The 57,671-nt window shown below is 58.7% G+C and carries 38 protein-coding genes, 1 tRNA gene and 1 other RNA gene; 23 read left to right on the top strand and 17 right to left on the bottom strand.

The genetic code is table 11. The features are described from left to right. Positions 1 to 113 precede the first annotated feature (113 nt). Positions 114 to 434 carry a 2Fe-2S iron-sulfur cluster-binding protein gene (locus O3648_RS04215; protein WP_005507166.1) on the top strand — a complete coding sequence of 107 codons (321 nt, stop codon included), beginning with the start codon at positions 114 to 116 and terminating at the stop codon, positions 432 to 434. Between the two features lie 2 nt (positions 435 to 436). Then, positions 437 to 1,372 (top strand): DUF4232 domain-containing protein, encoded by a 936-nt coding sequence (locus tag O3648_RS04210; RefSeq protein ID WP_279755173.1) that lies wholly within the window; start codon positions 437 to 439, stop codon positions 1,370 to 1,372. 143 nt (positions 1,373 to 1,515) lie between these two features. On the opposite strand, the gene O3648_RS04205 is transcribed toward O3648_RS04210, so the two are convergent. Further along, the gene (locus O3648_RS04205) at positions 1,516 to 2,103 is read right to left on the bottom strand and encodes a malonic semialdehyde reductase (protein WP_279742200.1); all 588 of its coding nucleotides are present in this window, start codon (positions 2,101 to 2,103) and stop codon (positions 1,516 to 1,518) included. Between the two features lie 148 nt (positions 2,104 to 2,251). On the opposite strand from O3648_RS04205, the gene O3648_RS04200 reads away from it, so the two are divergent. Continuing rightward, positions 2,252 to 7,840 (top strand): DEAD/DEAH box helicase, encoded by a 5,589-nt coding sequence (locus O3648_RS04200; protein ID WP_371568650.1) that lies wholly within the window; start codon positions 2,252 to 2,254, stop codon positions 7,838 to 7,840. A 273-nt stretch (positions 7,841 to 8,113) separates the two neighbouring features. Here the strand turns inward: O3648_RS04200 and O3648_RS04195 are convergent, their stop codons facing one another. Continuing rightward, the gene (locus O3648_RS04195; protein WP_279742202.1) at positions 8,114 to 8,698 is read right to left on the bottom strand and encodes a TetR/AcrR family transcriptional regulator; all 585 of its coding nucleotides are present in this window, start codon (positions 8,696 to 8,698) and stop codon (positions 8,114 to 8,116) included. 571 nt (positions 8,699 to 9,269) lie between these two features. Here O3648_RS04195 and O3648_RS04190 point away from each other — a divergent pair. The 5 genes from O3648_RS04190 (at position 9,270) to O3648_RS04170 (ending at position 14,857) form a co-directional block, all read left to right on the top strand. Next, entirely contained in the window at positions 9,270 to 10,421 is a 1,152-nt protein-coding gene (locus tag O3648_RS04190; RefSeq protein ID WP_371568646.1) for a pseudouridine synthase, read from the top strand. A 164-nt stretch (positions 10,422 to 10,585) separates the two neighbouring features. After that, the gene (locus O3648_RS04185) at positions 10,586 to 11,848 is read left to right on the top strand and encodes a glycoside hydrolase family 76 protein (protein ID WP_371568644.1); all 1,263 of its coding nucleotides are present in this window, start codon (positions 10,586 to 10,588) and stop codon (positions 11,846 to 11,848) included. A gap of 103 nt (positions 11,849 to 11,951) precedes the next feature. Next, a complete protein-coding gene (locus O3648_RS04180) occupies positions 11,952 to 12,890 on the top strand; it encodes a Dyp-type peroxidase (RefSeq protein WP_279791324.1) in 939 nt (312 codons plus the stop codon). A gap of 114 nt (positions 12,891 to 13,004) precedes the next feature. Further along, on the top strand, positions 13,005 to 14,315 hold the full coding sequence (gene tgt, locus O3648_RS04175; RefSeq protein WP_371568641.1) for a tRNA guanosine(34) transglycosylase Tgt: 1,311 nt from the start codon (positions 13,005 to 13,007) through the stop codon (positions 14,313 to 14,315). A gap of 32 nt (positions 14,316 to 14,347) precedes the next feature. Beyond that, entirely contained in the window at positions 14,348 to 14,857 is a 510-nt protein-coding gene (locus O3648_RS04170; RefSeq protein WP_279742207.1) for an SRPBCC domain-containing protein, read from the top strand. A gap of 138 nt (positions 14,858 to 14,995) precedes the next feature. Here O3648_RS04170 and O3648_RS04165 read toward each other — a convergent pair whose 3' ends face one another. The 6 genes from O3648_RS04165 to O3648_RS04140 all read right to left on the bottom strand — a co-directional run bounded on the left by O3648_RS04165 (position 14,996) and on the right by O3648_RS04140 (position 21,277). Next, a complete protein-coding gene (locus O3648_RS04165) occupies positions 14,996 to 15,694 on the bottom strand; it encodes a hypothetical protein (protein WP_371568639.1) in 699 nt (232 codons plus the stop codon). Positions 15,695 to 15,871: 177 nt separating this feature from the next. Continuing rightward, positions 15,872 to 16,135 (bottom strand): hypothetical protein, encoded by a 264-nt coding sequence (locus tag O3648_RS04160; RefSeq protein WP_371568637.1) that lies wholly within the window; start codon positions 16,133 to 16,135, stop codon positions 15,872 to 15,874. A 234-nt stretch (positions 16,136 to 16,369) separates the two neighbouring features. Further along, on the bottom strand, positions 16,370 to 16,894 hold the full coding sequence (locus O3648_RS04155; protein ID WP_371568635.1) for an acyl-CoA thioesterase: 525 nt from the start codon (positions 16,892 to 16,894) through the stop codon (positions 16,370 to 16,372). Between the two features lie 346 nt (positions 16,895 to 17,240). Continuing rightward, complete coding sequence (locus O3648_RS04150) at positions 17,241 to 18,746, bottom strand: amino acid permease (protein WP_371568633.1); 1,506 nt, start codon at positions 18,744 to 18,746, stop codon at positions 17,241 to 17,243. A 240-nt stretch (positions 18,747 to 18,986) separates the two neighbouring features. Beyond that, on the bottom strand, positions 18,987 to 20,441 hold the full coding sequence (locus O3648_RS04145; RefSeq protein ID WP_279742211.1) for an amino acid permease: 1,455 nt from the start codon (positions 20,439 to 20,441) through the stop codon (positions 18,987 to 18,989). Between the two features lie 107 nt (positions 20,442 to 20,548). After that, entirely contained in the window at positions 20,549 to 21,277 is a 729-nt protein-coding gene (locus tag O3648_RS04140; protein ID WP_279755161.1) for a queuosine precursor transporter, read from the bottom strand. A 568-nt stretch (positions 21,278 to 21,845) separates the two neighbouring features. Here O3648_RS04140 and O3648_RS04135 point away from each other — a divergent pair. Beyond that, positions 21,846 to 22,541, top strand: coding sequence for a TetR/AcrR family transcriptional regulator (locus O3648_RS04135; RefSeq protein WP_371568629.1), 696 nt, complete (start codon positions 21,846 to 21,848; stop codon positions 22,539 to 22,541). A 91-nt stretch (positions 22,542 to 22,632) separates the two neighbouring features. Here the strand turns inward: O3648_RS04135 and O3648_RS04130 are convergent, their stop codons facing one another. The 3 genes from O3648_RS04130 to ffs all read right to left on the bottom strand — a co-directional run bounded on the left by O3648_RS04130 (position 22,633) and on the right by ffs (position 23,604). Next, positions 22,633 to 22,956, bottom strand: a complete 324-nt coding sequence (locus O3648_RS04130) for a type II toxin-antitoxin system VapB family antitoxin (RefSeq protein ID WP_279789757.1) — start codon at positions 22,954 to 22,956, stop codon at positions 22,633 to 22,635. A gap of 119 nt (positions 22,957 to 23,075) precedes the next feature. Beyond that, a tRNA-Ser gene (locus O3648_RS04125) sits at positions 23,076 to 23,164 on the bottom strand. 343 nt (positions 23,165 to 23,507) lie between these two features. Further along, an RNA gene (ffs, locus tag O3648_RS04120) (signal recognition particle sRNA small type) lies at positions 23,508 to 23,604 on the bottom strand. A 198-nt stretch (positions 23,605 to 23,802) separates the two neighbouring features. Between ffs and O3648_RS04115 the strand changes: the two genes are divergently transcribed. The 7 genes from O3648_RS04115 (at position 23,803) to purL (ending at position 34,074) form a co-directional block, all read left to right on the top strand. Next, on the top strand, positions 23,803 to 26,619 hold the full coding sequence (locus tag O3648_RS04115; protein WP_371568626.1) for a DNA polymerase III subunit gamma and tau: 2,817 nt from the start codon (positions 23,803 to 23,805) through the stop codon (positions 26,617 to 26,619). Positions 26,620 to 26,789: 170 nt separating this feature from the next. Then, entirely contained in the window at positions 26,790 to 27,929 is a 1,140-nt protein-coding gene (gene recR / locus O3648_RS04110; protein WP_371568624.1) for a recombination mediator RecR, read from the top strand. Between the two features lie 186 nt (positions 27,930 to 28,115). Continuing rightward, a complete protein-coding gene (locus O3648_RS04105; protein WP_371568622.1) occupies positions 28,116 to 29,411 on the top strand; it encodes an aspartate kinase in 1,296 nt (431 codons plus the stop codon). 97 nt (positions 29,412 to 29,508) lie between these two features. Further along, complete coding sequence (locus tag O3648_RS04100; RefSeq protein ID WP_371568620.1) at positions 29,509 to 30,459, top strand: 3-methyladenine DNA glycosylase; 951 nt, start codon at positions 29,509 to 29,511, stop codon at positions 30,457 to 30,459. Positions 30,460 to 30,660: 201 nt separating this feature from the next. Continuing rightward, the gene (gene purS / locus O3648_RS04095) at positions 30,661 to 30,912 is read left to right on the top strand and encodes a phosphoribosylformylglycinamidine synthase subunit PurS (RefSeq protein ID WP_005507194.1); all 252 of its coding nucleotides are present in this window, start codon (positions 30,661 to 30,663) and stop codon (positions 30,910 to 30,912) included. 5 nt (positions 30,913 to 30,917) lie between these two features. Beyond that, positions 30,918 to 31,730 carry a phosphoribosylformylglycinamidine synthase subunit PurQ gene (purQ, locus tag O3648_RS04090; RefSeq protein WP_279741396.1) on the top strand — a complete coding sequence of 271 codons (813 nt, stop codon included), beginning with the start codon at positions 30,918 to 30,920 and terminating at the stop codon, positions 31,728 to 31,730. Positions 31,731 to 31,755: 25 nt separating this feature from the next. Further along, positions 31,756 to 34,074: a phosphoribosylformylglycinamidine synthase subunit PurL gene (gene purL / locus O3648_RS04085; protein WP_279755017.1), complete on the top strand. Its 2,319-nt coding sequence runs from the start codon at positions 31,756 to 31,758 to the stop codon at positions 34,072 to 34,074. Positions 34,075 to 34,182: 108 nt separating this feature from the next. On the opposite strand, the gene O3648_RS04080 is transcribed toward purL, so the two are convergent. Continuing rightward, positions 34,183 to 34,845: a heme oxygenase (biliverdin-producing) gene (locus tag O3648_RS04080; protein WP_371568616.1), complete on the bottom strand. Its 663-nt coding sequence runs from the start codon at positions 34,843 to 34,845 to the stop codon at positions 34,183 to 34,185. A gap of 235 nt (positions 34,846 to 35,080) precedes the next feature. Here O3648_RS04080 and O3648_RS04075 point away from each other — a divergent pair, with 235 nt between their 5' ends. The 7 genes from O3648_RS04075 (at position 35,081) to O3648_RS04045 (ending at position 47,281) form a co-directional block, all read left to right on the top strand. Beyond that, a complete protein-coding gene (locus tag O3648_RS04075; protein WP_371568615.1) occupies positions 35,081 to 37,444 on the top strand; it encodes an HtaA domain-containing protein in 2,364 nt (787 codons plus the stop codon). Between the two features lie 182 nt (positions 37,445 to 37,626). After that, positions 37,627 to 38,790, top strand: a complete 1,164-nt coding sequence (locus O3648_RS04070; RefSeq protein ID WP_371568612.1) for a hemin ABC transporter substrate-binding protein — start codon at positions 37,627 to 37,629, stop codon at positions 38,788 to 38,790. After that, on the top strand, positions 38,790 to 39,869 hold the full coding sequence (locus O3648_RS04065) for a FecCD family ABC transporter permease (protein WP_371568610.1): 1,080 nt from the start codon (positions 38,790 to 38,792) through the stop codon (positions 39,867 to 39,869). The genes O3648_RS04070 and O3648_RS04065 overlap by 1 nt, the downstream gene beginning before the upstream one ends. Next, entirely contained in the window at positions 39,866 to 40,636 is a 771-nt protein-coding gene (locus O3648_RS04060) for a heme ABC transporter ATP-binding protein (RefSeq protein ID WP_371568607.1), read from the top strand. Before O3648_RS04065 ends, O3648_RS04060 begins: the two co-directional genes overlap by 4 nt. A 243-nt stretch (positions 40,637 to 40,879) precedes the next feature. Next, on the top strand, positions 40,880 to 43,438 hold the full coding sequence (locus O3648_RS04055) for an HAD-IC family P-type ATPase (RefSeq protein ID WP_371568604.1): 2,559 nt from the start codon (positions 40,880 to 40,882) through the stop codon (positions 43,436 to 43,438). 528 nt (positions 43,439 to 43,966) lie between these two features. Further along, on the top strand, positions 43,967 to 46,039 hold the full coding sequence (locus O3648_RS04050; protein ID WP_371568603.1) for a glucose PTS transporter subunit IIA: 2,073 nt from the start codon (positions 43,967 to 43,969) through the stop codon (positions 46,037 to 46,039). A gap of 213 nt (positions 46,040 to 46,252) precedes the next feature. Then, entirely contained in the window at positions 46,253 to 47,281 is a 1,029-nt protein-coding gene (locus tag O3648_RS04045) for a dihydrodipicolinate synthase (RefSeq protein ID WP_314066256.1), read from the top strand. 182 nt (positions 47,282 to 47,463) lie between these two features. Here the strand turns inward: O3648_RS04045 and O3648_RS04040 are convergent, their stop codons facing one another. The 5 genes from O3648_RS04040 to O3648_RS04020 all read right to left on the bottom strand — a co-directional run bounded on the left by O3648_RS04040 (position 47,464) and on the right by O3648_RS04020 (position 57,450). Beyond that, positions 47,464 to 49,167 (bottom strand): ABC transporter family substrate-binding protein, encoded by a 1,704-nt coding sequence (locus O3648_RS04040; RefSeq protein ID WP_279755010.1) that lies wholly within the window; start codon positions 49,165 to 49,167, stop codon positions 47,464 to 47,466. A 255-nt stretch (positions 49,168 to 49,422) separates the two neighbouring features. Next, positions 49,423 to 51,123, bottom strand: coding sequence for an ABC transporter family substrate-binding protein (locus O3648_RS04035; RefSeq protein WP_279741434.1), 1,701 nt, complete (start codon positions 51,121 to 51,123; stop codon positions 49,423 to 49,425). A gap of 331 nt (positions 51,124 to 51,454) precedes the next feature. Beyond that, positions 51,455 to 53,164, bottom strand: a complete 1,710-nt coding sequence (locus O3648_RS04030) for an ABC transporter family substrate-binding protein (protein ID WP_279741436.1) — start codon at positions 53,162 to 53,164, stop codon at positions 51,455 to 51,457. Between the two features lie 444 nt (positions 53,165 to 53,608). Beyond that, complete coding sequence (locus tag O3648_RS04025) at positions 53,609 to 55,309, bottom strand: ABC transporter family substrate-binding protein (protein ID WP_371568600.1); 1,701 nt, start codon at positions 55,307 to 55,309, stop codon at positions 53,609 to 53,611. A gap of 410 nt (positions 55,310 to 55,719) precedes the next feature. Then, positions 55,720 to 57,450 (bottom strand): ABC transporter family substrate-binding protein, encoded by a 1,731-nt coding sequence (locus O3648_RS04020; RefSeq protein ID WP_371568597.1) that lies wholly within the window; start codon positions 57,448 to 57,450, stop codon positions 55,720 to 55,722. Positions 57,451 to 57,671 lie beyond the last annotated feature (221 nt).

Here is a 57,671-nt window from a genome sequence, read left to right as displayed (position 1 = left end):
CTGCGTTCCCGTGATATGCGTGACGGTAGGGTTGGGGATACACCACAAAGTACGGTGAATAACAGTCCCTACCTCTACAATAGAAACGCATCACTACAGAAGAAGGAGAACGCATGGGCGTAACGATTAAGGTCACTGACGAAGCAGGCGTAAACTACGATATTCAGTGGGAAGACCACCACACCCTCCTGGAAGCCCTCCAGGCTAACGGCGTACCGGTCCTCGCAACCTGCGGTGGTAACGCATCCTGCGCTACCTGCCACGGCTTCATCGACCCCGAGCACTTCGAAGCTTCCGGTGAACGCACCGAAGCTGAGCAGGATCTGCTCGACATGGTCGATGATGTTGCAAACGAGTACTCTCGCCTGTGCTGCCAGGTCGAGTATGCCCCCGGTATGGACGGAGCAGAAATCCAAATGCAGGCGGCGATGTAACTATGTTCAAATCGGCTCAGGTGCTCGCATCAACCACCTTCCTCTGCTGCGCGCTCGCGCTCAGTGGATGCGGCGCGTCCCAGGCCGGTCAGGAAGCTGAAGGCACCTCAGCAAATCCGAGCGCATCAGCTTCGGTCAAGCCCGGCACGATTCGAGTAGCCTCTGACGGGGCTACCGCTTCGGTGACACCGGGCTCCATTACCGTGGTGAATTCCCCCGAGGCGGAGAACCACGAATCTTCCTCTGAACACTCCGAGTCTTCTTCCCACACCGAGACTCACAAGTCTGAGCAGAACTCTGACTCTCATTCTTCTGAGTCCTCCCGCGAGGGTTCCGATCAGAATAAGTCAGACAACTCTGCAGATTCTCAGAAGAGCTCAAACTCGTCTTCACAGTCGGGTTCCAACTCTTCAGGTAGTTCCTCGAACTCCTCGGGTTCTTCGAGCTCGTCGAATTCTTCCAATTCCTCGCGCTCCTCGAAGAAATCCTCTAGCTCCTCCAGCAATACTGTTGCTGAGGGCCCGACCCAGTGCGATCTGGATGATTTGAACATTTCAGTATTCATTGGAAATGGCTCTCCCGGCGCCCGAAACTATACCCTGTACTTCCAGAACTCTTCGGATTCTTCCTGCACCCTGCGCGGCTACCCGCGTGTGGTACATGCGGGTCCTTCAGGCACCTGGATTGGTCGTGAGGCATCCACCTCCGACGAGTATATGAACCCTGCAGGCGTAACCCTCAACCCCGGCGATAGCACCACCGCGGTACTGCGTTCGGTGTACCCGGCACGCTTCGGTGATGATTGCGGTAGCCGCCCGGTTCAGGGTTTTCTGGTGGGTCTTCCCTCGGGTTCCGGTGGCGTGATTGTTCCGCTGGATACTACCGCTTGTTCCTCATCTGTTCCGCAGCTGTCGGTGGGTCAGTTTGGTGCCCGCTAACGCGCCCGTTGCAGGTGTGAATACTCTGGCACCTCTTGTGGACCTATAGTTCAAGGGCGGTTCCCCATGATGGGAGAACCGCCCTTGAACTATCTATAAGTCTAAATCTAGGGTTTAGCTTTAGCTATACCGTAGGCGCTCGCTTAGAGAGAGCGAGTAACCTCATCGTAGCTGAAGCGTGCACCGCGCGGGTATGCGGGACCCTCACCGTGACCGAGGTTGACGATCAGGAACGGGATCTCGGCATTGTCCGCGAAGAATTCTTTCCTGATGCCGACGAAGTCTGCGCCGGTCATGGGGCCAGCATCCAGACCGAGGGCACGGATTGCGGTGATGAAGTAGCCTGCCTGCAGGTGAGCGCTCAGCTCAGCGGCGGGGGTGGCAAGCTCCTCAGTGGTGTAGTAGCTCTTGATGAAGCCGGCAGCATTGGGGTTGAAGGTGTCAGCGTGCTCTACCCAGTTTGCGTCTGCGGAGAGAATCGCAGTCACCGGTGCCGCCTGAGTCTTTGCCTTATTGCCGTCTGCCAGGTGTGCGACGAGGCGCTCGCGTGCCTCGGAGCTCTTGACCCAGGTGATGCGCAGGGGCTGGTTGTTGAAGGCGGTGGGGCCGTAGAAGGTCAGTTCCTGGATGCGGCGCAGCTGCTCGTCGGTGACGGGCTCCTCGGTGAAGGAGGAGGCGGTGCGCGGCTCGTGGAAGAGGTTGATGAGCTGTTCTTCGTTCAGGCGGGTCATGGTGAGGCTCCTTTTGGTTGTTCCCTCGGTCGATTACTTTACGAGTAAAATATTACATGCTCTGTAGAAACCCTGTCAAGCACATCTTCCTCCCCCAGCCCCCAACAATTCAAGAGGCGCACACCATAAACCCCGCCATAATAGATACATGACTGACGCACTCTCCCATTTCTCCGCCCCCGTACGCGACTGGTTCCGCGCCACCTTCAACGCACCCACCGCTGCCCAAGAATGCGCCTGGGAGAGCATCCGCAACGGCAACAACACCCTCATTATTGCCCCCACCGGCTCCGGCAAAACCCTCGCTGCCTTCCTCTGGGCACTCGACGCCCTGCACCGCGAACACGAAGCCGGAACCACAGGCAGCACGCGCATCCTCTACATCTCGCCCCTCAAAGCACTCGGCGCCGATGTTGAACGCAATCTGCGCGCACCGCTGACCGGAATCACACGCCTGAGCGGAAACAACACAGACGAACCGAACATCAGCGTGGGCGTGCGCAGCGGCGACACCCCCGCACGCGAACGCCGCCAGCTCATCAGCAACCCGCCCGATATTCTCATCACCACCCCCGAATCCCTCTACCTCATGCTCACCAGCGCCGCCCGCAACACCCTCGCGGGCGTGACCACCGTGATCGTGGATGAGATTCACAACCTCGCCGCCACCAAACGCGGCGCACACCTGGCGGTCTCCCTCGAACGCCTCGACGCGCTCCTCGAAAAGCCCGCACAGCGCATTGGACTCTCCGCAACCATCGAAAACCCGGAGACAGTCGCCCGGTTCCTCGGCGGCATTCAGCCGGTGACCATCATGAGCCACCCGGGCACCAAAGAATGGGATCTGCGCCTGAGCGTGCCCGTACCCAATATGGCGGCGCTCGGAGGCGCCAACGACTACGGGCAAGGGCTCTACGCATCCTCGGAGGTAACGGGCGGCGGGGGCTCAGAATCTACCGGCTCACCGCGGGGCACAGCACACCCTACCTCTAGCGCAGCAAATACCCCGGCGAGCGTGCCCTACACCCTGGAAGATGCCATTGGCCTATTCCCCGGACAGGAAACCGGTCAAGAAACCGGACAGGCAAACCCGGCGAGAAAGGGCGATAACGCCGCGCCCGAAAATACGCTCACCGTTTCGGAAGAGGTATTGCGAGAAGGGGCGCTGCACGAAAAGGCGTTGCGAGACACAGCCAATAGCGAGCGCCCCGAGACCTCTATCTGGCCGCGTGTGCAGGAGCGCATCGTCGACCATATTGAGAACAACCGTTCTACGATTGTTTTCGTTAACTCGCGCGGACTAGCGGAAAAGCTCACCGCGGCACTCAACGATATTCACCTGCGCCGCGTCCTCGCAAAGCAGGGAATCGACCCCGAAGACTACACGGCAGGCATCTGCGACATCACCGAGGTACCACCGCTCGCCCGCGCACACCACGGCTCCGTATCCAAGGAACAACGCACCCTCATCGAGGAGGCACTCAAGGGCGGAACCCTGCGCTGCGTCGTCGCTACCAGCTCCCTGGAGCTGGGTATCGACATGGGCCACGTGGACCTCGTAATCCAGGTGGCCGCACCTCCCTCAGTCGCCTCCGCACTGCAGCGCGTGGGCCGCGCCGGACACCGCGTGGGGGAAATTTCGCGCGGATTCTTCTACCCCAAGCACCGCGGCGACCTGCTCGGTGCAACCGTCACACTCACCGGAATGCGTAGCGGAACCCTCGAACCGCTCACCATCCCCACCAACCCCCTGGACGTACTCGCACAGCAGACCGTCGCCGCCTGCGCGTTGGGACCCATTAGCGTGGACTCCTGGTACGAGGCGCTACGCCGCAGCGCACCCTACGCCGAACTGCCGCGCGCTCTCTTCGACTCCGTGCTCGAAATGCTCGCCGGACGCTACCCCTCCGACGAGTTCGCCGAACTGCGCCCACGCATCATCTGGGACCGCACCCCCACCGAGGAGGCGCCCTCCGGCAGTATTGAGGGCCGCCCGGGCGCACAGCGCCTCGCAGTCACCAGCGGCGGCACAATTCCCGACCGCGGGCTCTTCCCCGTCTACCTGGTCAGCGGCGATGAAGAGCACGGCCCGAAGCGTGTGGGTGAGCTCGACGAGGAAATGGTGTACGAATCCCGCGCCGGCGAGGTTATTACTCTCGGCGCGAGCAGTTGGCGTATTGAAGAAATTACGCACGATGCGGTGCGGGTCTCCCCCGCGCCCGGTCAGCCCGCGCGCCTACCCTTCTGGCACGGCGACCGCATGGGCCGCCCCTACGCCCTGGGCGTGCAGACGGGTGCATTCACGCGCGCGCTCTCCAGCCTGGACGCCATCGATAGCGCCGCCGCCCGCCAGCAGCTCGAACAGCTCGGACTGGACACCTGGGCGGTTGATAACCTGCTCACCTACCTGCGTGAGCAACGCGAATCCACCGGGGCGGTCCCTTCCGACACCCGCATGATCGTGGAACGGCACCGCGACGAACTGGGCGATTGGCGCGTGATCCTACACTCACCGCTCGGCTACGGGGTGCACGCGCCCTGGGCTCTAGCGGTACGCGCCCGTATTGAGGAGCGGTACGGGGTGGATGCCTCCGTCATGGCGAGCGATGACGGCTTGATTCTGCGCCTGCCCGCCATGGAGGATGTGCCACCCAGCGCTGACCTGTTCCTTTTCGACCCGGATGAGCTGGAGGCAATCGTCACTGAAAGCGTGGGCGATTCAGCGCTTTTTGTGTCTCGGTTCCGTGAGAATGCGGCGCGTGCCCTGCTGTTGCCGCGCCGTGATCCGGGTAAACGCACCCCGCTGTGGCAGCAGCGTCAGCGCGCGGCGCAACTGCTGGATGTGGCGCGTAAGTACCCTGACTTTCCGGTGCTTTTGGAGACGGCACGCGAGTGTCTGCAGGATGTCTACGATGTTCCGGCGCTAGTTCAGGTACACCGTTCGTTGCAGTCTCGGGCGGTGTCCATGCTGGAGGTTGAGACAAACGACCCCTCGCCTTTTGCAAGAACTCTACTCTTTGAGTACGTTGCCGAGCACCTCTATGACGGGGATGCGCCCGCCGCCGAACGCCGCGCCGCCGCGCTGTCGCTGGACCCCGCGCTACTGGCTGAGTTGCTGGGGTCGAGCGGTCTGCGTGACCTGCTGGATCCGGCGGTGCTGGTGCAGACTCAGCAGCGTCTGCAGCGCACAGGTGAGCGTTATCGTGCCTACGGTGTGGAGGGCGTGGCGGATCTTTTACGTCAGCTGGGTCCGTTGAGCGCGCAGGAGTTGAGTCTGCGTATGCGGACTGACAGCCTGCAGACTGCGGCGCACGGTTCGCAAGATTTCGGCGAGTCCGAGGACTCTGAACACTACGGCGAGGAGTACGGCGCGCACGCCAGCACGACTGAGGCGCATGCCCTAGCGGAGGAGCTGGTGCGCTCACGCCGCGCGTTCTCGTTCATGGGAGCTGCCGGTAGTTCCGCCGAGCCGCAGCTGTACTATGCGGTGGTTGAGGATGCCGCGCGCCTACGCGATGGACTGGGTATTATGCCCGCCGCAGCGCTTCCTACTGCCCTGTTAGAGCCGGTCGCCGAGCCTTTAGAGGATCTGGTTTCTCGCTATGCGCGCACCCATATTCCCTTTACGGCGCAGCAGGCGGCGGAGCATTTTTCGCGTCTGACCCCGGTGGGTGTGGGTGTGCTGGCTCCGGTGTTGCAGCGTCTTCAGCAGCAGCGCCGTCTGAGCTCTGGTGAGTTCCTGCCCGAGGTGTTGCGTGCCTCCGGGACGGCTGGTGTTGAGTGGGTGGATGCGCAGGTTTTGCGCACGATTCGCGCCCGTTCTCTGGCAGCGTTACGTGAGGAGATTGAGCCGGTATCGGCGCAGGTCTATGGCATTTTCCTACCTTCGTGGCAGAACGTTCGTTCTTTATCTGTGCGGGTTGCGCAGACCCTACCGGAGGCAAGCGCCTACGGTGCGTTCATACCCTCCCGCCGCGCCGCCGCTGTGGTGGGCGAGAGGGTGGCACCCCTCGGCTCGGCAGCGCCCAACCCGATGGCACTCAACCCGGCGGCATTCAACCCGATAGCACAGAACGGTGCAGAAAACGGCATCGCTCATGCGGGCCAGGATTCCGCCTCCACCACGGAGGATCTGCTCACCGCCATCGACCAGCTCGCGGGTGTGCGCGTACCGGCTTCTGCACTGGAGACGCTGATTCTTCCAGCACGCGTGCCCGGTTACCAGCCGCACATGCTGGACGAGGTCATGGCCAGCGGCAGGGTGTTCTTCACCGGTGCCGGTCAGCTCGGCGGGGGTAGCACGCAGAAGTCTGACGGCTGGATTCGCCTGCATTTGAGCGAGAGTTCTTCGCTGACTCTGGGTGAGGACTACCCGGAGCAGCTATTGCGCACGGAGAACCCGGAGCTCTGGGAGGCGCTGCAGGCTCCGGGCACACTCGAGCACGCCATCTATGAGGCGCTGGCTCACGGCGGCCTGTTCGTGTCGGCGCTGCGTGAGCGGGTGGTGCAGCTGATGAGGGCGGCGGCACCTGCTGGTCAGGTAGTGACTTTCCCGGATGCGGCGGAGGTTTCGGCGGCATTGTGGCGCTTGGTGTGGGCTGGTGCGGTGACGAACGATAGTTTCGCACCGGTTCGGGCGATGCTTGCCGGCGTCCGCAGTGCGCATCCGACTCCGGCGGCTGCCGCGCGTCTGTCGCGGGTAGGTCGCCGCGGTGCGGGTCGTATTGCGGCGGCACGCGCCTCCATGGGTAACGGCATGGCGGGCGGTTTCATTGCTGGCAATTATGGTTCCGGCGGCTACTCTGCGCCTGCCACCGGGCGCGGTCTGCATTCCCTGCGCAACAATTCCCTCCGCGGCGGGCTCCATACCATCACTCCCACTGTTGCCCCGCAGGATAGCGGTCGCTTCTCACGCGTGGACACGCTGCTACAGGAGCCCGTGGAGGCAACGGTTGCGGCACTCGCAGGCGCCGACCTGTTACTGGACCGCTACGGTGTGCTGACTCGCGGATGCTTGCAGGTGGAGGATTCTACCGGCGGGTTCTCGCAACTGTACCGGATTTATTCGGCGGCTGAGGATCGTGCGCTGGTACGTCGCGGCTACTTTATTGAGGGTTTGGGTGCGGCGCAGTTCGCCGCCCCCGCAACCGTGGACCTGCTGCGTTCTACGGCCGATAATCTCAGTGTTCCCACAGGTCCACAGAGTTTTGGTGCGAGCGCCTACACCCCGCAGCGTACAGATACGGAACAGGTGTACGGCACGTTCACGGTGACCCTGTTGGCAGCAACCGACCCGGCAAACCCGTACGGTGCGGCACTGAGCTGGCCCACGATTCCCTCCTTCGCGCATGAGGGGGCGGGAGTCGTCAAGCACCGCCCGGCACGCAAGGCGGGCGCCTGCGTAGTACTGGTGGACGGCGCACCGGTGCTGTATGTGGAGCGTGGCGCGAAGACCCTGCTGGCTTTTACCACCGACCCGATACTTCTGGAGGCGGCAGCCCCCGCCCTGGCGCGCCTGGTGTCTGCCGTTGGTGCGGAGAAGATTTCGGTGGAGAAGGTCAACGATGTGGAGCTTTTGAACACCCACACACTGGATACATCCCCACCGGGCGCATCTACGCTGGGCATCTCCGGCGGCGAGGTTATGGAGCATCCGCTGGAGGCACTGCGTGCAGCACTGCAGGCGCAGGGTTTCTACGCAACGGTTCGTGGCCTGTCGCTACACCGTTCCATTTAGGCTGAGCAGAACCTCAAGCTTAGCCTCAGATTAAATTATTTCTCTCACCCTCAACCTGAGCATCATAATGCCCCGCACCCTCACGGAGGGGGTACGGGGCATTATGTTTCCCTACTCACGGACCGGGTGGTGTTTCCGGAATCCACCACGTCGCAAGCGGCGCGGCGGAGGAATAACCACCCGGATGCCCACGGCATCTTCACCCTGGAGCACATAACCAAACATCGGAGCGGGAAGTCTAGGGCGCTCCCCTAATAGCTTCAGAATTGTCGGCTAGTAGCCACCGGTGAGGGTGTCAACGGCACCCAGGCACAGGTCGATGGCTTCTTCGAGCCCGAGCCCGCGGGAGCGAACGGTGCGCTGATCGCGGGGGTTGAGTTGCACGACGTGCAGGGCGAAGTAGTCGACAAGTTGCAACCAGCCTCCGAGAATGACGCGGGTGCGGTCATTAATCGGCATACCAGTACGTTGAAGCATCCATTCGAGGTAGTCGGTGGGGTTGTTCGGGAAGTCCTCCCCACCGGGGGTGGGGACACCGGCTACAACGAGGAAGTAGGTGCGCAACGCCCTGCGGAGTGCTTCCTCGGGGTTTTCGTGATGCTCGCCAAGAGCCTCAAGGACTGAGTTGGCTTCGCGTCGGGTGACGGCTGCCGCCAGGGAGTCCTTGCCGGGGAAGTAGTGGTAGAGCAGAGCGCGGGTAATGCCTGCATCGCGGGCGATAGCGCTCATGGAGGCACCGAGCACGCCACGTCGAGCGAAATGTTCTGCAGCAATTTTTAGAATTTGCTCTTCGCGTTCGTGCGGGTCCATACGCAGGGCACCGGTGCGAGGCTCCGCATTCTTTTGTGAATGTTCCATACCCTCTCCTATCGCATTTTCCGGTGCTTTGGAATTGTCCGATTGCACCGCTGTAATTTGGGGTTTTCCTTTAATCTGTGCGCCCTTGCGCTGTTTCTGCCCCATTTCGACCCCTTCGTTCGAAATATCGAACTTCTGTTTCTTAATCGTACCGCTTTAAGGGTAATTTCAGTCTTTATTAAGGCTTTTATGACGTAGGTTGCCTAGCTTAGCAGGTCTTTAATTGCTTTACATCTTTTATACTTAGAAAAACCACAGGGGCTAAATTGAGGCTTATTAGTTTCTGATTTGACAGTATTTTCGAAAATACCGCACTTAAACGCTGTTTTTTGCAAAAATAATGCAGTTTTTTTAAATTAAATGTCCGATAATTTCAAGAATTTGTGAAGTTTTCGTTTTTTGTTCCACATATTCACACAAACATTCATGAGTGTCAGACAAAACTGATTCCCCAACCGCACATCAAACCCACGACAATATTTCTGTCTGCCTCATCAGCAGGCAATCCGGTTCAGCTTACCTCGACCCCAGCCCCGCTCAGGTGATAAGGTTCAGGCGGTAGAGTAGAGCCATGCCCACACAGAACACCGCACGTACACAGCCTAACGCACGCCCCGATACACAGCAGAGAATACAGCCCGGTGCCACCTATCAGGCAAAACCGGCACGCCGCACGCATCGCCGCCTACTGACCCCTCCGCTGACTCAGAAAAATGGTATCGACCCGATTCAGTTAACCCTGCCACTCTTGGAGGAGCTCCCCGCCGAGCTCACCCCGAACAATGCAGCTCCGGTAACCATTGCGGATTATCTGGTTGCGCGCTTCTACCCAAACGACCCGCAGATTATTCACGCCCGTTTCAATACCGGTGAGGTGCGTCTGGATGACGGCACGATTCTGAGCAGCGATAGCCCGTACATGCCGGGCGAGCGCATCTGGTACTTCCGTGAGCTTGCCGATGAGCCGCAGCTACCCTCCGATATGCCGGTGCTCTACGAGGATGAGCACGTGCTGGCGATTGATAAGCCGCATTTTCTGCCGACCACCCCGCGCGGCTCCTATATTGCGCAGACCGCGCTAACCAAGCTGCGGGTGCGTGAGCAGAACCCGTTGCTGATTCCAATTCACCGTCTGGACCGCCCAACCGCCGGCGTACTGCTTTTTGCTAAGACGGTTCAGGCGCGCCGCCCTTTCCAGATGATGTTTCAGCATCGTCAGGCGTCGAAGACCTACCTCGCTGTGGCGCCGGTTCCCGCCGATGTTACCGCCACCGAGCAGGCGTTGAGTACGGAGGGACTGCAGGTGCGTTCGCATATTCAGAAGATTCGTGATCAGCTGCAGGTTCAGCAGCTGTCTGAGCAAGAGTGTGCGGCACAGGGCGTGGAGCCGAATACGCTAACGACCGTAAAGATTCTGCGGACTTTCACCCCGAGCGCGCAGGCTGTTGAGGGGTGGCGTGCCGAACCTGCACTGAACGAAAAACAAGAATGGGCGCTCTATGATTTGGAGCCTCACACCGGTAAGACCCACCAGTTACGGGCGCACCTGAACCTTTTGGGTTCCCCCATTCTGGGCGATGTGCTCTACCCGCAGGTGCTGCCCGACACTCCAGACCGTCCCGAGTACCCATTGCAGCTGCTGGCGTACAGCCTGCACTTTGAACACCCCATCACCGGCGAGCGGGTTGACCTACACAGTGGGCGTTCACTGGCCGCCGCCTAACCCGTTTTTGAGTGGCGTTCACCCCGTTCCCCGCATTGTGTCTTCTCGGCAGGCTCTCGAAAAGGGATCACACCCGAGAGCCCACCCCACAGTGTTCAGGCGCTCAGAGGGCAAAAAGTGGGATAATTTCAGACGTAATACTTCACCACAACTACAGAGGGTCCATGAAATTCCAGCCGCCTTCCCACAACGAGCAGTCTCTGGAGTCGATTAGCGAGTACGCCCAGCGCACCTCCTCGCAGGCTGCTACCGCAGCCGACAGCGTCACCGACACCTTCGTGCACCGCATCCTCGGTGTTCCCGGCGCCCTCATCGGTTCGGTGCAGGTTCCCGACCCGCGCCCGCTGAGCCAGCGTCTGAGCACTTGGCACTACTGGTGGCAGGCGCACCTGCTGGACTGCATGATTGATGCCGGTCAGCGTCACCTGCGTGAGGGCGATATGACTGCCGCCCAGGAACAGTTGCACCGCGCCCGCGCACTATTGCGCGGCATTAACATGCGTAACTACGGCCGCTTCGCCAACGATTATTTTGACGATATGGCGTGGCTGACCCTCGCGGTGGACCGCATGAACTCCTTCTGCATTGACCTGACCGGCGCTACTGACGTTGCCGCCCAGGACGCTGGCGCAGCTCTTTTTGAGCAGCTAGCAAAGGGCTTCTCCTCGGTGGGCGGCATGAGTTGGCGCAAGTCCAAGCGTGATTTTGTAAATGCTGCAGCGACCGCGCCAACCGCTCTGGCGTATGCGCGTGCAGGCGACCCGAAGACTGCCGCCGCACTCATGGACTGGATGAACGAAACCCTCTGGGATGCAGAGCATTCGCTCTATATTGACGGTGTAAACGTGCGCGGCGACAAGTACGAATACGAGCACAGCGAATTCACCTACAACCAGGGAACCGCCCTGGGCGCCCTACTGGGCCTCGCCGCATCCGATGTACCCTGCGAGGTGGACCCTGCAGAACGCGCCGAGCGTCTCATCGTCGGCATCGTCAAGCACATGACCGAAGAGGTAGAATTCCTCTCCGGTGTGCGCGGCCGCATCCTCATCTCGCACGGTGACGGTGACGGCGGCCTATTCACCGGCATTCTTGTGCGTTACCTAGGCGTGGCGGCTTCTTCACCACTGCTCAGTGACGAGGCTCAAATACTCACCTCGACCCTGGTGTACTCAACCGCACGCGCCCTGTGGGAGGGCCGCCGCGAGTTCGACCCCAACCTGCCGATGAACGAGTACGGCATTGACCCGAATGAGATTCGCGGTAAGGCGCTCGTGCAGTTCTCCCCGCGGTTCACCGAGCCGATGAGCAAGGTTGTGAAGCCCGGTGCGCCGGTGGAGCTGTCCACTCAGGTGCAGGCGTGGACTATTTTCGAGACGGCGGCACGCCTGGCACATGCGCGTCACCTCGCCTCCCACGGCCTCTAAAAACCTACGATTCTTTGCCCCACCCCTCATCTTCTCCGTTCAGCGCAGAAGGTTAGGGGTGGATTCATTGCAGGGGCGTACACACGGGCGTACGGTGAATTTTATGCTTGCTTCAGAATCACAACAGGTCACTGCCAGCCCGAACACTAACACCATTTTCATGGTCTGGAAGTTCAAGGAAGGTATCTCTCAGGACGCGCTCATTGAGGGGTTCCAGAACCTCTGCGGGCTCGTCATTAACCTTAACCACACCGCCGCGAACCGCTACTCGCCCGAGAATGCCAGCATTGTGCTGGGTATCAGCCACAGCGCGTGGCTGGCCCTGGACCTGCCCAAGCCGCTGCCGCAGGAACTCGTGGAGTTCGAGGAGATTCGGGGCCCCAAGTACACCGCAGTGTCTACTCCCGGCGACTTGCACTTCCACATCCGCACGACCCATCCGTCCGTTGCCTACGATATGGCCTCCGCTATTACTGCAACTCTACGCGATATTGCTGAGAGCGTGGATGAGGTACACGGCTTCCGCTACTGGGACGGCCGCTCCATTATCGGTTTTGTGGACGGCACCGAAAACCCGCAGACCCCCGCGGCACGCGAATACTTCGGCCTCATCGGTGACAACGACCCCATGTACAAGGGCGGTAGCTACCAGTTCGTTCAGAAGTACATCCACGACATGACCGCGTGGAATGCCCTGCCCGTCTCCGAGCAGGAGAAGGTCATTGGCCGTTCCAAGCACGACGACATCGAGATGAGCGAGGACGAGAAGCCTACCAACTCGCACTCCGCTATTACCAATATCGGTGACGACTTCAAGGTCATTCGCGATAACATGCCCTTCGGCACCGTGGGCAACAACGAGCTGGGTACCTACTTCATCTGCTACGCCAGCACCTTCTCGACCGTTCAGAAGATGCTCATGAACATGTTCATGGGAGTGGATGGCGCCAACTACGACCGTCTACTGGATTTCAGCACCGCGGTGACTGGCACCCTCTTCTTCGTGCCAACCGTAGATATGCTCGGCGACTTCGCTGGCTAAGATCAGCTACCCTCAGCTGAAATCTCGTGAACTCCGACTCCGGCAAGAGAGGCGGGGTTTTCCGGTAGGCTAGGGTGTAGACATTCAGACGGAAAGCAAACAATCGAGAGAAGAATGAGCGTTCTAGATAACTCTTTCCCCACCGAGGACTTTGGCTTCGCTATCACCAGCCGCCTGGCGGACACCGCATCCCCCAACGCTGAACGTGTAGAAGCCAACGGCGGACAGTTCCGCGGACGCACCGGTGTTATCACCACCCCGCACGGACAGATCGAGACCCCCGCCTTCACCCCCGTGGGCACCAAGGCAACCGTCAAGGCGGTCCTGCCCGAATCCATGAAGGAGCTCGGCGCTCAGGCTTTGCTCTCCAATGCCTACCACCTGTACCTGCAGCCCGGCCCCGAAATCCTCGACGCGGCAGGCGGCCTGGGTGCCTTCATGAACTGGGACGGTCCCACCTTCACCGACTCCGGCGGCTTCCAGGTTATGAGCCTGGGCTCCGGCTTCAAGAAGGTGATCGACATGGGTACCGTCGCGGACGCTAAGGGGGCCGACGGCCGCCCCCTCGGTGACGACGACGTGGCACAGGGCAAGGAACGCCTTGCTCACATTGACGATGACGGCGTGAACTTCAAGTCGCATATTGACGGCTCAATTCACCGTTTTACTCCCGAGGTGTCCATGCAGGTTCAGCACCAGATCGGTGCCGACGTCATGTTCGCCTTCGACGAGCTGACCACCCTCTACAACTCCCGCGGCTACCAGGAGGAGGCGCTCGAACGCACCCGTCTGTGGGCGCTGCGCTGCATCGCTGAGCACCAGCGTCTGACCGCAGAGCGCGTGGGCAAGCCCTACCAGGCACTATTTGGCGTCATTCAGGGTGCACAGTACGAGGACCTGCGCCGCAAGGCATGCCAGGACCTCGGCTCCATGCCCTTCGACGGCTTCGGCATCGGTGGTGCGCTCGAGAAGGAAAACCTCGGAACCATCGTGCGCTGGTGCGCCGAAGACCTGCCCGAATCCAAGCCCCGCCACTTGCTCGGCATCTCCGAACCCGACGATATCTTCGTCGGCATCGAAAACGGTGTAGACACCTTCGACTGCGTCTCCCCCACCCGCGTGGCACGCAACGCCGCCCTCTACTCCCCCACCGGCCGCTACAACATCACCAACGCGCGCTTCAAGGCGGACTTCTCGCCCATCTACGAGGGCTGCGACTGCTACACCTGCACCCACTACACTCGCGCCTACCTGCGTCACCTTTTCAAGGCGGACGAGCGTCTGGCGGCCACCCTCGCCTCCATCCACAATGAGCGCTTCATTGTGCGCATGGTGGACGACGCCCGCAAAGCCATCAAGGACGGCACCTACTTCGAGTACCGTGACGAGTTCCTCGGCAACTACTACTCCGGCAAGAAGCCCTAAACCCGCTCTTCAACCCGTTTAAGGAGAACCCTATGAGCATCACTCATGTTCCCGATGAGGAGCTTCTCGTCTTCGACCACGAGATCGCAGCCTCGGTCGAGGATATCTTCGGCGCCTACCTGGATCCCGAACTGTTGGTCCGCTGGTACGGCCCTGCCGGCTGGCATGTGCGCCCCACCGACGTTGTGGTGGAGCCCGTCGTCGGCGGTCTGCAGCGTCTGTCCATGATCAACGAGGTTGACCCCTCGGTGTCCTGCATTCTGCAGAGCCGCTTTTTGAGCATTGAACCGTTCAAGGAGCTCGAATACGCCGAGCAACTGCCCGACCACCTGGGCAACCCCGGTAGCGTGCTGGTGTACCAGCGTCACCGTTTCTTCCCCGAAACCGTGATTACCGCCGACGGCGTGGGTTCCGGTACCCGCATCGTCATTGAGATTGGCCCCATGCCCGCCTCGGTCCACGAGGAGGTGCGCACCACCTGGCGTTCGACCTTCGCCCGCCTGGATGATGTGCTTGCCGCCCGCGCTCGCGGAGAGTTCTAACTCGCACCAGCTCTAATTCTGCCCGGCTGCAAGTGGGAATACTAAAGCGCCGCGTTGACGAATGATTCGTCAACGCGGCGCTTGTGTGTAATACCCGTGCCTTGCCGGGGGTGTGCCTAGCCGGGTGTGAGTCGTAAACTAGTTGGTCAGCTTTACAGTAATGACGGTGCTGCCACCATCCAGAGACACACACTCGGGGGTTGCACGATCCGCGCCGTCACCCGGCTTCCAGTAGCAGCGCGCCGACATGACGGTACGCTCACCATTCGCCTTATCGGTCACCTCGGCGGGGTTCTGCACCACAAACTGGCGAATCAGCTCACGCGCAAACAGGCAATCCACCGCGCCAGAGGCTACCTGCACGGTCGCATTATGCTTCAGGTAGCCGGTAGCGTCCATACTGCCGCAGCTACCGCCCGCAGACTGAACGTCCGAGCTGGATAGACTCGCGGTGCTCGACGCCTTCGCCACTGCACTCGCCGAAGTATTTGCCTTAGCCGATGCCGCCGCGTTCGCCTGAGCAGTCATTACCGGGCTTACGGTAGTGATGGTTCCGGGGCTCACGGTAGCCGCCGCGGTGGGGGTGTGCACAGTACCGGCAGTCGGAGTGCTTTCAGTGACCGTTGCGGTGCGAGTGAGGCTGGGGGTCGCCTTCGCGCTCGTAGCACTGGGGCTAGGGATTCCGGTGGCGCTCGGGGAGGCGGTGGTGGCGGCACCGGAGCATGCCGACATCGTCAGCAGCAGCGTGGCACCGAGTGCTACGGGACTGTAGGTGCGGAGCGTAGTAGAACGAGCCTGGGTAGAAGTCTGGGTAGCGTAATTCTGTGCCGGGTGCATAGTGACCTTTCTGCGTCATCGGTTCGGGTTCCTAACCAGTATTCTAAAGACGCTACCTGTGAGCTAGCTATACGGTATCTTAGAAACCCGCAGGATGACCCCTCTAGGGTACAGCGGGAAAAGGCAATAAGAGGGGCTCCCCGGTATTGCGGGGAGCCCCTTTTAGCAAGTCACAAATCAATGACAGCTCATTGCCTCTGGTGCGGATGCGAGCGCATAGCCTTCGCGCCTGCCACCGACCGCAATAGTACGACCGTTCCCGTCATGGCAGGTCATCGAGCCAGTCTCAATCTCGCCTAAGCAGGTCAGTTGCTTGCCCTCAGTAACGGGCAAGATCACCACATTCAAGGCGTTCATTCTCTTCGTGTTTGCGGTGGTGGTGACGTACTCGGTCAGCAGGTTCAGGACGTGGGTGCAGTCCACGGTACCGCGCAGCCCCATGATTTCCGCACCGGTCTTCAGGTAGCCCTTGCGGCCAATGTGTCCGCAGCGATCACCGGCGGCGGCGCATCCGGTGGCATGTATCGTGCGGCGACCTCATCCGGCGGGGTCTCACTGAGCGTGGTAAAACGACATTGTTATCTCTCCCGGGAATACTTTTTCGCCCTTTGCAGAAGGTCTTTAAAACATACGTTTATCCCCGTTCAATACCATTCTATTACAGCGGAACACCCTCTACTTCTCCGGCAGGTAGGAGCTCAGCAGTTCACGCTGCTCGGGGGTCAGTCGAGTCAGTCGCCCCGCAATGGAGTCCCAGAATGCCAGCACGGTAAAAGCACGCACACATTCACCGCCGTCCACCGGGGAGAGAATCGAGTAGCCAATACGCACAGATGCGGCACTGACCTTCTCCACTCTCAGGCATACCGGCACCTGCTCACCGGTATAGGGCAGCTGAGCCAGGTAGCGGATGCTGTGCTCGGCAATGAGCGCCTGCACGCCCTCGGTAACCAAGTCAAAAAGCGGAATCGGAGGCTGCGGTGCCACGGTAGGCTTCTGCCCGGAGGACGGCGGCGGACCGAAGAGCGCCACACGGGCTTCTTCCATGACCGAGAGGATGGCAACGTTGTTGACGTGCCCGTAGGCGTCCATATCGCCCCAGCGGGCGGGTACGTACACCAACAATTCGTCGGTGGTGCCAGCTTCAGAGGTGGGAATCTTTTCGGGGGTATTTTCGCGTTTCTTTTCGTGGCTTTGCATGGTTTTAACTCTACTCCCCCGCCGCCATGAAGGGGGTATTCGTACGAATCCGCAAGGTACAGCAAATGAATCAGCTGATGATAATTCGGGTACTAGAAATATATTTGGTGGGTTAAAGCGATGAGGCTCGAAAGCTACGATGCTTTCGAGCCTCATCCAACACACAGACATTTGAACGCATACAAGATCATACGGTTCACTGTCTATGATAGACCCGCTCTGAGGGCCAACAGCGTTTTTACGGTTTTATTACGAGCAATTCCAGAGATTTGCCGTATTTTTCGTTTATTTCCTTCTTGGAGTCTCAGCAGTCCCCAACACAAGCCTTCCCGGCAGCTACAGAACCTTAACGGCCCAGCTTTGCCGCAGTCTCCAGAGCATAATCAGCGTCATACTTCATGGCGTCGTACTCGGCAGTTGCCTGCTGAGCCTCCACGAAGGTCTGCTCATCAATCACGTGAGTGTGGCGAATACGAGCGAAGTACAGCAGGCTCAGCACCACAAAATACCCCACGCCCACGATCGCCGGAACCATGGAACCACGCACCATGAAGAGCGCAATCCACACCGCGAAGAGCAGCAGAACACCGAGCGCCGCGGTGAACTGGCCACCCCACAGGCGGAAACCATCAGTTACTGGCTCAACACGCTTGTACACGATGTAAGCGAAAAGAATCAGAACCCACACGGTCAGCGCGCACACCATAATCACAAAAATCATGGAGAGGAACGCTTCCTTTGGGCTGTACAGAGCCAGCAGAATAGCAATCACCATACCGCTGGTTGACAGCCATACCGAACGAGCCGGAACGCCAGCACGGTTCACCTGAGCCAGCTGACGAGGCGCCATGCCGTCAGCCGCCAACGAGTGCATCAGACGCGCACCCGCGTACAGGTTCGCATTCGCACTCGACAGCGCCGCAATCAGCACCACAAAGTTCACAAAGTGCGCCACACCGTGCACACCCAGCTGCTCAAAGACCAGAACAAACGGGGAAGCTTCCACCGCATCGCCCAGACCGGACGCCGAACGCCAGGGAATAACAGCCACAACAATCAGAACTGCCAATACGTAGAAGGTTGCCAGTCGGATCATCATCGCCTTCGCTGCGGAACGCACCGAACGAGAAGGATCCTTCGCTTCCGCAGCGGAGATCGAGATCATCTCAATACCACCGAAGGAGAACATCACAACAGCCAGCGACAGCCACACCGACTGGGGGCCATTCGGCATAAAACCGCCGTCGTTGAAGAGGTTCGCGGTACCCACCGCAGCGTGACCGGGCAGACCGAAGAAAATCAGGCACAGGCCCACCAGCAGGAAGGCAACAATCGAAATGACCTTAATGGACGAGAGGAAAAACTCCAGCATCCCAAAAGACTTCACACTCGTCAGGTTCAGCACAATCAGCGCCACGCCAAACACAGCAATACCAGCCCACAGCGGCAACTGCGGCCACCAATAATTCAGGTAGGTAGCCACCGATACTAGCTCAACACCGGCAATCAGAACAGTCGCCGTCCAGTAGGCAATGCGAGTCAAAAAGCCCGCGAAGGGGCCCAAGTAGCGCGTAGCAATAGTACCGAAACCGCCACGGACAGGGTAGCGAACCGCCATTTCACCGGTTGCCGCACCAATCACCGAAGCAAGCGCAGAACCAATAGCGTAGGTGAGAATGACCGCAGGACCAGCCATCGCAATGGCGGTGCCCGATCCCAAGAAGAGGCCCGTACCGAGCGCAGAACCCATCACGATCATGGTCATCTGTCCGTGGGACAGAGAACGCTTCAGGGTGCGTGATCCGGCGGTCCCCGCTGCAGCGTGGCTGCGGGTATCGTCGTTGTGGGACACGAAGGTGCCTTCCGTCAGTACGCCTTAAGGGGCGTGATGTGCAATGTGTGCTCGCACCCGACTTCTGCAGCTTCTAGTCTCGTTGACGGGTACGAATAGTTAACTATTCTACGGGCACACTCCCATCGCTCAGAACGTCACCGTCTAGAGCACACAAGCGAAAGGCACCGAACGGGGGGGGTACTCCCCCATCCGGTGTCTTTTATGTTTTAGCCTCGCGAGGCTTTCACGCTATTTAATTTAATGCTGCGCCGCGCTGGTGTCCTCGTCGGCGTGCATAGCGTCCAAATCGGGGCGCTCATAACCGCCCTGAACCTTCGAGGAGATGGTGTAGCCAATAGAAATCAGCACAAAGAAAACGATACCGACCATGATGGATTCCTGAACGCCCGAGCCGGGCAGCATGAACATTGCCGCCAGGGTTGCCAGAACACCCGCCAGAGCCAGACCTGCGGTGACGCGGCCACCCAGCACGGTGAAGGAGGAAGCGTCCTTCTGATCCTTCTTGTACGCCTGGTAGGTCAGCAGAATCATGACCCACACAACCAGGATGCACAGGGTCACCAGCGCCATGAGCAGCGCAAAGATATCGCCAATCTTGGCAACAGCCATCACGGTCGCTACGACAACACCGGTGAAGGAGATGAGCAGAGCCACCACCGGCACGCCGCGCGAGGAGGTGCGTGCAGCCACTGCAGGAGCCATACGGTCAGAGCCCAGGGCGTGCAACAGGCGAGTTGCCGCGTACAGGGAGGCGTTAGCGCCAGAGAGCGCAGCAACGAGTACCACAAAGTTCATGATGTCCGCCGCGAAGGGGATACCCAGTTCAGAGAAGACGAGCACGAACGGCGACTCGGTCAGCGCCGAGTTCTGTGCGGCGGTCTGCCAAGGCACCAGGCACAGAATAATTGCCATAGACACCACGTAGAAGGTGGACAGGCGCCAAATCATAGCCTTCACGCTGGTTGCCACCGAGCGTGCTGGGTCTTTCGCCTCCGCTGCCGAGAGAGAAATCATTTCCACACCACCGAAGGAGAACATGACAACAGCCATCGAAATCCAGATGGAGGCCGGGCCGTTGGGCAGGAAGCCACCGTCATTCACGAGGTTTGCGGTACCCGCCGCGGCGTGGCCGGGCAGGCCCACGAACACCAGCAGTACACCAATCACCATAAACACGATGACGGCAGAAACCTTGATCGAAGAGAGCATGAACTCCAGGGCACCGAAGGACTTCACGCTCACCAGGTTCAGCACCAGAATAATTGCCCCGAAGAGAACGACGAATACGGCCAGGGGAACATCCGGGAACCAGTACGCCATATAGTGGCCAACCGCCACCAGCTCAGCACCAGCCAGCGGCACGGTGCATGCCCAATATGCCCAGCGAGTCAGATAGCCGCTAAAGGGGTTCAGGTATCGGCTCGCAATGGTGCCGAAACCGCCCTGGACGGGGTGACGCACAGACATTTCACCCGCACACGCAGCAATGGTTGCCGCAATCATCGCACCAATAGCGTAAGAGACGATTGCACCGGGGCCCGCAATTTTAATGGCTGAGGAGGACCCCAGGAACAGGCCTGTACCCAGCGCCAAGCCCATTGCAATCATGGTCAACTGGCCGTGGGAGAGGGAACGATTCAATGAGTCGTTCTTCTCCGACTGCTCGGGGGTATTCCCCTGCAGTTTAGACATAACGTATCTCTTTCTTAGACATGCTGTGTATTGAATAAAGCTGAAATGGCAACGCCGCCCAGGCATTAGGCCGGGCGGCTCTGCACATCAGCTATAAGGAGGTTAGCTTACGCCACGTACTCGAGTTCGTGACGCTTGAACCAACCAATAATCGGGTAGCTGATCGGCATGAGGAGCACCTCGACCAGGCACTTGTAGATATAGCCAATCAGTACGTAGTTGATAAATGCTTCCGCGGTATCGATGCCGAGCACCGGTGCCGCGATGGAGCAGAAGATGAGGGTGTCGAGTAGCTCACCAACCAGGGTGGAGACAATCATGCGTAGCCACAGGAAACGGCCTTTGCATGCCTTCTTCATTGCCACCATGACCCAGGCGTTCAGGGTCTGACCGAAGAGGTAACCGAGCAGAGAGCCCGCAAAAATCTGCCAGACCGGGCCAAGAACCTGCGCGAATGCCTCCTGGCCGGTGTAGAAGCTCGCAGCGGGCAGGTGCACGATCAGCAAGAAGCATAGGGCAGCAAAAGCAGCCGAGCTGAAGGACGCCACAATCGCGCGGCGGGCACGCTTGAAGCCGTACACCTCAGAAAGAAGGTCGCCAATCACGTAAGCGAGCGGGAAGAGAAAGAAACCACCATCGGTGACAATGGTCGAACCAATCAGAGGCAGTTCGAAGGGTAGCGGACCGAACTCCACACCCTTGGTTGCACCAATATTCGAGATGATTAGGATGACACAGGATGCGCCCAGCAGCAGATCAAAGTAGCCGCGGCGACCAGCCCAGGGCACCGTAACGGTGCTCGCCTGAGCCTTAGATTCGCTAACGGGTTTAGCCATTACTTTCCCCAAGTCTTTCTTCATGCGATGTGTTTCTTCACGTAAGGTACGAGCCTTCACGCGTGGTGGTAAGCCTGCAATGCAGGGCAGGGTTCACCAGCTCGTCTGCCACCCGAGCCTATCTAATAGTACATATATGCCGTGCCGGCGGCAGGTTTATGGGCTTCGTTCAAGAGTGTGGACGCTATATGCGCCCGGCTACCCGGTGTGGGGTGCTTGCGGAACCGCCTTATCCCGGCGGAGGCGGAACCCTCACACCTACACAATGGAGGTATGAAGAGTCTGAGCCGCAGATTTCGTCACAGCGGAGTTCACCGTACCGGTGCTCACCATACCGGGCAGGTGGCGTCCCCACTGGGGGCTGGGCGTACTTTACGCGCCTCGGTGCGCCGCTTGGTTCGGGGCTCTATACGGCGAGCGCGGAGGTGGCGGCACCGTAACCAGCGGCAGCTGAATGCGCATATTCCGCGTCTGCATCCGTTTTTTTGACTATGCGGCGCGCGCAAATTTCTTGGTGACACATTTAATCAATTCGTCATTTACTGACGGTTTGGGGTAGAGTGTCACTATGCCTCGTATCTCTGCAGCAACCAACGCCGCCCAGCGTGAGAACACCAAGCGTGCCATTCTCGACTCCTTCGGCGAGATCCTCTACACCCGCGGCCTGCCCGGCCTGACCATGACCGACGTCGCCAAGAACGCCGGTATCGGTCGCACCGCGGTCTACAACTACTTCGCTGACATGGGCGAACTGCTGGTCGCCTACGCCCTGGACGAGACTGAACGCTTCCTCAACGAGCTGCGCGTCGGCCTGGATGGTATCGAGAACCCGATTGACCAGCTCGCGGTCTACGTTCGCCTGCAGATCAACGATTTGGCGCGCCGTCACCTGCCTCCGGGCCCGGCGATGCGTTCCATGCTTTCCCTCGAGTCCTATGCGAAGCTCGGCAAGCACGTGCACGAGCTGCAGATGGTGTTGGCGCATATTCTTTCTGCCGCCATTGCTGAGAACTACATTCCGAAGAACGATATTCGTGAACTGGCGATGCTCGTGCACGGTTCCCTCTCCTCAAGTGCGGGCCGTGCGGAGGACGCGCCGGATGAGGAGACTCGTGAACGCCAGATTCTGAGCACAATTCGTTTTATTCAGATGGGTTTGGGTGCCCGTTTTGATGCTCAGGGTGCCCCAGTTCGCTTGGATTCTCAGGAGTCCCTGCCAGAGCAATCGCCTGTGCAGGAGGTAAACCTGAAGGTTGCTTCCTAAGGGTTTAGCGGGCTGAATAGCTACATATAATGCCGCGGACCTAATGCTTCTTTGTATTGGTCCGCGGCATTTTCTGTATTCGGGTGGGTTTTTATGCGCTGGACAATAGTGCCGGGGAGATGGAGTCCAGGTCTAGTACGCGCGCGTACATGACGGCACGGCGGTGCAGGGCGTTACGCAGTGCGCGGTGCACGCCGTCTTCGAGGTAGAGTTCGCCGCCCCATTTGACCACGTGCGGGAAGAGGTCGCCGTAGAAGGTGGAGTCTGCGGCAAGTAGGGTCTCGAGGTTGAGGGTTTTTTGGGTGGTGATGAGGGTGTCGAGGCGCACCTGCTGCGGCGGGATTCCTCCCCAGTCGGCGTGGGTCATGCCATGCTGGGGGTAGGGGCGACTGTCGCCTACTTTTTTGAAAATCATAGTGGTGCTTTCTACAGGTATGGGGAGCCTCGGCGGCACGTGCAACCGTGGGGTTCTGAAGAAATAGTACCAAGGGGCGTAAAAAATCCCCGGTCTTAGAATCTAAGACCGGGGATCGGTGGCGGAGGATGGGGGATTTGAACCCCCGAGGGCTGTTAACCCAACACGCGTTCCAGGCGTGCGCCATAGGCCGCTAGGCGAATCCTCCAGCTATGTTTTCTACGCATTGCGTAGGCAACGAATAAAACTTTACTACGCTTTTGCAAAACGCGCAAGTCCTGGATAGGAAAAGTAACAGAAAGCACACTTGTGAATGCTGGTGCCCCTGCTTTTGGGCGGAGCGCCAGCGGAGCGGGCACGCAGTGCATATGACGGGTGCAAACTATCCAGGTGCCTGATTTTGGGCATGAAAAACCTCCTACGCAACCGCTGAGGATTCGGATTCTGAGCGAGCGAAGAACAAATCCGGATCCGAAGCCGCGGAGCGCCAGCGGAGCGGGCACGCAGTGCATATGACGGGTGCAAACTATCCAGGTGCCTAATTTTGGGTATGAAAAAACCTCCTACGCACCCGTCATAGCTCGAATACCCTTGCTACCTTCCGGTCCTGGGGGAGTTTTCCAAGATAACGCCACGTAAGAGGCAAGAACCAGTGTACCGGATTTTTGGGTTCTTGGGAATTCGGCGTGTCTGCGGTATTTCTGTGGGCATACATATCACCCGGGCGAGCATCCGGGGTGGTGGTGTGATGTGTTCGCTGGTGACTGTCGGCCACTCGGGCTGGGGGTAAAACGTCTAAAATGGTATGGATTGTCCTATCCGCACCCCCGAGTTGAAGAGGTTGCCGTGAGCACTGCCCTTTATCGTCGTTATCGTCCCGAGACCTTTGCTGAGGTTATCGGGCAGGAGCACGTGACCGAACCTCTTATGGTCGCCCTGGAGAAGAACCGTGTAAATCACGCGTACCTGTTCTCGGGTCCGCGTGGTTGCGGTAAGACCACGTCGGCGCGTATTTTGGCGCGTTGTTTGAACTGTGCGCAGGGTCCGACTCCTACTCCGTGTGGTGTGTGTGATTCGTGCCGTGAGCTCTCGCGTGATGGTGGCGGTTCCCTTGATGTGATTGAGATGGACGCGGCGAGCCACGGCGGTGTGGATCATGCCCGTGACCTGCGTGAGCGCGCTACTTTGGCGCCGGTGCGTGACCGTTACAAAATCTTCATTATTGATGAGGCGCATATGGTGACCCGTGAGGGTTTCAATGCGCTACTAAAGATCGTAGAGGAGCCGCCGGAGCACGTGAAGTTTATCTTCGCGACGACTGAGCCGAATAAGGTGCTGGGTACTATTCGTTCGCGTACTCACCATTACCCGTTCCGTTTGGTTCCGCCGGAGGTTCTTCTGCCATTCCTTCAGGGTCTGTGCGACCAAGAGCAGGTGGCTGTAGAGCCGGGTGTGCTGCAGCTGGTGATTCGTGCTGGTGGCGGTTCGGTGCGTGATTCGCTGTCGATTCTTGATCAGCTGATGGCTGGTGCGTCTTCGCAGAGCGGTATTGAGTATGACCGTGCGGTAGCACTGCTGGGTTATACCCACGCACAGCTTCTGGATGAGGTTATTGAGGCGTTGGGTGCGAAGGATGCGCCGACTCTCTTTGGTGCGGTTTCTCGTGTGGTGGCGACTGGTCAGGATCCTCGCCGTTTTGTGGAGGATTTACTCGAGCGTCTACGTGATTTGATTGTGGTGAAGGCTGTTCCGCAGGCTGCCGGTCAGATCTTGCAGGGTATTCCGCAAGATCAGTTGGAGCGTTTGGCTCAGCAGGCTCAGGCTCTGGGTGAGCGTGAGCTGACGGTTGCTGCGGGTACGGCACATGAGACTTTGAATGGTATGACAGGTGCGGCGAATCCGCAGCTTCAGCTGGAGTTGCTGTGTGCTCGTCTGCTTCTGCCTGCGGTGGAGAATTCTGCCGGTGGCACTGAGGTTGCGGCATTGGCTTCTCGACTGCAGGTGTTGGAGCGTCGCGTGGCTTCTGGTTCTGCTGGTTCAGTTCCGGCGCAGGGTGGCATGTCTGTTGCTCGTGCGGCAGGTATGGCGGCAGCTGGCCTGGCGCCTAAGACTCAGACTCCTAATGCGCAGGTTCCTAGCACCCCGATTCAGGAAGCGGTTCAGGAGCCGGCTCAGCCCGTGCATCAGCTTACTTCCCAGCAGGTACCCCCTCAACAGAGCGGTTCTCAGCAGGCTAGCGCCGGTGCTCCCCCGCTGGCGGGCGCGCCCCTTAGCACTGCACCTCTGGCACGGACCGTGCAGGCCCCTGCACCTCAGGTTGGTGCTCCCCTGGCGGGTAAAACCCCTGCAGCACCTCATGCTCCGGAGGCTCCGAATGCCCCGACTTCTGCTGCAGCTGATGCCACTGCGTCGGGTACCCCCTCCGCGCCTTTGAAGCTTAACCCGAACGATCCGCTGGCGGCTGTTCAGGGTAATTGGCGTGCCATCCTTAACCGAATGAGCATTCCGGGTGCGGCGGAGCAGCTGATGAAGGTGCGTCCCGCCCGGATGGACGACGCGACCCTGTACGTGAGCGCCGACATTGCGACTTTGCGTGCGGTTAAGGGCTTTGTACCCGAGCTGACCGCCCGCGTGAGTGAGTTCCTGCGCCGTCAGGTGACCATTCACGCTCAGGTGGCGAAGCCCGGTGAGCAGGCCAGGCCTGCAGTTCAGTCTGCCCCTGTAGCTCAGTCCACAGCCCCCAGTGCTGCCGCAACGCAGCCTGCAGTTCCGGTGGCTGTCGCCCCGCAGGCGTCTCAGCCGTCCGTTCAGCAGACTCCCCCGCAGTCCGCGCAGCCGGCGCCACTGGCTGATGGTCTGCGCGGCGGTGAGGATGCGTGGCGTCGCCACGGTCAGCCGCTGACCGGTGCAAACACCCCCGAGTCTACAAGCGTGGATGCGCCCCTGGGTGCATGGGAGGTTGCCACGATTCCGCAGAGCGCCCCCGAGGAGGCACCTCAGCAGGCTGCCCCGGTTGCCCCGCAGGCACCGGCTGGTCCGCTTGCACCTGAGTCCCCAGTAGCCCAGCAGGTTCCGGTTGCTCCGGCGGGCGGTTTTGGTGAACGTGATTCCTTTGCAGCCTCCGGTAGTGGGGTTCCGCAGCAGGAGAGCGCTGCTGAACCCCAGCATGCCCCAAATCCCCAGGGTGAGCAGGAGTCTCCGTTCTCGCAGGAGCCCCCTCACCTGGAGGAACCTCCGTATGAGGAGGAGCCCACCTTTGAGGATGAGCCTGCCTACACTGAACCGGTTGAGGCACCCGCGATGCCCGCAGCGCCTGTAATGCCTGCTACGCCTGCAGCACCGGCTGGTCCACTCGCTACTCCGGTTGCCTCAGCAGACCCCCTTGCTGCGGCAGGTCCGTTGGCAGAGGCACCGCAGACGACTGCGGCTGATAATACTCCAGCAAGCGATGAGAAGCCCGCAGCGCCAGCTTCTAACGCACCTACCGTGCCGACTCCTAACGCACCGGCGGGACCGGCTCGCCCGCCACACGCCGCATCCGATGAAGACTACGTCTCTGAGGATGACGAGAAGCTCGAAAACAGCGCCTTTATCGGTTTGCGCGCTATCGAAAAAATTATTGGGGGCACCGTCATTGACGAACGCCCCCTGCACCAGCCCTAACACGGGGTCGTAGGTGCCGCGCCCGCCATCGCACCGATGGCGGGCGCACTCATTCCACCCGCATACTCGCTACGCGAAACGCCCCTAAACTGTCGGGGGTTGGGTGCATACTCATAACGTCGCCCAAGAACAACACACCAGCACGACACACCACATCTGAAGGAGAAGCCATGTACGAGGGAGCAGTTCAAAACCTCATTGACGAGCTCGGCCGCCTGCCGGGTGTGGGCCCCAAGTCGGCTCAGCGCATCGCTTTTCACATTCTGAATGCGGATGCTGCCGATATGGCGCGCCTAGCCAACGCCATTTCCACGGTGAAGACCAGTGTGAGCTTCTGCGAAGAGTGCGGCAATGTTTCCGAGACGAAGCTGTGCACCATCTGTCGTGATGAGCGCCGCGACCCGTCCGTGTTGTGTGTGGTCGAAGAATCAAAGGATGTGGTGGCGATTGAGCGCACCCGTTCTTTTACCGGCCGCTACCATGTGCTGGGCGGTACCATTAACCCGCTGGCGGGTGTGGGCCCGGAACAGCTGCGTATTCGTGAGCTGGTGTCCCGCCTGGCGGATGAGCGCATTCAGGAGATTATTCTGGCGATGGATCCGAACCTTGAGGGTGAGGCAACCGCAACCTACCTCTCGCGCATGCTTGTGCCTCTGGGTGTGCGCCTATCGCGTCTGGCGTCGGGTCTGCCGGTCGGCGGCGATCTGGAGTACGCGGACGAGATTACCCTAGGCCGCGCGTTGGAGGGCCGCCGCGTTATTAGCGAGGGCACAGCGGTGGCTCATACTGCTGCCGAGGACTTTGAGCGCGTGAACCGCGAGGAGGAACAGGAGCGTGAGCAGGCGGCTCAGGTTCAGGCTCAGGAGGCGAAGCAGAGTCGTCGCCGCTGGAATTCGAGCATGTTTGATGACCTGGATTCTGAGGATTCTGCCGGTTCCCGCATGGAGGCGGCTGAGGGTGTGCAGGGCACGGTGGAGGAGCAGCTGATTAAGCAGGTTCTGCAGGAGGCTGAGGAATTCGGCGACAAGGAATCCGGCGAGGAGGTCTCACCCGCCGATTCTGCTAATACTGAAACCACCGCAGAAGCCACCCCTGATCTGGGCGAAGACTCCGGCAAGGACGCCCCAGCGAGTACCGCCTCCGAACCCGCCGAAGCACCCGTAGCCGAGCAGGCAGAAAATGCGCCGGAGGTGTTCCGCACCCCCGACTATGAAGAGAAGATCCGCTCGATTCAGAACGCCCCGTTGCGTACCCCGAAGCCGGATGTTCCGCCGCTGCCGGGTGTCACTTACGTGAACCCGTGGACATAAAAACTCGCCTCGCGGGCTTGCCGCACCCACCTCCACATTCCGCATCACTACCGCGTAATACTACGTAATATTTCACGGGACAATACATACGGGTGCACAGTTCGCCGCTTGTGCTGAACGCCGTCTACTATAAACGAGAGGCCGGCGTCTGCCGGTAGCACACAAGTAACTGACCTGGAGATATCAATGAGCCTGATCGTCCAAAAGTTCGGCGGTTCCTCCGTAGCGGATGCGGAGGGTATCAAACGTGTTGCCCGCCGCGTCGTGGACACTCAGAAGGCAGGTAACGATGTAGTCGTCGTGGTGTCCGCTATGGGTGACACCACCGATGAGCTGCTCGACCTTGCCGCAGAGGTCACCAGCAATGTCACTCCTTCCCGTGAGCTGGACATGCTGCTGACTGCCGGTGAACGCATTTCGACCGCAATCCTGTCGATGGCAATTAACGACCTGGGTGCTAAGGCCCAGTCTTTCACTGGTTCTCAGGCTGGCATGATTACCGACGGCGTGCACGGTTCTGCGCGTCTGGTAGAGGTCAAGCCGGAGCGTATCCGCGAGTCGATTGACGCCGGCAATATTGCGATTGTTGCTGGTTTCCAGGGTATGAACCGTCAGAGCGGCGATATTACGACTCTGGGCCGTGGCGGTTCTGATACGACCGCTGTTGCTCTGGCTGCTGCACTGAACGCTGACGTGTGCGAAATTTACTCCGATGTGGACGGTGTGTTTACTGCCGATCCGCGCATCGTTCCGACCGCGCATAAGCTGGATACCGTCACCAGTGAAGAGATGCTGGAGATGGCGGCAAATGGTGCGAAGATTCTGCACCTGCGCTGTGTCGAGTATGCTCGCCGTTTTAATTTGAAGCTTCATGTGCGTTCTTCGTTCTCGAACCTTGAAGGCACCATTGTGATCCCGGAGGACTCCGCGGAACTGACCCCCACCCATCTGAAGGAGATTCCCTTGGAACAGCCCCTGATTTCTGGTGTTGCACACGATCGTAGCCAGGCGAAGATTACCGTTGTTGGCGTTCCGGACATTCCCGGTTCGGCAGCTAAGGTGTTCGGCCTGATCAACGAGGCGAAGGTTAACCTGGACATGATTGTTCAGAACGTGCCGACTGACCGCCCGAACGTGACCGATATTTCCTTCACTCTGGATCAGGCTCAGGGCGATGCTGCGCTGAAGGCGCTGAAGGCTGCGCAGGCTGAGCTGGGCTTCCAGGAGGTTATTTACAACGAGTCGGTTGGTAAGCTGTCGCTGGTTGGCGCGGGTATGAAGACTAGCCCGGGCGTTTCGTTCACTTTCTTTGACGCACTGTCTTCTGCTGGTGTGAACATTGACATGATTTCGACTTCTGAGATTCGTATTTCTGTGATTACTGAGCTGAGCAAGCTGGATGAGGCTGTGCGCGCGGTGCACACTGCGTTCGGCTTGGACACTGAGGGCGAGGCTACTGTTTACGGTGGTACTGGCCGCTAGGGCTCGTTTGTGAGCTGTACGCTTCGGGAGGGGCGGTGCCGGGTTTTCTCGGCACCGCCCCTTCGTCGTATTTTTATGCATAGTTTAGGCTAGAAGCATGAGTAGTGTTGTACTTTCCCAGGTGATGGATGCCCGCGAATGGCGTGCCGCCCAGTCAGCGCATGAGGCGCGTGCCGGCCGCTACGCTGACCCGTTTGCGCAGCGTCGCGCCCGCCACGAGGCGCACCCCGTGGAGGACTTCCTCTTCACCTACTACACGCTCAAGCCCGGCCAGTTTAAGCGCTGGCACCCCGGCGCCGGCATCATCCTGCTGGATGCGCCCGAGCGCGCCTCCTGGCGTTTTTACCGGCCCGCAACCGAACAGGAGCTCCTTGACGCTGGCTGCACTCCCGAGGTGGCGCGCACCCAGGCAGAGGCCGCCTCCGCCGTCACCGTGGACGTCACCGATTTTGTGGAACGCCGCGCTACCGCTCTTGCTTTTACTCATGAAATTCTGCGCAATACCGTGGCGAAGAAGGGGCAGTTCGGCTGCTTTGGCATGCACGAGTGGGCGATGGCATACAAGTCAGTGGAGAACAATATCCGCCACGACTACCTGCAGTTGCGCCTGGGTGCGGAGGGCACGGACCGTGTGGTGGAGAAGCACCGCATCCGTTGCTCCCACTTTGATGCGTTCCGTTTCTTTATGCCGCAGGCCGCACCCATGAACGAGCTGCAGCCGACCCGCGAGTCCCAGCGTTTTTTGGAGCAGCCGGCGTGCCTACACGCGAATATGGACGTGTACAAGTGGGCATATAAACTGTTGCCGCTGGTTGATTCGACCCTGGTCATGGATTGTTTCGACCTGGCGTGGGATGCGCGCGAACTGGATATGCGCGCGGCCCCCTACGATATTCGTGACTGGGGGTACGAACCGATTCCGGTGGAGACGACCGAGGGTAAGGCTGAGTACGTGCGGATTCAGCGTGAGCTCTCGGAGTATTCGATTGAGCTGCGTGAGCGCCTACTGAGGGTGTGCGAGCAGTATCTACCCCCGTTGGGTGATTAGCGGCCGGTGTTCACCGGTTTGTCGGGAACTACTCGCGGATGGGTTTCTAAGGCTCTGCTGCTGGCCCAGTGCATGAGAAAAAGACAGGTGATGGGTCGCTCATTTGTTCATTGGTAGGTCTCGCCATCTCACTTTTTGCTTCACTGGGGTAGAATGAGATACGGCTCATACAGAACCCACGCACCCAAGGAGTGCCCACACATGGCCCGTATTGTTGTTGATGTTATGCTCAAGCCCGAAATTCTTGACCCGCAGGGTAAGGCTATTTCTCACGAGCTTCCCCGTATCGGCGTCGATTCCTTCGTGGATGTTCGCCAGGGTAAGCGCTTCGAGCTGACCGTCGAGGGTGAGGCTACTGAGGAGCACCTCGCAGCTGCCCGTAAGGCTGCTGAAGAGTTGCTGTCGAACCCTGTCATCGAAGACGTTGTGAACGTTTCGGTTCTGGAGGACTAAGACCTATGGCTGAGTCCCTCGCACCTACTGAAGTCCCCCTGGTTGGCGACTTTTCTACTTATTCTCCGAACCCCGCTTTCGCCGATGCGCGCGTTGGCGTGGTGACTTTCCCCGGCACCCTGGATGACCGTGACGCTGCGCGTGCTGTCCGCCTGGCTGGCGGTACTGTTGTCGAGCTGTGGCACGACGACGCTGATTTGAAGAACGTTGATGCCGTCATTATTCCTGGCGGTTTCTCCTATGGTGACTACCTGCGTGCCGGCGCTATTGCTGCGAAGGCTCCCGTGATGCATTCGGTGATTGATGCCGCTAACGCTGCTGGTACCTCCGGTTCTGCTCCCCTGCCTGTTCTGGGTATTTGCAATGGTTTCCAGATTCTGACTGAGTCTCACCTGCTGCCCGGTTCGATGATTAAGAACGATCACCGCAAGTTCATTTGCCGTGACCAGGTTCTGCGCATTGAGAATAACTCCACCTCCTGGACGAGCAACTACGCTGCTGGCCAGGAGATTGTTGTTCCTCTGAAGAACCAGGACGGTCAGTATGTTGCTGACCCGAAGACTCTGGAAGCGCTGGAGGCTGAGGGCCGCGTGGTGTTCCGCTACGTTGGTTTCAACCCGAACGGTTCCCGTAACGACATTGCTGGCATCAGCAATGAGCGCGGTAACGTGGTCGGTCTGATGCCGCACCCGGAGCACGCTGTGGAGCCTGGCTTCGGTCCTTCCTCTTCCGGTTTTGGTGAGGTTTCTCTGCGCGGTGGCGCCGATGGTCTCGGCGTATTCACCTCGGTTCTTGCCAACCTGATTAACGCCCGCTAACGCACGACAAGGATTCTAAGAAGTTATGAGCGAAAAGCAGTTTAACCTCGACACCGTCGAGCACGCGGCGGCAACCCCGGACACTGAACTCCCCTGGGCTGAGCTGGGCCTGAAGGAGAACGAGTTCGAGGATATTAAGGAGATTCTTGGTCGCCGTCCTACCGCGGCTGAGCTGGCGATGTACTCGGTCATGTGGTCCGAGCACTGCTCTTACAAATCTTCTAAGGTTCATCTGAAGCAGTTCGGTGCGAAGGTCACTGATGAGATGAAGAAGGACCTGATGGTCGGTATCGGCGAGAACGCCGGTGTGACCAACATTGGTGACGGCTGGGCTGTTACCTTCAAGATTGAGTCCCACAACCACCCGTCGTATGTGGAGCCTTACCAGGGTGCTGCTACCGGTGTGGGCGGTATTGTGCGTGACATTATTTCCATGGGTGCACGCCCGATTGCTGTGATGGATCCGCTGCGTTTCGGCGCGATTGATCACCCGGACACCGCCCGCGTTATTGGCGGCGTGGTTGCCGGTATTGGTGGTTACGGTAACTCCCTGGGCCTGCCGAACATCGGCGGCGAGGTTGAGTTCGATGCCTGCTACCAGGCAAACCCGCTGGTCAACGCACTGGCTGTGGGCATTATGCGCCACGAGGACATCCGCCTGGCGAACGCATCGGGCGTGGGCAACAAGGTTGTTCTGTTCGGTGCACGCACCGGTGGCGACGGCATCGGCGGCGCGTCGGTGCTGGCTTCTGAGTCGTTCGATGACACCAAGCCTTCGAAGCGTCCTGCTGTTCAGGTGGGCGACCCCTTCGCTGAGAAGGTTCTGATTGAGTGCTGCCTGGAGCTGTTCAAGGGCTCCGTGGTTGAGGGTATTCAGGACCTGGGTGCTGCGGGTATTTCCTGCGCAACCAGCGAGCTGGCTTCTAACGGTGAGGGCGGCATGCACGTCGACCTTACCAAGGTTCTGCTGCGTGACCCCACTCTGACTCCAGGTGAGATTCTGATGTCTGAGTCTCAGGAGCGCATGATGGCTGTTGTCTCTCCCGAGAACGTGGAGCGCTTCGAAGCGATCATGAATAAGTGGGGCGTGGAGTACTCCTTCCTCGGTGAGGTCACCGATTCTGGTCGCCTGGTCATCGAGTGGGACGGCGAGGTCATCGTGGATGTTGACCCCCGCACCGTTGCACACGACGGCCCCACCTACGAGCGTCCTTACGCACGCCCCGAGTGGCAGGATGACCTGCAGGCTAACCACTTCACCGGTTCGCCTGCTGACGATTCCCGCCCGCGCGGTGAGGAGCTGGGCGAGGCAATCAAGGCGTTCATGGCGTCCCCGAACATGTGCTCCAAGTCCTGGATTACCAACCAGTACGACCGCTACGTTCAGGGCAACACCGCCCTGTCCATGCCGGACGATGGCGGCGTGGTGCGCGTGGACGAGAACACCAACCTCGGTGTTGCTCTGGCGACCGACGCCTCCCCGCGTTTCACCTACCTGGATCCGTACGAGGGTGCTCGCGCGTCCTTAGCTGAGGCGTACCGTAACGTTGCGACCGTTGGTGCACGCCCCGTGGCTGTGTCTGACTGCCTGAACTTCGGCTCTCCCGAGGATCCGGACGTCATGTGGCAGTTCGCTGAGGCTGTTCGCGGCCTCGCTGATGGCTGCATGGAGCTGGGTGTTCCGGTGACCGGTGGTAACGTGTCCCTGTACAACCAGACCGGTGGCAAGGCTATTAACCCGACCCCCGTGGTGGCGATGATGGGTGTGATGGATGACGTCACTCGCCGCACCCCTTCGGGTTGGGCTCCGGAGCATGACGGTCAGGCTATCTACCTGCTGGGTACTACTCGGGATGAGCTGGACGGCTCCGAGTGGGCTCGTTTCAAGGGTCACCTGGGCGGTCAGCCGCCGAAGGTTGATCTGGCTCTGGAACGTCAGCTGGGTGACATGCTGGTGAATATGTCTCGTGACGGCATGATTGATGCCGCACACGACGTGTCTGCTGGTGGTCTGGCTGCGGCTCTGTCGGAGGCTTGCCTGCGTTTCAACACCGGTGCCCGCATTGGTCTGGGTGAGGTTGCTGAGCGTGACGGCGTGGACCTGTTCACCATGCTGTTCTCTGAGTCCCTGGGCCGCGTTGTGGTTTCGGTTCCGCGTTCTGAGGAGGTGCGCTTCAAGGATATGTGCACTGCTCGCCAGTTCCCCTTCGCACGTATTGGTGTGGTGGATGCTAAGTCGAACGCTCTGGACTTCCAGGATGAGGTTTCTATTGACCTGGATGAGCTGCGTGCAGCTCACGAGGGTACTCTCGCTTCTTACTTCGGTGAGGTTGCGAAGGGCTAGTCTTCGGCTAGTTTGAGACTAACGCCGAAAGGGGCGGATGCTTGTGAAAGCATCCGCCCCTTTTATTACGCCCGCAGGCTTGTGCGTTGGACGTTTAGGCGTTCAGGTTTATGCCTCGGCGACCTTGCGGCCCAGCTGCGCGAACAGGGAAGCGTTGATGCGGAAGCCTTCGACGCATTCTTCGATGAGAGCTTCGCGCTGTTCGTCGGTCAGGGGTGCGTTGTCGAGCAGTTCTCGGTAGCCGTCCTTGAAGACCTTGGGCTTGGGCAGTTCGGTGAAGCGGTACATGCTCAGTGCTTCGGCTGGGATGCCGTAGTGCCGGGTGACCAGCGCTGCGACTGCCTGGCCACCGGAGAGGTCGCCGAGGTAGCGCAGGTAGTGGTGTGCGAGGTAGCGTTCGGGGGAGTTGACGGTGGCGCGGATGCGCTCTACGTATTCTGCAGTTGCGGGTAGGGGCGCGTCGATGTCGCCGTCCTGGCCGAGTGCGCGGATGTCTGCGCGGATGTATTCTGCGCGGTCGAGGCCGGGGTGGGTGAAGGGTTCGGTGATGGGGTTGGGTTCTGCGCGGTAGTGTTCGGATACTGCTTCGAGTGCTTCGTAGATGTGCACGTACTGGTTGACGAGACGCAGGTATGCCTCGGTGTTGAGGGAGCCGCCCATGAGGTCTTCCATGAAGGTGGAGTGTTCGGCGTTGTCATGGACGTGCTTGGTGCTTTCCTTCAGGCGTGAGGAGAAGCGTTCCTGGGTGGTTTCGGGGGCGGTCACGGTCATTGTGAGTTCCTAAAGTAGCTTGTGGGTGAACAATAAATGCTTTAGTGACACAATGTCACCAAACATGCTACTGACATATTGTCACCAAAAACCGGTTTTGGCAATAGTTTTCAAAAACTTTTGCTAAGGTTTACCTCAGGCGCAAGTCATCCTAGGCATTAAGTTACACAAATATAGGCTAATAAGGCTAGACTTGATACGAACACCACAATCGCAAAATTCAAGGAGACACCGAATGTCTACCCCCTCTCTCACCAAGCGCACTTGGGCGTTCTTGGCTTCAGCAACCATCGGCCTCAGCGGCGTCGCTGGCGTACCCGCGGCCTTCGCAGCTGAAACCAACTCCCACATCAGCGCCGGTGAGGTAACCGCAGCCTCAGAGCAGAGCCTGCAGGACGTCACCGTCAACTGGGGTCTGAAGAAGTCCTTCCGCTCCTACATCAACGGCGCTTTCTCCCAGGGCTCCCAGAAACTGACCGGCGTCACCACCAACGAAGACGGCTCCTACCACTTCACCTCCGCCGAAGGCACCGTAGCCAACGGCGAATACTCCGTCACCTTCACCGGCTCCTCGATTCACTACACCGCACACCACGGTCTGCTGGAAGTCATCATCTCCGACCTCTCCGTCACCATTAAGGACGGCGTGGGCACCGTGCGAGCCAACGTTCAGTCGCGCCCCTACAACGGCAACACCACCCCGAACGACCTGGTCGAAACCAAGAATATGACCATTGGCACTTTCAACGCTTCCGGTCTGAAGGTTGAGGGTAACACCATCACCCTGCCCAGCGTTGACGAGGAAAACGGCACCCGCGTCAAGCTTGCCGAAGAGGCAACCGGCGCCTTCGCGGGCTTCTACAGGGCAGGTCAGGAGCTGGATGCACTCGGCTTCTCCGCAACCATCGTGACCAAGGAAGCACCCGCGCCGAGCCCTGAGCCCAGCAATGAGCCGTCCGCTGAGCCCAGCAGCGAGCCGTCCGCTGAGCCCAGCAACAAGCCCACCTCTGCACCGACCAGCGAGGCACCCAAGCCCGCAGAGCCCACCTCTGCAGCACCGAGCGCTGAGCCCTCCCCCACGGCACCTTCCTCCCCCGCCGCAACCACCGAGCCCAAGCGTGAAGAAAAGGTCACCGGCAACGTCGTCGAGTCCGGCACCCTCAGCTGGGATATCCGTGAGTCCTTCCTGAAGTACCTGACCGGCTTCGCACACGGCTCCGTGAACGTTGAGGGCATGGAGAAGACCGCGGCTGGCGGCTTCAAGTACACTCAGGCATCTGGCGTGTACAACCCCGAGACCAAGACCGGCCAGATCAACTTCGCGGGCATCGCAGAGTTCACCGGCCACAACGGTCAGCTCAAGACCATCATCAAGAACATGCGTCTGGTCGTCGTCAACGGTAAGGGCACCCTGGTCGCTGACGTAGACGCACTGACCCGCGACGGCAAGTCCATTTCCAAGACCGGTCTGGCTATCGCTGAGGTGGACCTCTCCGGCGCGAGCGTGAAGGACGGCTTCTTCTCGGCGCAGAACGCGGCAGTCACCCTCACCGATGAAGGTTCCGATGTGCTCTTCGCGGGCCAGTACCGCGGTGCCGACAACGCCATGGCACCGCTGAATTTCTCCGTAAAGCTCAGCGAGCAGATCGCAGAGAACACCGTTGAGGTTCCCCGCATCTCTGAGAACAAGTCCTCCGAGAGCGGCACCTCCGATAACAAGGGTTCTGAGAACGGCTCTTCTAACGAGGGCTCCTCGAACTCCGGCGCTAACGGCTCCGGTTCTAACGGTTCGGCAGGCGCCTCCGGCAGCGTTTCTAACGGCGGTTCTTCCTCGAACGGTTCTGTTAGTAACAACCCGGCACAGCCGGTCTGCGTACCCGTCACCCGCACCCGCGAGGTGCAGGAGCAGGGCGCATCCGACGGCACCATTAAGAGCGCAAACCTTGGCTGGGGCGTGCGTGATTCCTTCCGCAACTACCTGCGCGGCGGCATTGCAAACGGTAGCTGGGAGCTGAACGGCACCTCCTACTCTTCGGAGGCGTTCAACTGGTCTAACGGTACCGGCACCTTCAATGGCGGTAAGGGTTCTATCTCCTTCAGCGGTTCGGTTCGTTTCACCGGTCACCACGGCATTCTGGATACCACCATTGCGAACCCGCGCCTTGAGATTAACGGCAATTCCGGCACTCTCTACGCGACCATGACCAGCAATGATCCCTCCGGCAAGGCAACTAACTACGGTGAGGTGGCACTGCTGAAGGTGGATCTTTGGGGTCTGCAGAGCTCCGCTGAGGCTGTTAGCGTCAACGGTGCGGCAACCGCCCTGACCGCTGAGGGTGCGAAGGCGTTCGCTGGCTTCTACGATGCCGGTAAGGACATGGCCCCGCTGAGTTTCTCCGCAGCGGTTAACAGCGCGAAGACCACCACCAAGACCGTGACCGAGACTGTCTACGAGGGTGAGGGTTGCGACCCGGTCACCGGCAAGCCTCTGGCTTCCACCGGTGCATCCGGTGTTGAGGGCACCCTGGTTGCAGGTTTCATCGCTGTTGCAGCTGGTGCGGGTACCGTCGTGTACACTCGCCGCCGCAAGAAGGCATAACGGCACCTCACGAGGACGCCCACACTATCGGCTCGCCTGTGAGACTCAACTATGAGGTTCGCCGGTGAGCCGACACGGTCCTGCGGGGGTGCAGATTTTCACTGCACCCCCGCTTCAGGTGCCAGGTTTTGCCCCGGCGCCCACCCCAGTTTTTCTAGCTCCCCTTTTTCTGAGAGACGACGATGTTTTCTTCCCTTTCCTCTTCTGCCCTGAACCGCCGCGATGCAATGAAGTATGCGGCGTTCTCTATCACTTCCGCGTTTCTGCTGAGCTCTTGCGGTGTGGGTACTCAGAACCCGGCTGCTTCTTCAAGTGCTTCGCAGGCTGTGGTGGATGAGCAGAGCACCCGCACCGTTTTGGAGAACCTGGCGGATCAGTTGCGTTCTTCTATTGCCCCTGATCAGAAGGCTCTGCGCGGCCCCAATAGCGCCGCGGACACCCCCGAAATTCAGCCGATGGTCGATACCCCCACTCCGGCTTTCCCGGTAACGTTCAAGGATTTCAACGGCACTGAGGTGACCGTTAAGTCCGCTGACCGTGTGCTGGCGCTGGACCTATACGGCACTCTGGCTCAGCAGATGATTGCGCTGGGTCTGGGCGGTCGTCTGGTCGGTCGTGTCACCTCCTCGACTGAGCAGTCGCTGGCTCATCTGCCGCTGGTGACTCAGAACGGTCACGACCTGAACGCTGAGGCGATTCTGGCGACCTCCCCGAACCTGGTGCTGTGGGATAAGAGTAACGGCCCGATTGAGGTTGTAGATCAGCTGCGCGCGGCGGGTGTGACTGTCGTGGTCTTCGACCATGAGCGTCGTATGGATAAAATCATTCCGCAGCTCAAGGCTGTTGCGCAGGCGCTGGGTGTTCCAGAAGCGGGCGAGCAGGTTGCTACCCGCGTGCAGAATGACCTGGATTACGCCCTGCAGGTGCTCAAGGACGTTGCCCCGAAGGGTGAGCAACAGGTGTCGTTCGCGTTCCTGTACGTGCGCGGTACCGCTGGTGTGTTCTTTGTGCTCGGCAAGGGTTCGGGCGCTGATGATTTGATTCAGGCTATTGGCGGCAAGGATGTGGCATCTGAGCAGAACGCGACGAATATTATTCCGGCAACCAGTGAGGCGCTGGTGAAGCTGAACCCGGACGTGATTCTGACAATGAGCGGCGGCATTAAGTCCACCGGTGGTTTGGATGGTTTCTTGGCTCGCCCGGGTGTGGGTGAGACGAATGCCGGTAAGAATAAGCGCATTATCGATATGGGTGACGGCCAAATTCTGTCCTATGGCCCGAATACTCCAGCGGTGTTACTCTCGCTGGCTAAGGCTGCGTACTCCACTCCTGCAGGAGCCCAGTAGTGGCTGCTATGAAGAGTGCGGCGGGTACGCGGGATTATCGTGCTTCGCGTCGGCGTCGTGCCGGTCTGACGTTTACGTTTTTGGCGGTGGCGCTGTGCGCTGTGATGGTGTTGTCTGCGGGTTTGGGCCAGTACAATATCCCGATTGATCAGGTGGTTGCTTCTGTTGGCCGCCGTCTGGGTCTTGCACCGGAGAACCCGGCGATGCAGCTGGCGGATAGCACTCTGTGGAATATCCGTTTCCCACGTGTGCTGTTAGGCGTGCTGGTGGGTGCCGCTTTGGGTACTTCCGGCGCGGTGATGCAGTCGGTGTTTGGTAACCCGTTGGCTGAGCCGGGCGTGATTGGTGTTTCCTCGGGCGCGGCGGTTGGCGCGTGTTTGTCGATTGTGTTGAACCTGCAGTTCTTCGGTATTTTTACGACTCCTGCATTCGCGTTTGTGGGTGCGTTGGCGGTTACTGCACTGGTGTATTTCCTGTCGCGTTCTTCGGGCCGTGCGAAGGTTCTGTCGATGATTTTGACGGGTATTGCGGTGACTGCGGTGGCGAATGCGATTATTGCGTTCCTCATGTTTATTGCTGATACGACGAGCCGCGATCAGATTGTGTTCTGGCAGATGGGTTCGCTGAACGGCTCCACGTGGAAGGCTGTGGCGAGCGTGTGGCCGGTTATTCTGATTGGCTTGGTGGCGTGTTTTGTGATGGCTTCTTCGCTGGATGTTTTGGCATTGGGTGAGCGTGCGGCGCAGCATTCGGGCGTGAACGTGGAGCGTCTACGTGCGGTGTCTATTGCGGCGACGGCTTTGTTGACGGGTGCCGCGGTGGCGTATGCGGGCATTATTGCGTTTATTGGTCTGATTATTCCTCACCTGTTGCGCATGATTTTGGGTCCGTCGAATCGTGTGTTGTTGCCGGCTTCGGCGTTGGGTGGTGCCCTGTTGATTGCGCTGTCTGATTTGGGTGCACGTACGCTGGTACCTTTTGCTGATTTGCCGATTGGTATTTTTACGGCTTTGGTGGGCGGCCCAACGTTCTTCGTGTTGTTGCGTCGTTCCCTGGGCCAAAGCGGAGGTGCTTCGTGAGTGAGTTGTTGAGCCTGTCCGGTGTGTGTTTTAGCGCTGGTGGGCGTCAGATTCTGAATGATGTGTCCCTGTCGGTTTCTGCGGGCGAGGTTGTTTCGCTGATTGGTCCTAATGGTGCCGGTAAGTCGACTCTGCTGGGTGTGATTGCTGGTGATATTGCGCCCAGTAGCGGTGAGATTCTGCTGGATGGCACCCCTTTGGGTTCGATTCATGCCCGTCAGATGGCGCGTCAGCGTGCGATGCTGCTGCAGAAGTTGAATGTGGCGTTTTCATACACGGTGCATGAGGTGGTTCAGATGGGCCGTACCCCGTGGAAGGGTACGGAGCACGCTGAAGAGGATGACGCCGTGGTTGCTTCGATGATGGAGCGTACGTCCGTGACTCATTTGTCGGATCGCGATATTACGACTCTGTCCGGTGGTGAGAGTGGTCGTGCGCATTTGGCGCGTGTGTTTGCTCAGCAGACTCCGCTGATTCTTTTGGATGAGCCGACTGCGGCGCTGGACATTACGCATCAGGAACAGACATTGCGAGTGAGCCGCGAGTTAGCTGCTGAGGGCGCTGCGGTGCTGACAGTGCTTCATGACCTGGACGTGGCGGCTGCGTATTCTGACCGTATGGTGTTGTTGCGTGGTGGTGAGGTGGTTGCTTCGGGCGCCCCTGAGCAGGTATGTTCGGCGGAGTTGTTGTCTGAGGTATATCAGCATCCGATTGAGGTGTTGAGGCATCCGGTGACGAATCGTTTGTTGATTCTGCCGGAGCGCTGATTCTGCTGGTGTGCTGATTCTATGGGGCGTTAGCGAACCGTCCCACAAACACTTTCTACCTCAAAATATGCCAGTATTCGCATATATTAAATCTCCGTCCCGGAATGGCTGTAAATATCAAGCTCATTAACAGGGCGGAGATTATCTTTATCCCCTTCTGCACAGATACACTGAAAGGTAGTGTCCGCAATACTGAACTCTATTCAGTTCAGCATTCCATCCATTCGAGAAAGAGACCCCTGCATGGATCCTCAGCAGAAAACGGCAGCGCCTGCTGTTGCCGGCTACATTCCCGAATATTCTGAAACACCGCATAGCGGATCTTTCGATATTGCCCAGCACGGTTTGAGTAGCAATGATGTTGCTCGCCTGACTGCTGAGGGTAGGGTCAATACCCAGAACACTAAGTCTTCTCGCACGCTGTGGAGCATTATGCGTGCGCACCTGTTCACGGTCTTCAACTTTGTGTTGGGTGCCTGTGGTGCCGTGGTGATCATGTACCAGCGTTGGGCTGATCTGCTCTTCCTGGCGGCTGTTATCGCTAACGTGGTGATTGGTTTTGTGCAGGAGTACAAGGCGAAGCTTGAGCTGGACCGCATCTCCCTGCTGGACCGCTCCCCCGCTACTGCCGTGCGTGACGGTAAGAGCGTTGAAGTTCCGATGGAGCAGCTGGTTGAGGGTGACGTTGTCATCCTCAAGCGCGGCGATCAGGTTCCCGCGGATGCTATTGTGCTCACCTCCGATTCTTTGGAGCTGGATGAGTCTCTGCTGACCGGTGAGAACGACCCGATTGCTAAGCGCCCCGGCGATATGGTGCTGTCGGCGTCGAGTGTGCTGGGTGGTACTGGCCGCGTCCTGCTCTCTCATGTGGGTGCTAATTCTCGTGCAAGCAAGATTTCTGATGAGGCGCGCCAGTTCTCACGTATTCAGTCCGAGCTGCGTGATGCGCTGAACCGTGTGGTCCGCTGGATTACGGTGGGCCTTGCGGTCATTATTCCTGTGGTGTCGTGGGGTCAGATTCAGGCGGCTGGTGGCCTGGAGACCGTGCAGCAGAACCACCTGTGGGAGCAGGTTTCTATTGCTGTGGTGTCCTCGGTTGCTTCGATGATTCCGCAGGGTCTGGCGCTGATGACTACTCTGGCGTTTGCGGCGGCGGCTGTGGCGCTGGGTCGTAAGCACAACATCCTGGTGCAGGAACAGCCTGCGGTTGAGGTTCTGGCTCGTGTGGATGTGGTCTGCTTCGATAAGACCGGCACCCTGACTGAGGGTGGCGTGATTTTTGATTCGGTGCGCCCGCTGGACACCGTTGCTGAGGCTGAGGGCCCGGATGCTGACTCGGCGGAGCACACTTCTTGGCGTGCTTCTCTGCCTGCCGGCTGGAATGAGGCGCTGGCGTGGTTTGGTCACGATGAGAACGCGAACCCGACCGCTGCGGCTCTGACCGGTGGTTTCCCGGATGCTTCGTCGGCGTCGGTGAGCGGTATTGTGCCGTTCTCCTCGGCTCTGCGTTTTAGTGCGATTGAGTTTAAGGATTCGGGTGCGTGGCTTCTGGGCGCTCCGGAGGCGCTTCTCGCCAAGGGCACCGCTGAGCGTGAGCGTGCCGCCGAACTGGCGGCGCTGGGTCTGCGCACGATGGTTTTGGCGCATGCTTCTGCGGTGGTTCGCAACGAGAAGGATGAGCCGATCCAGAAGATCCCGTCGGATGCTGCCCCGGTTCTGTTCGTGATTTTCCGTGAGAATGTGCGTGCGGATGCGCCTGAGATTGTGGAGTATTTCCACCGTCAGGGTGTGACTTTGAAGGTCTTCTCGGGTGATAATCCGTTCACTGTGGCTGCGGCTGCGAAGACTGCGGGCATGGATACGTCTGCGGGTGCGGTTGATGCTTCGACTCTGCCTGAGGACGGTCCGGAGCTCGCTGAGGCTGCGGCTACTCACAATATTTTCGGTCGTGTGTCGCCCGAGCAGAAGAAGAACATGGTGATTGCTCTGAAGGAGCGCGGCCATGTGGTGGCGATGACCGGTGACGGCATTAATGACGCTCTGGCGCTTAAGCATGCAAGCTTGGGTATTGCGATGGGTAACGCGGCTCCTGCGACGAAGGCTGTTTCTCGTCTGGTTCTTCTGGACGGTAAGTTCTCGTCTCTGCCGGCTGCGCTGGAGCAGGGCCGTCAGGTCATTACGAACATTGAGATGGTGGCGAACCTGTTCTTGACGAAGACTGGTTTCGCGATTCTTCTGGGTGTTCTGTTCAGTATTTTCGGTTTGACTTTCCCGTTCTTGCCGCGTCAGTACTCGACTGCGGACTTCTTGATTGTGGGTGCGTCGTCCTTCGCGTTGACTCTGTTGCCGAATTCGCGCCGTTACGTGCCAGGCTTCTTGCGTCGCGTGCTGAATTACACGGTTCCGAACTCGATTATTGTGGTTGCGATGCTGTTGGCGGTGACGTTCACGGCTCGCGGCATGGGTGTTGAGGATATCCGTCAGGTTCAGACGGCTTCGTTCATTACCCTGGTGATGATGGGTCTGTGGAACTTGGCTGCGGTGGCTCGTCCGTTCAACCGTGCTCGTGTTCTGCTGTTTGGTGCGTTGCTGGCGGTGTTCTTCGCGGCGTTGTTCGTGCCGATTCTGGTGGAGTACCACCAGTTCGTTACTGTGCTTCCGCATCTGCTGTGGACAGCTCTGGGCGCCGGTGCTCTGGGTGCCGCGCTGATTGAGGTGAATGCGCATCGTAATCGCCGTTGGCAGAAGCGTAATTACCCTGAGCTGGAGGTTGCTCCGCTGAATTTCTTCCCGGCTAAGTAGTTAGCCGGAAAGGTAGCTGCTTCGGTAGCGTGTGGGCCCCGTATCCTGTGGATGCGGGGCCCTTTCGTGTCTTCGCAAGCATCCCCTCCGTAGTGTTCCGGAACCAGCCTGAGTACTCCTACTAGCACTGCCGATGGTGTGTCTCAGCTATCACTTGGGTGAAATATTTAACAGCTTCTGATAGCTTTTGCCTCTCACCTTGCTCTTAACCTGGGAAAACCCTTAGAGTTACAGGGAACTATTTGAGAAGGGAAACCTTCTTCAGGGTTGTTACTGGTTTGGCAGGCAAGACCTGAGTTACTCAACACCGTATGGGACGGCAGCATATATCTGCCGAGAATCCCCTCTATTTGCTGTACCGAAGCTCCATAGTGGGCACGAGTGTAGTGCTTCCGGTGGTCGAGAGACTCGGGTCTTTTGTGTTTTCTGGACGTGTTTTCCGGGGCTTTTTCGGCTACCGCAACGTCAGATAGGCACAGCCTCCGGCAACAACCACATAGACATTGACCGCATATCTAAGGAAGTATCGTGAATAACCGCGAACTTGGCGAGAAGATTCTTGACGGCCTGGGTGGCCCCGAGAACATCGCGCACATTACTCACTGTGCAACCCGCCTTCGTGTCACCCCTGTGTCTAACGATGCAGTGCAGAACAAGAAGATTGAGGGCCTGCCCGGCGTTCTCTCTGTGATTGAGCAGTCCGGCCAGACTCAGGTTGTTCTGGGCGATCGCGTTGAGGCTGTGTACAACGAGATCAACGCTCTGCCTTCTATGTCCGGCCACGCTGAGGGTGACACCAAGGTTGAGGCTGGAGGCAAGAAGGCTGGCTGGATTACCAACGTCTTCGACGTCCTGTCTGACTCCTTCCGTCCTCTGCTGTGGGCACTGCTGGGTACCTCGATGATTCTGACCCTGATTGTGTTCCTGCAGCAGTTGGGTTTCTTCGGCCAGTACACTGACTTGACCGGTCAGAGCGTGAACATCGACATCATTAACGGTGCTCGCGTGGCTGATAAGGAAGCCGCTACCGCTCTGAACAACCAGTGGATGCACCAGTTCGCTTTCTGGTACATCCTGAAGGCTGCTTCGCTGTCGGTTCTGAACTTCATGCCCATTATGCTGGGTGCTACCGCTGCTAAGCGTCTGGGCGCGAACATGTGGGTTGGTGCGGCTATCCCCGCTGCACTGATGACCGGTACTTTCACCGATCTGACTGCTCTGGCTGACCCCGCCACCAAGATTCTGAACGTTCCGTTCTTCGGTCTGGATCTGCCGCTGTACGCGTTCAGCTACACCGGTCAGGTCTTCCCCCCGCTGCTGGCTGTTGCTTTGCTGGCTCCGCTTGAGCGCTTCCTGAAGAAGGTTATTCCTTCGATGCTGCAGATGGTGTTCGTGCCGATGATTTCGGTCATGATTCTGGTTCCGGTGACCGCGTTCCTGGTGGGCCCCATCGGTATCGGTGTGGCTATGGGCATCTCTGACTTCCTGAAGATGATTAACGATGTTGCTCCGGCTCTGGTTGGTGCTCTGATTGCTGGCCTGTACCTGTTCATGGTTCCGCTGGGTCTGCACTGGCCGCTGAACGCTGTCATGATTAACAACCTGCAGACCATGGGTACTGACTTCATTCAGTCCCCGATGGGTGCGTACAACTTCGCTGTGTTCGGTCTGGTCACCGGTGTGGCTATCCGTGCGAAGCATGACCGTGAGCTGCGTCAGACCGCTATCGGTGCGTCGATGTCCGGTCTGCTCGGTGGTATTTCTGAGCCGTCGATGTACGGTGTGGTACTGCGTTACAAGCGCGTGATTCCGATTATTCTGGTTCCCGCTGTTATTGGTGGTGCTACCATTTCCTTCCTGGGTGTTAAGTCCTACGCGTTCGCGTTCACTTCGCTGCTGTCGATTCCGGCTATGCAGCCCTCGTACCTGTACGTGATTGGTCTGGCTATTGCGTTCTTCGGCGCTATGACCGGTGTTCTGCTGTTCGGTTACGAGTCGAAGGCTGACGCTGTAAGGCACGCTGCGGAGCGTAAGGCTGAGGATGCTGAGGCCGCTCCTAAGGCTGAGGCTGTTGCCGCTAAGGCTGCTCCGGCTGCTGCCGCTACTACGACCGCCGTTGCTGCACCCGCTGCTTCCGCCGGTGAGGTCATCGAGCTGCACGCCCCCATTGAGGGTACTGCTGTTGCTCTGTCTGATGTTCCGGACCCGATCTTCGCTGCTGGCAAGCTGGGCGAGGGTGTGGCGATTGAGCCGACCGGTACCACCGTGGTTGCTCCCGCAGCCGGTAAGGTTGCTGCAACCTACCCCTCGGGCCACGCTGTGGGCCTGAAGCTGGAGAACGGCATTGAGCTGCTAATTCACGTTGGTCTGGATACCGTGAACCTGGACGGTAAGGGCTTCAGCGTGAAGGTTGCTAAGGGCGATGTTGTTGCTGCTGGCGACGCTCTGATTGAGTTCGATCCTGAGGTTATCAAGGAGGCGGGTTACCCGCTGATTACCCCGGTTATCGTGACCAACACCCGCAAGTTTGCTGAGGTCAAGGGTCTGCCGGGCGTTGCTCACCAGAACCTGAGCACTGTCCTGAAGGTGACCACTAAGTAGTTCGCTATATAGGCTCTAAGGGGCCCCACCATTACGGTGGGGCCCCTTTCCTTATATCACCCCTTTCCTTATATCACCCCTTTTCATATGCTCTGCTTCCTGATGTGCTGATTCTTTGGGTCGGGTTTGCTGGGGCGTATGCACTAGCCGGGGGTATTTCTGCTAATGTAAGAATAAGCTCAACAAGGAAGTTCTCAAGTGATAGGGAGTACGATGATGTCTTCTGATACTAGGACATGGGATACCGGGGTGTGGGAAGAGCAGCAAAAAGAGCTACGCGCTCTTTCTCCTGTTCGGCGGCTGATGCGCCGGCTCAATCTTGAGGCGCTCGTTTACGAGTCCGCGCCGTTCCCGGTTCTGTTGCGTAAGCTCTCCGCGCTGATTCCAGCCTGCCTTCTGTGGTGGGTTATCTACGAGCCGCACCGGCTTGCTTCCTCCACCAGCCTCCCCGAGGGTACTCATGCTATTACGCTACTCCCCGGAGCCTGGGGTGACCCCGCTACGGGGGCTTATGGAGGTCTTCCTGAGCTGCCGGGGGTCCTCGTGCGCTGGGTGCTGTGCATCGCGGCAATGGTGGCTGTCGTTCATCTCTGCGGCGTCAAGGCGAAGGGTCAGAGCTTCACCATTCCTCACGATGCGCGTTCACGGCTGATTGCGCTGATGCAGGCTCTGGGCATTTTCGGTGCTTTCGCCCTGGTCGTCTGGATCGAGTACATGATGACTCCGCTGACCCTCATGTTTGAAACCGTGTACGCGGGCCCGACCGCAGCCTATAGCGGCGACGGCATGATTCCCCTGCACCTGTTCCTGTCCTCCTCGTTGAGCGCTATTTTCTTGGGCTATTTTTGTGTGAACATTCTTGCCTCGCTGAATATCCCCGGGTACCTGGGCATCCCCGCAATTATTTACGTGGGGGCGCTCCCATGGGCTCAGGCGGAGCGGCACCAATTCACCTTGGCGCTGGCGTGGGTCATTGCGGTGACGCTCGTGAGTTGGCTGGTACGCGGCATGTGGGGCACCCTGCTGGCATGCGTGGGCTATTCTCTCTGGATTGTGCTGGTGGCAACCAGCGGTGATCCTTTTGACCTGTCCGCCAATATGAGCCGTGTGCTCGTAATTTTGGGTTTCCCGCTGGCTTTCATCGTCGCTGGAGGCGGCATTTACCGCATCTTCTATCTGCGGCAGAACCCGAAGATGTTGAGGTACCTGCAAGAGCGCGCCCTGTACCTGGGCGAGTGGTAGCAACCGGTTAGGGCGATGTTCCCCTAGTTTTTGTAATTACATATCCCGCTAATGTATCCAGCTAAAGGACACAGAACAAGCGGGACAGAAAATCCCGGGCACTCTCTCGTGAGAGTACCCGGGATTTCGAGTCCTACAGGACGACTAGAGCATTACCGAAAAGGGTATTACTCCCGTCTGTTCTACTCCTGCCAGCCAACGTTGACCCAGTAGTCAGCGCTGGTGTAGCTCTGCTTGAACAGGGACGGACCGTAGTTCGCGACCTTAGCCTTGACAGCGGCGTACATCGGGCCGTTTGCGTAGGGCAGGTACACTGCGACCTTCTCGTAGTAGAGCTTCTCCGCCTCGTTAGCGATCTTGATGCGCTCGTCTTCCTTCTCGGTGTTCTGCAGCTTCTCGATGAGCTTATCAACTTCGGGGTCACCGACTCCGAACACCTCGGTGGTGAAGAAGTAGGGTGCCGAGGAAGCCAGGTCGGGCAGAACGCCCCAACCGGTGAAGATTGCTTCGTAGCTCTTCTGGCCGAGCACGGAGTTGGAGTTCGACTGCGGCTGGTTGTCAGCGCTCAGGCGGATACCTGCGGACTTCAGCTGCTGCTCCAGAATCTGGTAGACAGCCTGGTAGACCGCCTCGGAACCGAAAGAGGTCAGAGCGAAGCCAGCAACCTTGCCGTTCTTAGCGTAGTAGTCGCCGGACTTGGAGTAGCCTGCGGCCTCCAGAATCTTGCCAGCTGCCTGTGCACCGGTGTCACCAGCGTAGTTGTTCTGGTAACCCTTCTGGAACGGCATTGCGATGATGGAGCCGGGCAGCGGCTCGGTCCAGCCGAGCTGCGAGAAGTATGCCTTAGCGATCTGCTCGCGGTCCACAGAAGCAAGGATTGCGCGGCGCAGTGCCAGATCCTCGATGCGCTTGGGGTTCAGCTGAATGATGTTGACGTTGGTGTTCTGGCTCTGGCGAATCTCGGTGCCAGCCTGGCCCTTCACAGCGTTGTAGCTGGTTGCGCCGATGAAGGTGAACGCGTCCAGTTCGCCGTTCTTGAAGCTTGCACGGATTGCTTCGGAGTCCATCTGACGCCAGATGATGCGGTCCAGGACCGGCTTCTCGCCCCACCACTTGTCGTTCTTGACCAGGGTGAGAACCTTCTGGGAGGAGTTCCACTCGCCAATCTTGAAGGGACCTGCCCAGTACTGGTCGAGGGGCTTGTCAACGAAGCCTTCGTTGAAGAGGTTGACATCTTCCAGTGCGGGGTGGATTGCGAAGGCGCACAGACCCTCGGAGGGGTAGTACGGGGTCTTCATGGTGACCTTAACGTGGAAGTTGTCGCCGTCCACAGCCTCGATGCTTTCAACCTGCTGCCACATGGTGTTGTCGGTGATGTGGTAGGGGTTGTCGGTGGTTGCGCGGTAGACCTTCCAGCAAGCCTGCACAGCCTTCACGTCCATGGGGGTGCCGTCGTTGAAGGCAGCCTTGGGGTTGATCTTGAAGGTCGCGGTCTGCACACCGTTGACGGTTTCGGTCTTGTGCTCGAGGCAGAACTCGGGGTTGAGGGTGCCTTCACCGTCAGGGCTCATAGTGTAGAAGCCCATAACAGCGGGGATGTTGCAGGGTGCCAGCGCATCCAGGTTGCTGGAAGTATAGCCGCTCTGGGTCTGCAGGTTGAAGTTGGGGCCCAGCGCAGTAGCTGCGAGGGTCAGGGTTCCGCCCTGCTTGAGGGAGGAACGGTCCTGCTTGTTGACCTGAAGGTTCTTCAGAATATCTTCAGCGTTGCTAGCGGCGCTACCGCCAACCTTTTCCTTCGAGCCGCCGCAGGCAGCCAGCAGACCGACGGTGCCGAGGGCAACGGTGCCGGTCAGGAGGGTACGGCGAGAGACAGACATGCTCTTCATGGAATTTCTCCTAGAGTATTCGCAGTGTTGTGGAGTCGGTACGCGAACGGTGCGTAGCCAGCACTCCAACCCGGCGGGAGGACAGTCTCTGCCGGGGTGGGCAGAATGCCCACATTTGCTTTTAAGTATATCCTTGCTACTCTCTAGGGCATGGAAAAGCGGCGCGCTACAGAAGGTTTTAATCCTTTTGTAACACGCCGCGGTAGCGCTTTTGCCCTTATGGGGTGTGTGAGCTGTGCTCAGCGCTTAAGATTTTTACTTTTCCCAACCGACGTTGATCCATACGTTCGGGTTGTAGTAGGGCAGACCGAAGAGCATGGGACCGTAGTTCGCCAGGCCCTTACGGCATGCCTTGAAGTTTGGGCCGTTGTGGGTCGGGACGTAGATTGCGACCTCGTCCATGTGGCGCTTCTCCAGCTCGTTCATGATCTTGAGCTGTTCCTTCGGGTCCTCGGTGGACATCATGGTTGCTGCCAGCGAGTCCAGGTCCTTACCGTGACCGTTGTTGGTCGCGGAGATGTAGAAGTAGTTCGCTGCGTCCACCGGGGAGGTGGTGATGCCGTAGCCGCCGCTCTTGATGGTGAAGTTCTTCGCAGAGATGATGCTTGCCATTTCGGATGCACCGTGGTTGTCGATGCTCAGCTCAATACCGATTTCCTTCATCTGCTGGGTGAGGAACTGTGCGGTGGAGCTGACGACCGGGTCGGTACCGAAGGTGGTCACCGAGTAGGAAGCCTTAACCCCGTCCTTCTCGTAGTAGTCGCCATTCTTGGTGTAGCCTGCATCCTCGAGGATCTTGGTAGCTACGTCCTTGCCGAGCTTGGTCGGGTAGTTGTCCTGGTAGCCTTCCTGCATGGGCAGCATGCACATGGAGCCGGGCAGGTTTTCCTTCCAGCCAAGCTTCTCGTAGCGCAGCTTCAGCAGCTGGTCACGGTTCAGAGCTGCAACGAATGCGCGGCGTACGGGCAGGGGCATCTTTTCGGGGTTGATTTCGTAGTTGCCCACGGCCAGTGCGCTACCCTTGCGGATATCGGTGTTTGCCACGCTGGAGAGCTCATTGTAGGAGCTGAGGGTGCTTGCGTCAGCGTAGTCGATTTCGTTGTTCTTGAATGCTGCCTGCTCTGCCTGGGAGCTCATTTCACGCCAGATAATACGCTCAAGCAGAGGCTTGGTGCCCCACCACTTCTCGTTGCGGACGACGGTGAGCACCTTGGAGGAGGAGTTCCACTCGCCGACCTTGAAGGGACCTGCCCAGTACTGGTCGAGGGGCTTGTCGTTCAGGCCGTCGTTGAAGAACTTGGGGTCGGCGAATGCCGGGTGCAGGAACGAGGTGAAGCTGCCTTCGATGGGGTACCAGGGCTTGGACATGGTGACCTTCACGTGGCGGGTATCGCCGTCCACAGCCTCGACGCTTGCGACCTGTTCCCAGATGGGCGAGGGGGTGATCTGGTAGTCCGAACCGGATGCCGCGGCGGTGTAGATGGTCTGGTAGCTCTTGACGGCGTTCACGTCGATGGGGGTGCCGTCGTTGAAGACTGCCTTGGGGTTGATCTTGAAGGTGACGGTCTGCACGCCGTCAACGGTCTGAGCCTTGTATTCGGTGACGTAGTCCTCGTTCATGTGGCCTTCACCGCGGAAGTCGGAGTAGTAGCCGCCAGTGAATGAGGAGTTAATTGCCGCCTGAATATTTAGGTTACCTGCGGTGTAGCCGTTGGTGTTGAGGATGTTAAAGTTCGGGCCAATGCCGTCTGCGCTCAGTCGCAGCTCGCCGCCATCCTTGAGGGCGGAGCGGTCCTTCTCGTTGTAGGAGACTGCCTTGGAAAGGTCGTCGCCAGCGGAGAGAGCGTTGCTTTCGTTCTTGGCGGAGTTGCCGCCGCAGGCTGCGAGCAGGCCGACGGTACCCAGGGCAACGGTGCCGGTGAGCAGGGTACGACGGTTGAGAGTGAAAGTGGTCATTAGTTTTCCTCAGTTAGGTGGGATGCTGCTTTGCTGTACGCGGGGGAACACAACCCGCACACCTTTGTGACAGCACACACATTTTGCATTGGCAACAGTATACACACATTTCCCACACAATATGACCCAGTTCACCATTCCAGGGAAATATTTCAGTCAATCCCCGAAACCACCCCACCACAAAACCACCCTTCAAAAACACAGAAAAGCCCCGCAGTACCCCACCTCTGAGGCGGAATACCGCGGGACTTTACCCTTCCGGAGTCTTATGCCGGCGCCTCCGAAAATTCAGAAACCCCCGGATAGAAATCCAGAAAATTAACCTGTGGCTTTAGTTCTGCCAACCCACATTGACCCAGCGCTTGGGGTCGGCGTAGCTGGTTGCGAAGAGGGAAGGACCGTAGTTAGCCAGCTTCTCCTTCACAGCTGCGTAGCTGGGACCGTTGCCGTAGGGGAAGTAAATAGCAACCTTCTCCATGTGCTGCTTCTCAGCCTCAGCAGCCATCTTCAGCTGCTCATCATGGGATTCCTTCTCGTAAATGGACGCAATGAACTTATCCAGCTCGGGATCACCCACACCCTCGTTGATTTCGCTGGTGTAGAAGTACTGAACGCTGTCTGCGGGGTCAGCACCAATACCCCAACCGGAGAAGGCGCAGTCGTACTGCTTGGAGCCCATCACGGAGTTGAACTGGGACTGCGGCTGGTTATCCTGCTCGAGCTTAATACCTGCCGCCTTGAGCTGCTGCTCAAGGTTCTGGAACTGAGCCAGGGAGGTTGCATCCGAACCGAAGTAGGTGATGGAGAAGCCTGCAGTCTTGCCGTCCTTGGCGTAGTAGTCGCCGGACTTGGAGTAGCCTGCTGCCTCCAGGATCTTTGCCGCAGCCTCGGCACCGGGGTTGGTGGGCATAGCGTCCTGGTAGCCCTTCTGGAAAGGCATAGCAATCAGGGAGCCGGTCAGAGGCTCTTCCCAGTTGATCTGGCTGAACTTGACCTTAGCCAGCTGGGAGCGGTCAACCGCGGCGAAGACTGCACGGCGCAGGGCGGTGTCGGTCACGCGGGTCGGATTGAACTGCAGGTTGACGACACCGACACTCTGACCGGAGCGAATCTGAACACCGGGCTGACCCTTGACAGCGTTGTAGGTTGCCAGGCCAGCAAAGCCGATACTGTCCAGCTCGCCATTCTTGAACGCTGCGCGCTCTGCTTCGTCGCCCATTTCGCGCCAGATAATGCGGTCCAGCAGAGGCTTCTCGCCCCACCACTTGTCGTTGGGCACGAGGGTGAGGGTCTTAGCCGAAGAGTTCCACTCGCCAATCTTGAAGGGGCCGGACCAGTACTGATCCATGGGCTTGTTCACGAAGCCGTTGTTGAAGAGCTCCTTGTCGGTCAGTGCGGGGTGCAGACCGAGCAGGCCGAGGGTCTCAGCGGGGTACAGGGGCTTGGACATAACGATCTTGACGCGGGTCTTGTCGCCATCCACGGGGTCGATGGACGCCACCTGCTGCCAGAAGGGAGCTGCGATGACGTTGTAGCCGTCATCGGGGTTGCGGTAGACGGTCCACGCGGCGCGGATTGCCTCAATGTCAACGGGGGTGCCGTCGTTGAAGACAGCCTTAGAGTTGAGCTTGAAAGTGATGGTCTGCACGCCACCAACGGTCTCTGCCTTGTAGTCGCTGACATAGTCGTCGTTGAGGCTGTATTCGCCAGCAGGGCTCAGGGAGGTGAAGCCGATAGCGGAGGGAATGTTGCAGGCGCCACCGAATGCGGTGAGGTTCTCGGTGGTGTAGCCGCTCTGAGTCAGAATGTTGAAGTTCGGGCCGATTGCGGAGACGCTACCGCGGAAATCGCCACCCTGCTTGAGGGAGGAGCGGTCCTGCTTGTTGATTTCGAGGTTCTTGACGATTTCCTCGGTGCTTGAAGCAGCCTTACCGCTGATCTTCTTGTCAGAGCCACCACCGCATGCAGCGAGCAGGCCGACGGTACCCAGGGCAACGGTGCCGGTCAGCAGGGTACGGCGGTTAATACGTAGATGAGTCATGTGTTCTCCTCGTGCCGGAGGGCTCAGGTGCTATTCGATAAGCGCACCGTGTTGTGCGCCGTTTTTTGCGGGAGCGCCGAAGCTCCCGCCCATCACCTTTGTGAGAGCCCCCACATATTTTGTAATTGAAACACAGTATACCCCCAAAAGAAGCGACGCAGACCACAGTCCAGGCTCTGGAAGAACTATACACTGTCTAAAAGTCATAGATTCAGCATCTGAACCCGCATCATCACGCGGAAGCCGCGTGCAAAAACTAAAAAATGAAATATTATGTCGCATTGGCGCGCGAGCGTGTCACATCCAATACTTTGAGAGTCATTACAGGGTAAAAGCATATCAACGGGTAGCTAAAGCACCCCTGCACCTTCCAAAAGAAAAAGCTCCCCCGCCCCTATACGACACTGCGAAAACGTATAGGGGCGGGGAGCTTAAAACTGCGGCTTATGCCATCCAGCCGACCGTAGACCAGTCAGTACTCTTGAAGAGGAACGCACCGTAGTTAGCGAGCTTCGGGCGGCATGCCTTAAAGTCTGGACCATTGAGGAACGGGACGAAGAGGCAAACCTCGCTCATGTGCTTCTTCTCAATTTCGTTGCACTTCTCGGCGCGCTTAGCGTCGTCGAGAATGGTGACCATCTCGTCGACCATAGCGTCGATTTCGGGGGTGCCGACGCCGTTCCAGTTCTTGGAGTGGTAGAAGTACTCGGCAGCACTGGTCGGATCGGAGCCCACACCGAAGCCCGAAATGCTTACGTCGTACTCGCGGTTACCAACAACCTTCGAAAATTCGGACTGTGCACGCGAATCGAGTTCGAAGTTAATGCCGATTTCCTTCATGCTCTGAATGAAGGTCTGTGCCTGGCCCTTGGTGGTGGCGTCATCACCGAAGGTGGTCAGCTTCAGGGTGATGGTCTTGCCGTCCTTCGCGTAGAAGTCGCCAGACTTGGTGTAGCCTGCATTCTCCAGGACCTTACGTGCTTCCTCCTGGTTACGTGCCGGGTAGTTGTTACGGTAGGACCGGGAGGAGCTCAGCAGAAGCATCGAGCCGGGAACTTCTTCTTCGTAGGGCAGGCCCTGGAAGCGAATCTTTGCCAAAGCACCACGGTCGATACCCAGGAAGATTGCCTTACGCACGGCAGCATCAGTGATGTGCTGTGCGTTCAGGTTCATGCCGCCGGCGAAGAGGCGGCGACCGCGGCGAATTTCGGAGTTCGCAACGTCCTTCATTTCGTTGTAGGCGCTGAGGGTACGTGCTTCCACAGCATCCAGTTCGCCGTTCTTGTATGCGGCGCGGGCTGCAGCGTCTGCCATTTCACGCACGACGATGCGGTCCAGCTTAGGCTTCTCACCCCACCACTTGTCATTGGGAACTGCAGTGAAGGTCTTCTCGGAGGAGTTCCAGCCATTGGGTGCCAGGGTGAAGGGGCCGCAACCGAGCTCGGGGTGGGGGTTGTCCACGAAGCCTTCATTGAAGAGGTTTACGTCGAGCATTGCCGGGTGCAGGATTGCGACAAAGAGCAGACCCTTGACGGGGTTGTGTGCGGTCTTGAAGACAACGCGTGCGTGGTAGCGGTCGCCGTCGATAGCTTCAACACTTTCGATGAACTCGTAGATACCTGCTGCAGCAATCTTATATTCACCCTCGGGGTCACGCTGAATCTGCCAAGTTGCCTTGAGAGCCTCAATGTCGATGGGGGTGCCATCATTGAAGACTGCCTTGGGGTTCAGGCGAACCTCTGCGGTAATCTTGCCGTCTACTTCCTTAGCTTCGAAGCCGAGGCAGTAGTTGGGGTCGATCTCATCTTCACCCTTGTAGGTGCTGCGCCAGATGCCGGCGCTGGCGATAACACCCATGGTTTCGGAGACGGAGGTGCTGGAGCCGTTCTGGGAGAAGCGGTTGAAATCCGGACCCAGGGAGTAGGTGCTCAGGTTCAGGGTACCGCCCTGCTTGAGCTTCGAGGGGTCCTGCTCGTTAATTTCGTAGAGCGGGGTTTCGCTTGCCTTGTGCTCGGTCTTGGAGGATGAGGAGCCACAAGCGCTCAGTACGCCGGCAGCAGCGACGGCGGTTGCGCCGCCAAACAGTACGCGGCGGCTCATGATCGGGTTGAATCCGGAGAGGGAGGGGATGGGGTGGGGGCTCATGATGGGCTCCTTGTGGGTGTAGACTGCGCTAATGCAGTGTTTGCAGTGTAAAGTGGGTGGCTCGTATGCTCTGGCGGCGGGGTTTCCGCTTACAGGAGCGCCTGCCATCTGCGGTGATGGGCGGGCAGGTCATGCCATGGAAAATAATGTGACCTAAATCTATTTTTTAAGCCACATTTAATATTTTTAGTAGTGTACACCACACACATCACTACAAGTGTGCACCACGATAAATATTTCTTAATTATTACGACAGAACCTAAATCCACCTCACCAAAACCCCACCACCCGTCGCGCCGCACGCCCTCCCCCGCCACCCAAAATCCCGCCTCCCAAAATGACTAACGGGCACAGCAAAGCGGGTCGAACGCGCACATACGCATTCGACCCGCTCACAAGACAGGCTCCTTTTAGGAGTTCATCCAACCCACAGCAGCCCAGTCCATCGACTTATACAGGCGCGGACCGTAGTTAACCAGATTCTTCTTGACCATCACAAAGTCAGGACCGTTCGTGATGGTACCCAGGAAGGCGAACTCAGCCATGTGCTTCTTCTCAATCTCGTTGCAGGCGAGGTTACGTTCCTTATCATCCTCAATGAGGGTCATGGCGTCGATGAGGGCATCGATTTCCGCGCTACCGATACCCTCGTTGTTCTCGGAGTAGTAGAACTGCTTGGTACCCTCGGTCGCGTCAGCAGAGACCAAGTAGCCACTGAAGGAAATATCGTAGTCCCAGTTACCCAAAATGGTGGCGAACTCACTATCAGCGTGCTGATCGATCCGGATCTCAATGCCGACATCCTTCATCTGCTGAGTGAAGGTCTGAGCCTCACCCTTGGTGGTCGGGTCATCACCGAAGACCACCACTGCGCAGCCAGCCTTCGTGCCATCCTTCTCGTAGTAATCGCCGTTCTTGGTGTAACCGGCGGCCTCCAGGATCTTCTGCGCCTCCGAAACGCTGTTATTCGGGGTAGGGTAGGAATCCTGATAGTAGGACGAGAAGGGCATGTGAATCATCGAACCGGCAACAGTCTCCTCGTAGGGCAGACCCTGGAACTGAATCTTTGCGAGTGCTTCACGGTTGGTACCGACGAAGATCGCCTTACGCAAGGCAGCATCCTTGACGCGGCGAGGATTGATATCCAGACCACCGGCGTAGAGGCGGGTGCCCTTACGCAGTTCGGTACCCGCAATGTTTTTCACCTCAGCATAGGTGGAGGAGGTGCTTGCACCGATAGCGTCAATTTCATCGTTCTTAAACGCAGCACGTGCAGCGCTGGACTCCATCTGGGTAAAGACAATCTTGTCCAGCAGGGGCTTGGCGCCCCACCACTTGTCGTTGGGTGCAACACTGAAGGTCTTCGCGGTGGAGTCCCAGCCCTTATCCGCCAGGGTGAAGGGGCCAGCCCAGTACTCGGGGTGGGGCGCATCCACGAAGCCGTTGTTGAAGAGCTCGACGTCTTCCAGTGCGGGGTGCAGAATCTCAGAGAAGAGGCTCTGCAGCGGGTAGAAGGGCTTGGAGAAGGTGACGGTTGCACTGTAGTCGTCTTCGCCCTTTTCTACGGATTCAACGAATTCGTAGATGCCGCTGGAGACAATGTTGTAGCCGTTATCCAGACTCTTGAAGATGTTCCAGGTGGACTGGAGCGCCTTGTAGGTGATGGGGGTGCCATCGTTGAAGACAGCCTTGGGATTGAGCTTGACGGCAACCTGAATCTTGTCACCCTTCTTGCTGCGCTCGAAGGAGACAGCGAAGTCGGTGTTTAGCTTGTAGGTGCCGTCAAAGTCGAGGTTCCACATGCCAGCCTGGCTGATGGTGCTCATAACGTTGAGGTTATCGCTGGTGTTACCGCTCTGGGTGTAGAAGTTGAAGTTCGGACCAATGGATCCTGCGGGCAGGCGTAGGATGCCGCCCTTCTTCAGGCTATTCACGTCCTGAGCGTTGATGTTGTAGAGGTCTTCGATATTGGCACCGGCGCCGGCAGCCTTGGTCTTTTCAGAGCTTGCACTGCCGTTGCCGCAGGCGCTGAGCAGACCTACAGCCCCCAGAGCCGCAGTGCCGCCAATGAGGGCGCGGCGGCTGAAGCTGTTCTTGGTCGCTTCGTGGCTACTCGCGGTGTATGCGGTGTTGGCGGTCATGGGAGTGGTTTCCTTCTGTCTTGTGCGGGCGGGTGTATCCCGTATTCCCGAAGTAATGATTATTTATGCAGAGCACTGCATAACTTTGTATGACTTCACTGTAGCGCACCTCGAGAGTGGAAGCCAAGCATTTTTCACAATATTTCTTAATATTTATCGTGTTTTTTGAATATTCATACTATGAATACCCTGTTTTTACACGAATTTTTCGGTTTTACACC

This window comes from Rothia sp. 27098_8_161 (assembly GCF_041432905.1).
In the GTDB taxonomy this organism is placed as follows: domain Bacteria; phylum Actinomycetota; class Actinomycetes; order Actinomycetales; family Micrococcaceae; genus Rothia.
This window is presented reverse-complemented; position numbering and strand designations above follow the sequence as displayed.

Coding starts and splice junctions, on each gene's coding strand:
- O3648_RS04160 (WP_371568637.1), bottom strand. CDS start 16,135: ATGGGGCTGCGCGGTACCGTGGACTGCACCCACGTCCTGAACCTGCTG.
- O3648_RS04140 (WP_279755161.1), bottom strand. CDS start 21,277: ATGGCTAAACCCGTTAGCGAATCTAAGGCTCAGGCGAGCACCGTTACG.
- O3648_RS04040 (WP_279755010.1), bottom strand. CDS start 49,167: ATGAAGAGCATGTCTGTCTCTCGCCGTACCCTCCTGACCGGCACCGTT.
- O3648_RS04055 (WP_371568604.1), top strand. CDS start 40,880: ATGGATCCTCAGCAGAAAACGGCAGCGCCTGCTGTTGCCGGCTACATT.
- O3648_RS04080 (WP_371568616.1), bottom strand. CDS start 34,845: ATGACCGTGACCGCCCCCGAAACCACCCAGGAACGCTTCTCCTCACGC.
- O3648_RS04135 (WP_371568629.1), top strand. CDS start 21,846: ATGCCTCGTATCTCTGCAGCAACCAACGCCGCCCAGCGTGAGAACACC.
- O3648_RS04035 (WP_279741434.1), bottom strand. CDS start 51,123: ATGACCACTTTCACTCTCAACCGTCGTACCCTGCTCACCGGCACCGTT.
- O3648_RS04145 (WP_279742211.1), bottom strand. CDS start 20,441: ATGTCTAAACTGCAGGGGAATACCCCCGAGCAGTCGGAGAAGAACGAC.
- O3648_RS04210 (WP_279755173.1), top strand. CDS start 437: ATGTTCAAATCGGCTCAGGTGCTCGCATCAACCACCTTCCTCTGCTGC.
- O3648_RS04185 (WP_371568644.1), top strand. CDS start 10,586: ATGAAATTCCAGCCGCCTTCCCACAACGAGCAGTCTCTGGAGTCGATT.
- O3648_RS04130 (WP_279789757.1), bottom strand. CDS start 22,956: ATGATTTTCAAAAAAGTAGGCGACAGTCGCCCCTACCCCCAGCATGGC.
- O3648_RS04165 (WP_371568639.1), bottom strand. CDS start 15,694: ATGCACCCGGCACAGAATTACGCTACCCAGACTTCTACCCAGGCTCGT.
- O3648_RS04195 (WP_279742202.1), bottom strand. CDS start 8,698: ATGGAACATTCACAAAAGAATGCGGAGCCTCGCACCGGTGCCCTGCGT.
- O3648_RS04075 (WP_371568615.1), top strand. CDS start 35,081: ATGTCTACCCCCTCTCTCACCAAGCGCACTTGGGCGTTCTTGGCTTCA.
- purQ (WP_279741396.1), top strand. CDS start 30,918: ATGGCTGAGTCCCTCGCACCTACTGAAGTCCCCCTGGTTGGCGACTTT.
- O3648_RS04215 (WP_005507166.1), top strand. CDS start 114: ATGGGCGTAACGATTAAGGTCACTGACGAAGCAGGCGTAAACTACGAT.
- O3648_RS04105 (WP_371568622.1), top strand. CDS start 28,116: ATGAGCCTGATCGTCCAAAAGTTCGGCGGTTCCTCCGTAGCGGATGCG.
- O3648_RS04020 (WP_371568597.1), bottom strand. CDS start 57,450: ATGACCGCCAACACCGCATACACCGCGAGTAGCCACGAAGCGACCAAG.
- O3648_RS04070 (WP_371568612.1), top strand. CDS start 37,627: ATGTTTTCTTCCCTTTCCTCTTCTGCCCTGAACCGCCGCGATGCAATG.
- O3648_RS04170 (WP_279742207.1), top strand. CDS start 14,348: ATGAGCATCACTCATGTTCCCGATGAGGAGCTTCTCGTCTTCGACCAC.
- O3648_RS04155 (WP_371568635.1), bottom strand. CDS start 16,894: ATGCAAAGCCACGAAAAGAAACGCGAAAATACCCCCGAAAAGATTCCC.
- O3648_RS04100 (WP_371568620.1), top strand. CDS start 29,509: ATGAGTAGTGTTGTACTTTCCCAGGTGATGGATGCCCGCGAATGGCGT.
- O3648_RS04190 (WP_371568646.1), top strand. CDS start 9,270: ATGCCCACACAGAACACCGCACGTACACAGCCTAACGCACGCCCCGAT.
- purS (WP_005507194.1), top strand. CDS start 30,661: ATGGCCCGTATTGTTGTTGATGTTATGCTCAAGCCCGAAATTCTTGAC.
- purL (WP_279755017.1), top strand. CDS start 31,756: ATGAGCGAAAAGCAGTTTAACCTCGACACCGTCGAGCACGCGGCGGCA.
- recR (WP_371568624.1), top strand. CDS start 26,790: ATGTACGAGGGAGCAGTTCAAAACCTCATTGACGAGCTCGGCCGCCTG.
- tgt (WP_371568641.1), top strand. CDS start 13,005: ATGAGCGTTCTAGATAACTCTTTCCCCACCGAGGACTTTGGCTTCGCT.
- O3648_RS04025 (WP_371568600.1), bottom strand. CDS start 55,309: ATGAGCCCCCACCCCATCCCCTCCCTCTCCGGATTCAACCCGATCATG.
- O3648_RS04205 (WP_279742200.1), bottom strand. CDS start 2,103: ATGACCCGCCTGAACGAAGAACAGCTCATCAACCTCTTCCACGAGCCG.
- O3648_RS04200 (WP_371568650.1), top strand. CDS start 2,252: ATGACTGACGCACTCTCCCATTTCTCCGCCCCCGTACGCGACTGGTTC.
- O3648_RS04030 (WP_279741436.1), bottom strand. CDS start 53,164: ATGACTCATCTACGTATTAACCGCCGTACCCTGCTGACCGGCACCGTT.
- O3648_RS04045 (WP_314066256.1), top strand. CDS start 46,253: ATGATGTCTTCTGATACTAGGACATGGGATACCGGGGTGTGGGAAGAG.
- O3648_RS04180 (WP_279791324.1), top strand. CDS start 11,952: ATGCTTGCTTCAGAATCACAACAGGTCACTGCCAGCCCGAACACTAAC.